This window comes from Winogradskyella psychrotolerans RS-3 (assembly GCF_000427335.1).
Classification (GTDB): Bacteria; Bacteroidota; Bacteroidia; order Flavobacteriales; family Flavobacteriaceae; genus Winogradskyella; species Winogradskyella psychrotolerans.
In genome coordinates, this window is the sequence record NZ_ATMR01000097.1 from 1 (window position 1) to 57671 (window position 57671).

Below are 57671 nucleotides of genomic sequence, written 5' to 3' on the forward strand. Positions count from 1 at the left end.
TGGCTGCTTTTTTTTGCTTTTATATATTCTGATTATTCAATCACTTTAGCACCTTCTGGCATTGTAAACATTGCCTGATCAGGAGCTTTTTCAGAAAGCATAACATCTGTAAATTCCACTGTGTTTCGCTTTTCTGTTGGTAAATTATTTTCATAGTTATACCAATCTATACTTTTCGGTAATACCAACCCATTAACAGTTTGCCAGTTATTATACCTTATGAAATGAAAATCAGGACTCCCTTCTGATTTCCCAAAAGTTACCGTGTATGCTAACCATTCCATTTGACCCGTTTCGGCATCATAAAAAATCTTATACTGATCATCTGAAGATTCACCAACACCAGCTTCGTATGAAATTAGAATTCCTGGATATGTCTTTCCTTCAAAAACTAAAGGCTCCGTTTCTTTATAATCTATTCCTTCATCACCAAAAACAAAAGGCATTCCATAGAAGTAAAACATTAAACCTTTATAAAATTGAGGCTTTCCTCTATATGCATTACCATCTTTTTCATTAACCCAAAGTGTTTCACCATCAAATCCTTGCGTATACGTTGGTGTTTCTATTAGTTCTGCTCTGGTTTTTAGATCTTTAGTTGTTTTCTCTTTTCCTGTTGGTTTAGTCATGGTAAAAGAAAGTGCATTCATTTTATTCCATTGCTCAATACTTCCGTGTGCATTAAAAACTTTAGTTATTGTTTCAGGATAAATACTAGTGATAATTTGTTCTTGTTTTACCTCCTCAACAACTGTAGATTCTTGTTTTGGTTCGTTTTTACAAGCAGTTATTGAAATAGCTAATAGTAATACGTAAATTATTTTTTTCATAATATAGTTTTAAGTTGAAGTCTTTGACGAAATTAAATTTGAAGCATTACAAAAAAGCTTCAAGAATTAGCTGAAGTTTTTTTAAGGATATAAAGCTTAAATTGTTACTCTTTAATCAGTTTTTGAATACTTCTATTCGAATTACTTTCAAGTTCTACAAAATATAAACCTGAACTAAGATGAGATGTATTTAAATTAATAATACTTAAATTTTGATGTTTAGAAATAGCAACACGTTTACCTTGAACGTCATAAATGGTAATTTTTAGATTTTCAATCTCAGACGTTTTTAAATTAATAGTTACCACGTTTATTGTTGGGTTAGGATACATACTAAATTCAACCGTATTAAATGTCTTAACGCTCAACGCTACTGAATTATCTAAATAATCTGGGATACCATTAAAATTGGTATCATCATCCGTCGGATCTCCGTTATTATTATAATCTTCATCAATAGTAAGAACACCATCGCCATCATCGTCGTCATCTAAATAGTTTTCAACTAGGTCATTGTCTGTATCCACAAAGACATGAGAAACATTTCTTCCTAAAACAATATTAATTTCAACATTAGTAGCAACACCATCTCCATCGTCGTCGTCGTCTAAATAATTTGGAATGTCATCACCATCGGTATCATCATCTTCTAAATTACCATTGCCATTTATATCCTCATCACTATCAATGACTCCATCGTCATCAGTATCTGTACAACTAACTTCCTCTACAATTATAAAAGTGCTGCTAGAACACCCATAATCTAAAGAATACAATACAACGTCATATCCACCAGGTTCTGTTACGGTAAGTGATGATTGGTTTGCGCCTTGTATCGTATTTCCATTAAGATCCCATTCAAAATAATAATCAAGAACAGACAATCCTGTTTCCAATACCAAAGTGCTACCTGTGCAAAAGCTATAACTACTTTCTAAATATATTTCGGGAAAAGGATTAACAGAAATATCAAAATTAGTAAGTGCATAGCAGCCGTCTAGAGTTTCAACTCTAACATAAATAGTTTGTGGATTACTTACGTTTGTAAAATTAGTTGGATCTAAAATTGGAGCAAAATTACCTAAGGCATCAGCTTCATTTATAAAATAAGATAGCGTAAAAGGCTCACCTGAAGGATTAATCGCACTTTCATTTACACTTAAGTCAAACGTTGCTATACCATCATTATCATCATCGCATAGCATAATATTACTCGGAGTTCCCATAGCACCAGAAGGATTTGGCAACACGCGTATGGTTAATGGAGTTATGCCTACACAACCCGTATTGGTATCCGTAACTGCTGCAAATAATGTCTGCGGATTTGAGGTATTTGTATAAGCTATTGAATTAGATATCATATTCATCTGAGCCTGAGCATCCGATTGCGTTTCATAATACGCTACCGTCCAATCAGTATTACCTTGTGTGATTTCTAAATTGTTTACTGTTAAATCAAATACAGCGGTCTCATCGGCATCATCATCACATAAGATCATAGATGTTGCTACAGTAACAATAGGTGTTGGATTTACAATCAATGCTAATTCAGTAGTGTCATAACTTCCTGTAGAATTATCTTCTAACCGTACATATAGAATATGTAACCAATTAGTATTATTAACATAAAGATAATAAAGCGCATTAATTCCATTAATAGCATCACTCTGCGTTTCGTGATATGTTATCGTATAATCTTCGGCACTTTGACTTCCTAAAACTTGTGCATCTGGATTGGTTAAATCGAATAAAGCAAAACCATCATTGTCATCATCGCAAACCATGTAATCATTTGGTTGATTAGCCACCTGAGCAAATGAAATTGCATTGATTGTTAAGAATAGAAATAGGGAAAGTAGTTTTTGTTTCATGAGGTTAAATTTGTATCTCTCAAATATAGATTAAATAATATAATACTGCCTAAATCAATCTTTAGCGTTTGAAATCCATTATAAAACAAAGCGTTCTACCTAAAGAAAAATCGGGACACATAAAAAAATTGGAGATTTTTTAATTGATGGCAAACATGAATTATCATTTGCCATAAAAGGGGACTATAAAGATGAAACCTATAGATTCTTTCGAATTAGTTTTCAGAAAAAGAAGTGAAATAAGTAAGTAGTTATGACATAGAAATATCTTTAAGTAATTCCCTCTAATTTTTAAAACTTCTTATGTCTTCTTTTTTTCTTCAGAATTGTAAAGAGGTTCAACATTAAAGTGCTCTGAACTTTTACTCTTATAATAGTTTTTATTGTTAAGCTGTTTAAACATAAAATTTGGTTTATTAAATACCTCATAAACCTGTAACGTATTATCTTTTCCAACCTTAGATTTCATTTCTAATTCTATTCGATATATTAAATCATAAATTTCTTCCGGAAATTTTAAACTCATTGTTCTTTGTGATGAAAAACCAGTATTGCTCTCATATACGGCCCAATACATTTCATTATCATCTAAATGAAGTTTATTAGAATGTTCTTTGGGTAATGACAATGAATCCATGGAATTCTTAGAAATAGTTATACCAACATTACCTTCAATATTAACATCAGTAGTTTTAATTCCTTCGGCTTTTAAATCTCTTTTTTCTAAATACATTACAATCCAATGCGTACCTATTTTGGCTTGTACAACATAATTACCTATAGTGAGATGTCTTAAATTAATCTTTCCATTTGAATTATTAATTTCAATAGTCTCTAAGTAATCGGCATTTAATATATCAACTTCCTTTATCTTTTCATTATCTGTAGCGAGTATTAAACTATCACCGGTTTTATTCAGTTTTTGTACTAATTTGAATTTTTTAGCTGCAGCGCTCGTGTTTTGTTGGAATGTAATGCTCTGACCATAAGAAAATAGTGTTGAAAATATTAATATAAGTAGGTTATAATTTTTAATCATCCTTAATATTTATTTGGTCTTAGCACAAAATTAAGTTTATAAATGGTGAACCTTAATCTCTATGCATTTAAATCTTAATCCAATGAAAGTTGAATTATCAAAAAAAACGGCAGTTAATGCTCTATTATTATAATAAAAAACTCAATTATGATTAAAATTTCAACCCTGTAAAATTAATTCTAGACCTATAGGATTAAATCGAATATATAAAAACTATTATTTTCATCTTCACCATTAAATCGATTAGCTAATTTGCATCTTAAATAAATGTAGTTACTCCGATTATTAAGAATTGAAAAAGGTAAAGTGGTATTTGTTTCATAATAGGTTAAATTTGCACCTCTCATAAATCGATTAAAAAGCACAACAATGAGTAAATCAATATCCAGCGTTCAAAATCCATTTATAAAACAACTCGTTTTACTCAAAGAAAAATCAAGACAACGTAAAAAAACAGGACAATTTTTAATTGAAGGAAAGCGCGAATTATCCTTAGCTATAAAGGGAGCATACTCTATTGAATCGCTATTGTATTATCCTGAATTATTTTCAGAAAGCGAAGCTAAGGCCATGTCGCAATATAATATCGACATTATTGAAATCTCAAAAGACGTATTTCAAAAACTAGCACATCGCGATACAACTGAAGGTGTAATTGCTGTTGTAAAATCTAAAAAGCATACACTCGAAGATTTAAAACTAAAATCTAAAAATCCTTTAATCTTAGTCGCCGAAGCTCCCGAAAAACCTGGCAATATTGGAGCTATTTTACGCACGGCAGATGCGGCAAATGTAGATGCTGTGATTATTGCGAATCCAAAATCAGATTTATACAATCCTAATATTATTCGTTCTAGTGTTGGTTGTGTGTTTACTACTGAAATTGCTATGGCCAGTTCTGAAGAAGCTATTTCTTTTCTGAAAAAATATAATTTCAATATTTTCTCAGCTATCTTACAAGAATCGGAACCGTATCACTCTCAAGATTACACCTTGCCAACAGCTATTGTAGTTGGTACCGAAGCAACAGGCTTAACGGAAGAATGGCGCCAAGCTGCCACAAAAAATATAAGCATCCCTATGCAAGGTGAAATTGACTCCATGAATGTCTCTGTCGCTGCAGGAATACTTATTTTTGAAGCGAAACGACAGCGGAATTTTAAATAAATAAAAAAATGTCAGTTCGAGTGATTTTTGAGGAACGAGAAAATTGTATCGAGAACTAGTGATATAAATAAACTTCTCGATACAAAATTTCTAAAAAGAAATTTCACTCGAAGTGACAAAAACCTTTAACATATAAATGACAGCACAAACCCTTTTCTATATCATTATAGCCATCATTATCATCAATTTTATAATTGATAAAACTCTTGACGCTATAAATGCTAAGCATTATAATGACCCCATTCCTGAAGCATTAAATGATGTTTATGATGCAACGGAATACAAAAAATCACAAGCTTACAAAACCGTGAATTATAAATTTGGACTTGGAACGTCCGTGTTTTCGTTTGCCTTAACTCTAGGTTTTTTACTTTTAGATGGTTTTGAGTATGTGGATAACATAGCCCGAAGTTATTCAGACAATCCAATAATCATCGCTTTAATTTTCTTCGGTATCATCATGATAGCGAGCGATATAATTACAACACCATTTGGCTATTACAAAACCTTTGTAATTGAAGAAAAATTTGGGTTTAACAAAACCACCAAGAAACTATTCATCTTAGACAAATTGAAAGGTTTAGTTATGATGGCACTTTTAGGCGGTGGTCTCATTGCTCTTATTGTTTGGTTTTATCAGGCTACAGGAAATCAATTTTGGTTATATGCTTGGGGAATTGTAACTGTATTCACCGTGTTTATGAATATGTTTTATTCTAAACTTATTGTACCATTATTTAACAAACAAACTCCTTTAGAAGATGGTGAATTAAGAACTAAAATTTCAACCTATGCAGAATCCGTAGGTTTTAATCTCGAAAAAATATTTGTCATCGATGGATCAAAACGAAGCACCAAAGCCAATGCCTATTTTTCGGGCTTTGGAAGAGAAAAACGTGTCACACTTTATGATACTTTGGTCAACGATTTAGACGATGAAGAAATCGTTGCTGTTTTAGCACACGAAGTTGGTCACTACAAAAAAAAGCATATCATTTTTAATTTAGTCACCTCCATCCTTCTAACAGGGTTAACGCTTTTTATTCTATCTATATTTGTTTCAAATCCATTATTATCCAATGCTATTGGTGTTGAAATCCCGAGTTTTCATGTTGGTTTGATCGCTTTCGGATTACTCTACTCACCTATCTCAGAAATCACAGGACTAATAATGAATTACGTTTCACGCGTTTTTGAATACCAAGCCGATGATTACGCCAAAAACACATATAAAGCCGAACCTTTAATTACGTCATTAAAGAAATTATCTAAAAATAGTTTGAGTAATTTAACACCACATAAAGCCTACGTGTTTATGCATTATTCGCATCCTACGCTTTTGGAACGCGTTAAGAATTTAAAAAATAAAAGCGCTTTAAATTCTACTAATTAACATCATTAAAATACCTCATAAACCTTGAGCGACTCCAATACAGAAGATCATTATATAAGCACAAATACCATTGAAGCTTCAGAATCAGACTACTTGTTTGTTCAGCCTTCACAAATTAAACAGGCAGGACAAGGTTTATTTACGGCAGTTGACATTTATGAAGATGAAATTATCTCGTTGTTTAAAGGTGAAATAATCGACAACAAAGAAGCGGCAATAAGAGCAGAACAAAACCAAGACAGGTACTTTATTAATTTGCTAGATGGTACTATTATGGACAGTATGCATACGGATTGTTATGCCAAGTATGCTAATGATGCGGAAGGCTTATCCCAAAGTGATTTTAAAAACAATGCCGCAATTACTTTAGATGAAGATAACAATGTCTGCATAAAAGCTACTAAAAATATAGACTATGGTGAAGAAGTATTTTGCAGCTATGGCAAATCCTATTGGAAAAAACACGGTGAATAACATTTACTGATATCCAATACTTGTTAATAAAACACATCTCACACTTTTAGAACGTATTAAGAATTTAAGGCTGTAACTTCACATTATTATAACATTAAAGACCCACAATTTTTATAACTTTGAATAAAAAGAAACATAATATAATGACAGATTTAAAAAACAGAAAAGCAATAATTACAGGAGGCGGAAGAGGTTTAGGAAAAGCAACAGCTATCGCTTTTGCTAAAGAAGGCATTGATGTTGCTATTACTGGCAGAAATGAAGCCGTTTTAAAAGAAACAGTTGCTGAATTAAAGACCTTTGGAGTAAACGCTATATATGCTGTATTTGATGTTAGCAACTATGATGAAGTTCAAACAGGTATTAAATCTATAATTGAAACATTAGGCTCTATTGATATTTTGGTTAACAATGCTGGTATTGCAGCTTTTGGATCTTTAAACGATATGGAAGTGGACCAATGGAACCAAATTATACAAACCAATGTTATGGGAATGTATTACGTCACCAAAGAAGTTTTACCACATTTAATAGCCAAAAATGAAGGTGACATTATAAATATATCGTCTACTGCTGGATTAAGCGGTAATGCCACAACATCAGCATATTCAGCTTCAAAATTTGCAGTTATCGGAATGTCTCAATCCTTAATGAAAGAAGTGCGTAAAAACAATATCAGAGTGTGCACATTAACTCCAAGCACAATTGCTTCAGATATGTCTATAGAATTAGGTATTGCGAATAAAGACTCTGAAGACAGCGTTTTACAACCCGAAGATTTTGCAGAATTAATTGTATCTGGTTTAAAATTACCACGACGCGCTATGATGGCAAATGCATCGTTATGGTCTACTAACCCATAATTATATTTTTCAAATAACGAGATAACAAAACCTACATTAATTGTGGGTTTTGTTGTTATATATAAAGTATGGATAAATGAAAAAGTTCAAATTAAAAATTAAAAAAGCGAACTTTAAGTAAATCGTTATTTTTTACTATTTGTCTTTGCAGGTACTTATTTACATCAAAAAAAATTAAAATTTCCTAGAAAAAAAATAGTGCTCATTAACAATGGTTTTACTACTTTAGTTCTATGACGGAAGAAGCAATAGAAAAAGAGAATAAGGCAATTGCCAAAGCTTATAAAGAATTATTAAAAGTAAGCTACCAAACTTTAACTGATGACGATAAAAAATTAATTCGTCATGCTTTTGAGGTTGCTGTGGATGCGCACAAAGATCAACGACGTAAATCTGGTGAAGCCTATATTTTTCACCCTATTGCAGTGGCTAGAATTGTAGCTAAAGAAATAGGTATGGATGCCACATCTATTGCTGCAGCTTTGCTTCATGATGTTGTGGAAGACAACCCGGATTATACTATAGATGATATAGAGCAATTATTTGGAGAGACAGTCGCTAGAATTGTAGATGGCCTCACCAAAATATCTTCGCTAAAAAAAGACATGGATGTGTCTTTGCAAGCCGAGAATTTCCGAAAAATGCTATTAACTTTAAATGATGATGTTAGAGTTATCATTATAAAAATTGCAGACCGTTTACATAACATGCAAACGATGGATTCAATGCGATCGGACAAACAAGTTAAAATTGCTTCTGAAACTTTATACATCTATGCTCCATTAGCTCATAGAATTGGGCTTTATAACATAAAAACAGAACTAGAAGATTTAGGCTTAAAATATACCGAACCAGAAGTCTATAATGACATTCTAGAAAAATTACATGATAGTAAAGAGGATCAAGATGCTTATATTAAAGCATTTTCTAAAGTGATTGAAGATTCCTTAAATACTGAAGGCTTAAACTACGAAATTAAAGGACGACCAAAATCTATTTTTAGCATTCGCAGAAAAATGGTAAAACAAGGCGTCTCTTTTGAAGAAGTCTACGATAAGTTTGCCGTTCGTATTATTTACAAATCAGATATCGCTAATGAGAAATTTTTAGCTTGGAAAATATATTCTATCGTCACAGATCATTTTACTCCAAATCCTATTAGACTTCGCGATTGGATTTCATCGCCAAAATCTACAGGATACGAAGCCTTACACATTACCGTTGTTGGTCCAAAAAGCCGTTGGGTAGAAGTTCAGATTCGAAGTGAACGCATGAATGAGATTGCAGAGAAAGGCTATGCGGCGCATTACAAATACAAAAACGCAGATGCAAAAGAAGATAATCTCGACTTATGGATTAATCGCTTGCAGGAAGCTTTAGAAAATCATGAAGCAGATGCCGTTGACTTTGTTGAGCAGTTTAAACTCAACTTATATTCAAAAGAAATTTTTGTCTTTTCACCTAAAGGAGATTTAAAATCGCTTCCTAAAGGAGCCACACCTCTAGACTTTGCGTTCAGCATCCATACCGAAATTGGCATGAAAACACGTGGAGCTAAAGTGAATGGTAAATTGATGCCTTTGAGTCACGAATTACAAAGTGGTGACCGCGTAGAGATTATGACTTCCGAAAGCGCTAAACCTAATGCCAACTGGTTAGATTATGCTACAACAGCAAGAGCACGAAGCAAGATTAAATCGGCTTTAAATGAAGGTACTAAAGAAATCGCTGAAGAAGGAAAAGAAATTTTAAGACGTAAATTAAAGCAGCTTAAAATTACACTAAATGAAAATTCAATTAATGAATTGGTGAGTTATTTTAAACTGAGCACGTCATTAGATTTATTTTATCGTGTTGGTATTGGCACCATTGATAATACAAAATTAAAAGCCTTTGCATCTTCGCGTAGCAATGCTTTTGTCAGTTATTTTAAAAACAAGATTTATAAACCAACCGTTTCAAAAGATATTCATAAAGAAGAAATCACTTCTAAATATGATATGTTGGTTTTTGGAAAAGAAGAAGAGAAACTTAGTTATACGTTAGCTAATTGTTGTAATCCGATTCCTGGAGATAAGGTTTTTGGCTTTTTAACAATTAACGATGGTCTAAAAGTTCATAAAACAAACTGTCCTAATGCTGTAAGTTTACAATCTAACTATGCGTATAGAATTATGCAGGCCAAATGGATCGATTCATCTCAACAAGTGTATACCTCACAAATTATTTTGTCTGGTATAGATAACTTGGGACTTGTAAACGATATCACTAGGCTCATTTCAGAAAACATGCATGTTAATATGAAGAGTATTAGTTTTTCTAGTGATGATGGTATATTTACTGGTAAAATAACGGTTCAAGTAAAAAATCAAGCCATGCTTAAAAAACTTATTGATAAGCTTAAAAAAATTAATGGAATTGACAAAGTTACTAGAGTATAAATGTTATTAACTATAATTTTAAACTTGTTCATTTTTTTCAATTTTAATACTCAACTTTATAATTCATATCCTATAAAATTTCCTTAAATTTGCTTCTTAATTATGAATGCAACCACAGAAGAAAGTAATCAGGAAATTGTAAAACGTGTGTTTACACAATTCCTTGAAGATAAAGGTCATAGAAAAACACCTGAGCGTTACGCTATACTTCAAGAAATTTACGATAGCAAAGAACATTTTGATATTGAGTCTTTATATATCAAAATGAAAAACAAAAACTACCGTGTAAGTAGGGCGACGCTATATAACACTATTGAATTACTTTTGGAGTGTGCTTTGGTCCGCAAACATCAATTTGGGCAAAGTCAGGCACATTACGAAAAATCGTATTTTGATAAAAACCACGATCATGTGATTCTCACAGATACAGGTGAAGTCATAGAATTTTGTGATCCTCGCATTCAATCCATTAAAAAAACCATAGAAGAGGTTTTTGATATTCAGATAACTAATCATTCATTATATTTTTACGGTAATCGTAAAAAAGACGACTAACTCAATTTTAAAATGGCAGTAGATTTACTACTTGGATTACAATGGGGAGACGAAGGCAAAGGAAAAATTGTCGATGTATTTACCTCTAACTACGATATTATTGCACGCTTTCAAGGAGGACCAAATGCAGGTCATACTTTGGTGTTTAACGGCAAGAAACATGTATTACATACAATTCCATCAGGTATTTTTCACGAGAATAAAGTGAATCTTGTTGGTAATGGTGTTGTTATCGACCCTGTTATTTTCAAGAAAGAGCTCGATAAGTTAGAAGAGCAAAATGTTGATTATAAAAAATCACTTTGTATTTCTCGTAAGGCACATATTATTTTACCTACGCATCGTTTGTTGGATGCAGCGAGTGAAGCATCTAAAGGTAAAGCAAAAATCGGATCTACATTAAAAGGTATTGGCCCAACTTATATGGACAAAACAGGTAGAAACGGTATACGTGTCGGTGATATTGAATTAGCCGATTTTAAAGACAAATACAGAGCTTTAGCAGATAAGCATGAAGCAATGATTGAATTTTACAACGTAGATATTCAATACGATTTAAAAGAATTAGAAGCTGATTTTTTCGAAGCTATTGATACTTTAAAATCTTTAAAATTTATTGACTCTGAGGAGTACATTTATCAAGCACAACAATCTGGTAAATCTATATTAGCAGAAGGTGCTCAAGGCTCTTTATTAGATATTGATTTCGGAACGTACCCTTTCGTAACCTCTTCTAATACAACTGCAGCAGGTGCTTGTACAGGTTTAGGAGTTGCTCCAAACCAAATTGGAGAAGTATTCGGAATTTTTAAAGCTTATACAACACGTGTTGGTTCAGGACCATTCCCAACTGAATTATTTGATGAAGATGGTGAAACCATGGGTCGCGTTGGTAACGAATTTGGCGCAACAACAGGGAGATCTAGACGTTGTGGATGGTTAGATTTAGTGGCTTTACGTTATGCTTGCCAAGTTAACGGTGTTACCCAATTAATTATGATGAAAGGTGATGTGCTTTCTGGCTTTAAAACCTTGAAAGTTTGTACCGCTTATAAATATAAAGGTGAAACTATTACGCATTTACCATATAATATTGAGGCAGAAAATATCACTCCTATTTACACTGAATTAAAAGGCTGGGCTGCGGATTTAACAGGAATGACTGAAGCATCACAACTTCCTGAAAATCTTAATGCGTATGTTGAATTTTTAGAAACAGAGTTAAAAATTCCTATTACAATTGTATCTGTAGGTCCAGATCGTAAACAAACAATTATTCGCAAGACGGTATAATTATATGTTTCAGAAGATTGCACTGTTCTTATTATGTATCGTTTCAATTGAAGGTTATTCTCAAGAATCGAAATTTAATATTGAACTGAGCTATCCTTTAACAATTGATAATAATTTTGTTGGTAAAAACTATAATGGAGTTATTGATATAGGATTACGATTTCGATTTTTAGAATTAAATACCATTTATATTGGAGGTTCGCTTCATACCGGATATTTAAATAACTCTAAATCAGAACGCTTTCAACCTATTGATGTGAATCTATTTACTATTCAACCACGGATTTTTGCTGAATTAAACTTACCAAACCTCCCAAAGTTGCATCCCTCTTTGGGAGTTGGTTATAGTATGTTTGTTTTTAAACCGGTCAACAATCAACCTTCCTTAAGTCCAAATACAACTTATAAAAGTGAGAGCGAATCTGGAGTTAACATCAATATAGGAGTTGCTTACGATATTTCTAACAAAATCTTAATTCAGCTTCAGTACGATTTTGTAAAAATTGGTGTTGCTGACGATGTTCCAAATATAACGTACAATTCAAATATCAATATCCTTAAAATTGGTTTAGGCTACAGATTCTAATTTCAGACTAATCATCTGTTAAAAAAAACGTTAACACATACTAAAGCAAAGCTAATAAGTGTTATTTTGTAAAAAATATATGTCTTTGAAACCTTTTAAAAGTCTTCTTTTTATCATTTGCTTCCTGTCTGTGTTTTTCAGTTCTGGGCAAGAAAAACAAAAATAACTGTCAAATACTCTGGTAGAACTTCAACGTCACCAGACGTTAAAGATGGTGCAATAGTATTTCTAAGAAATAAGTCACAGCAAGTACATTTTATTCATAAAGGAGCTGATCTTTTTTGCGATAAAGCTATTTATTACGAAGATCAAGACTTTATTGAAGCCTTTAGTAACGTCGTAATGAAACAAGGCGACTCCATAAATATGGTAGCTAAATATTTAGAATATAGCGGTAAATCGCAATTAGCTATCGCCAGAGGAGATGTTGTTTTAACAGAACCACAATCTATATTAAAAACTGATACACTTTATTTTGACAGAATAAAGCAAGAAGCCTATTACAATACAAAAGGTACAGTTGTAAGAGACACTTCTGGTACAATTACAAGTCAAATCGGTAGATATTATATAAATGCTAGCAAATACCAATTTATTCAAGATGTTGTTCTCGTTAATCCTGATTACACATTAAATACTGAACGTCTCGATTTTTTCACAGAAAATGGACACGCTTATCTTTTCGGACCTTCAACAATTGTTGGAGAAACCAGTAAAATTTATAGCGAACGAGGCTTTTATGACACTAACAACAACACCGGACATTTTCAACGTAATGCCAAAATCGATTACGACAACCGCACTGTAGAAGGAGATAGTTTATATTTTGATAGAAATAAAAGTTTCGCTTCGGCGACCAATAATATAACGGTTACAGACACCTTAAACAAAAGCATCGTAAAAGGTCATTACGCAGAAGTTTGGCGCGCACAAGACTCCATGTATATTACGAAACGTGCTTTGGCTATAACGGTTCAAGAAAAAGATTCTGTTTACATCCATGCAGATACATTAATGGTTACTGGTAAACCCGAAAATCGTATTACGCGCGCTTATAATAATGCCCGATTATATAAAAGTGATATGGCAGGTAAATCCGATTCTATTCACGTTAATCATAAAGAAGGGCTTACCCAAATGATTAACCTCAATAGATTTAGTTCTACAGATGCTTTTGCCACCAAACGAAAACCCGTACTTTGGAATATAGGCAACCAAATGACCGGAGATACCATTCACTTGATTTCGAATCCAAAAACAGAACAATTAGATTCTCTAAAAGTATTTGAAAACGCCTTTTTAATTAGTAAGGATACAATAAGTGAAGATGGTTTTAACCAAATAAAAGGACAACGATTAATTGGATTATTTAGAGACAACGAACTTTATAATGTAGATATCATTAAAAATGCTGAAACCATTCGTTATTTAAGAAATGATGACGGCGAATTAATAGGTATTCAAAAATCAAAATCTGGAAGTATTAATGTAAAGATTATTGACCAAGCTATTGATGAAGTACGATTTATTAATCAAATTGATGGTAATATTTTTCCTGAATCTGAGTTTCCAAAAAGCGGTAGAAAATTAAGAGACTTCGATTGGCGTGGAGAAGAACAACCACTATCTGTTGAAGATTTATTTAAAGACGATTCTCCTTTAGACTTGCCAACAATTAAAGGTTTAGACGACTACGTTCCGCCAGAAGCATTTATTGGTGATGCTATTACACAACGTATAGAAGAAGCCGGAAAAGCAACTCCAGAAAAAGAGAATAAAGCAGCCCGAAATCTTCCTAAGAAAACAGCGGTAAAACCCTTAGAATCTACAACAAAAAAAGCAGATTCTACAAAGACAAAACCTATTAAGGATATAATCAAAAAAGAAGGTCAATAATTGAAAGACGAGTTTTTAAAATACCAGGCTCAGACCACTCCTCATCCTTTGGCTATGGAAATAAGTCATGCAAAAGGATCTTATATTTACGATACTAAGGGCAAAGCTTATCTCGATTTTGTTGCAGGAGTTTCAGCATGTAGCTTAGGACATTCACATCCTAAAGTTGTAAATGCTGTTAAGGAGCAGTTAGACAAATATCTTCATGTTATGGTTTATGGAGAGTACATTCAAAAACCAGCATTAGAATTAACGAAATTAATAGCCAAACATTTACCAGAACCATTAGAATCAACATATTTAGTAAATTCAGGAACAGAGGCAATTGAAGGTAGCCTTAAATTAGCAAGACGTTTTACAGGTCGTTCAGAAATTATTGCTGCAAAAAACGCGTATCACGGTAATACGATGGGCTCACTAAGTCTCATGGATTATGAAGAACGTAAGCAACCCTTTTTACCATTAATCCCAGATATAAAACATATTAAATTTAATTCTGAAGACGATTTAGATCAAATAACCGAAAAAACAGCTGCTGTTATTCTCGAAACTATTCAAGGAGGATCCGGATTTATTGAACCAAAAAACAACTATTTAACTAAAGTACAACAACGCTGTAATGCGGTTGGAGCTGTGTTTATTTTAGATGAAATTCAGCCAGGAATAGGACGAACAGGAAAATTATTCGGATTCGAAAACTACAATTGCCAACCAGATATCGTGGTTACAGGTAAAGGTTTAGGAGGCGGTTTACCTATCGGAGCGTTTACAGCTTCTAAACAAATGATGGATTGCTTAAGCGATAATCCAAAACTAGGACACATCACAACCTTTGGGGGGAACCCTGTAATTGCAGCTGCAGCTTTAGCAACATTAAAAGAAATTACGGAATCAAACCTAATGTTTGAAGCCTTAGAAAAGGAACAATTAATCAGGAAACATCTTCAGCATAAACACATCAAAGAGATTAGAGGTCGTGGTTTAATGTTAGCCGCTTTTACAGAAAGTGCAGAGCTTACAAGCACTCTAATTTTGCGTGCTAAAGACCAAGGATTAATCCTGTTTTGGTTACTTTTTGAATCTAAAGCCATCCGAATTACACCTCCAATGACTATTTCTAATGATGAAATAATAGAAGGATGTCGTATTATAACTTCAATACTAGACGATATTTAAGCCTCCCCCACACCTGTCAACACACTCAAATAAAGCAACTTAAACACCACTACACAAACAAAGGCTTGAATGTTAATTATTTTGTTAAGAACATTAATGTTAAAACCGATGTATCCTAAAGTATAGCTGTAATTTTATTTCAGCGAAATATTAAATCATTTATGCATTACAGTCAAGAGGACGAAAACTTTCCAATTACTCGATTTGAATCGATGTTAAAGACCAACAATATTTTGTTCTTTGATTCAAACGATTTTGAAAACATTATTCACCACTATTTAGAAAATGGTAAGATTGCGCTATCTAAACGTGCCATTAAATTAGGTTTAGAACAACACCCTTCGTCAATCAATCTAAGATTATTTCAAGTTGAAATTTTAGTTATTGAAAACAAGTTTAAAGAAGCAAATAATCTTTTAGATAGACTTCATAATATAGAACCTACAAACGAAGAAATTTTTATTCAAAAGGCAAATGTATTATCTAAGCAAGATAAACATCAACAAGCTATAGATACTTTACTAATTGCTATCGATTTATCTAATACACCAGAAGATGATGCCGATTTATATGCCTTGGTAGGCATGGAGTATTTGTTTTTAGATCAGTTTGAAAATGCTATTATTTATTTTAAAAAATGCCTAGAAGGCGATACTTCAGATTACTCTGCACTTCATAATATTGTGTATTGTTACGATTTTTTAAATCAGCATACAGAAGCTATTGACTATTTAAATATATTTCTAAATACAAACCCTTATTGTGAGGTTGGCTGGCATCAACTAGGACGACAATATTTTACAATTAAAGATTACACAAAAGCAAACGCAGCACTAGATTTTGCGATTATTTCGGATGATACTTTTGTTGGCGCTTATATTGAAAAAGGTAAAGTATTAGAGAAACTAAAACAGTACGAAGAAGCGATTGAGAACTATAAAATCACCTTGGCTTTAGACGACCCAACATCTTTTGCGCTTTTGCGTATTGGGCAATGCTATGCCAAACTCGGTGAGGAAGATTTAGCTGTTCAATTTTTCAAAAAAGCTATAGATGAAGATGCTTTATTGGATAAAGCTTGGATTGCAATTACCAAGTTTTACATGAAGCGTCTTAACTACCAAAAAGCATTATACTATATAAATAAAGCAGTTATTATAGATGGTGACAATGCAGCATATTGGAAGCTATATGCCACTGTAAATAAACGTTTAAATTTCCTTGAAGAAGCAGAGCGTGGTTATAAACAAACTTTAGAATTAGGTAATTTTGAATTGGATACTTGGTTAAATAGAACTGATGTTCTAATAACTTTAGGTGAACATGATGCGGCTATATTTAATTTACTCCAGGCTTCAGAATTTTATCCAGAAAATGCCGAAGTAGAATACCGATTAGCAGGTTTGTATTTTACAGTTCATCAACCTGAAGAAGGCAGTTTCCACCTTAAAAATGGAACCAGACTTAATATTGATTACAACTTTATTATCTCAGAATTATTTCCACAACTTACAGACAAGCCCTTGATTAAAGCTATAATTTCAGAAGCTAAAAAGACATCAAACTAAAAAAATCATACCTTAGCATTCTTATTTTATTATAGAATGCAAAGACGATTTATAGATTATTTAGTGATCACCTTTAAAGGTATTGCAATGGGAGCAGCAGATGTTGTTCCAGGTGTTTCTGGTGGAACAATTGCATTTATATCTGGTATCTACGAAGAACTTATTGAAAGCATCGATAAGGTTAACCTCAGTGTTTTTAAAGTATGGAAAAAAGATGGTTTTAAAGCCGCTTGGAACTCCTTTAATGGAAACTTTCTATTAGCGCTTTTTTCTGGGATAGCCATCAGTATCTTATCCTTAGCTAAAATCATAAAATGGCTATTACACAACGAACCTGTTTTACTATGGTCGTTCTTTTTCGGACTTGTATTAGCTAGTATTTTATACATCGCTAAACAAATTAAAGGCTGGTCCGTAAAATTGGTAATTGCTATTATCATAACTTCAATTATATCTTTTTACATCACCTTAGCAGAACCTTTTGCTTCTCCAGATAGTCCATACTATTTAATATTTTGTGGTTTTATAGCGATTATCGCTATGATATTACCAGGAGTTTCTGGTGCATTTATTTTACTAATCCTAGGAGCATATCAAACTGCAATTGACACCATTAACAACTTAAGAGATGGCTTGCTCAATGGCAACATGGAACTTTTTAAAGATGCGCTTTTAAAATTTGTATTACTAGCCGTTGGTGCTATCATTGGACTTAAAGTGTTTTCCAAAGCTTTAAATTGGATGTTTAAACATCACAAAAACCTGACTCTAGCCATCTTAACAGGGTTTATGATTGGGTCTTTAAATAAAATTTGGCCTTGGAAAGAAGTTTTAAAAACACGCATAAATTCTGAAGGAGAAGTGGTAACCTTACTTGACAAAAGCATTTCACCTACGGCTTACATTGGAGATAATGAACTCGTTATGGCAATTGTATTTATTGTTATTGGTTTTGCTGTTATTCTTATATTAGAGAGCCTAGGAAAACAAAAAAATAAGGTGTAATGCAAAGTACCAGAACCCTAATCGATCGTTTATTTTTGGTCATTAAAGGTTTAGCCATGGGAGCTGCTAATAAAGTTCCTGGCGTATCTGGTGGAGTTGTTGCCTTTGTTGCAGGTTTTTATGAAGAATTCATCTACTCACTACAACGCGTTAATAAAACCGCTTTTAAGCTTTTAATTAATGCACGTTTTAAAAGCTTCTATCGTTATATAAACGGCAAATTTTTAAGCTTACTATTTCTGGGTATGATAGTGAGTTACTTTAGTGTTTCTAAATTACTAGATTATCTCATTGTGCATTATGAGATTTATGTATGGAGTACCTTCTTTGGAATGATTTTAGGATCCATTTATTATATCTCTAAAGATTTTAAAGAATGGAACAGAACTACGTTATTAGCTTTAGTTCTTGGAGCCATAGCAGGAATAAGTGTTAGTTTTTTAGATCCTGCAACGGAAAATGACAATCTCTTTTTTGTCTTCTTTTGTGGTATCATTAGTGTTTCAGGTATGACCTTACCCGGATTTTCAGGCTCATTTATCCTTATTCTCTTGGGTAATTATGTCTTACTCTTAGTCGATTCTGTAAATGCACTTTACGATACCATGTTCGATATTTTTAGTGGTAATTTTGACTTTATTAATGACGCATATCGCATACGCATGCTAAAAGTCTTAGCGGTGTTTACCTTGGGTTCAGTAACAGGCTTAGTGACATTTTCTCATATGTTAAGTTATATTTTAAAAAACTATAAATTTATAACGCTTGCAACCATAATGGGATTTATTATAGGTTCATTAGGAGTCGTATGGCCGTGGAAAGAAACGATTTATAAAACGAATGTAGAAGGCATCGCGACTTTAGATTCCACTGGAAAACAAATCATTACCAATTACCAACGGTATTTACCAGAATTGAGCACCCAAACTTACATCGCAATTGTTTATATTGCCCTTGGAATCCTTATAGTTTTAGGATTAGAATGGTATGGAAAACGCACAAGACAAATCAAAGCTTAAATTCGGACTCGTAGGAAAAGACATCTCATATTCTTTTTCTAGAGGGTATTTTAAAGCTAAATTCGACTCTGAAAATCTACCGAATTCCTATGTAAATTTCGATTTACAATCTATAGACGAGCTTTCAGAAATCATAAAAAAGACATCAAACTTAAAAGGTCTTAACGTCACTATTCCTTATAAAGAACAAGTCATCCCTTTACTAGATAAACTCAACAAAAAAGCACGAGACATTGGAGCTGTAAACACCATTCGATTTACAAAAAAGAAAAAGCTTGTAGGCTATAACACCGATTTTTATGGCTTTAAAAACTCCATAAAACCACATTTAAAATCACATCATAAAAAAGCTTTAATTCTGGGTACTGGAGGGGCTTCTAAAGCCATTGCTTACGCCCTTAAAAAATTAAAATTAAATATGATTTTGTCTCGCGTTCTCAAAAGGAAAATGTCACCTTTTTGTACTCAGACTTATCAGATAAAATTATATCAGACTATACAATCATTATCAATTGTACACCGATTGGCACCTTTCCAAAAGTTAACGCATGTCCAGATATTCCGTATGACGCCATCACAAAAGAGCATATTTTATATGATCTTATTTATAATCCTGAGCAAACTAAATTCTTACACTGTGGCCAACTTAAGGGTGCAACTACCATTAACGGTCTAGAAATGCTGAGATTACAGGCTGAAAAATCTTGGGATATTTGGAATAAATCCTAAAATACAAGCTCTACGCGCATTTCCTTTGTAGTTAAACCACTTGTTAGTATCTTTAACATCTATAAAAAATATTTGACACATGTCTGAGAATGATAACCTGCAAGATGCAGATGGAAAAAAAGAAGTAGAATCAACAGAAACTACTCCAACACAACCAACTGAAATTGAAACGAATGCCGTTGAAACTGAAGTAAATAATGACCTTGAAAAAGGTTCTGAAATTGAAACAGTTGAAACTGACGCTATCAACATTGTAAAATCTGAAGAAGATGACGTTGAGGACACACCTGCAACTGAAGCTCCTAAAGATGAATTAGTGGATGAAATTGAAGCTTCAAACGCTGAAGATGCGGAAGATGAATCAAATGCTGAACGTCATGAGGTAGAAGAAAAAGATTATCATGCCATGACTATGGATGAGTTAACTGCTGAAATCGGTAGACTCTTGAAAAATCATAAAATTCAGACCATCTCTAAACATGTTAATGAGATTAAAGGTGAATTCAATGCGAAATTCACTGAACTTCTAGATGAAAAAAAGGAAGAATTCATTGAAGATGGTGGTAACGAAATAGACTTCTATTACACGAACGACACCAAAAAACAATTCAATTCCCATTATAAAGAATACAAGCAAACCATAAATGTTTACTATAAAGAACGTGAGCAAAACCTTAAGCAAAATCTTGATAATAGATTAGAAATAATTGAAGATATCAAAGGTTTACTGAGTGTTGAAGAGAATATGGGTACAACCTATAAAACCTTCAAAGAGCTTCAGGAAAAATGGCGTAATGCCGGCCCAATTCCAAGAGATAAATACAATAATGCTTGGAACACTTACCACCATCATGTAGAGCGTTTTTACGACTTTTTACATCTCAATAACGATTTGAGAGATATGGACTTTAAGCATAACTATGATCAGAAATTAAAAATCATAGAACGTGCAGAAGAGTTAGCTGAGGATGAAAACACGAATCGTTCTTTTAGAGAATTGCAAGTATTACATAAACTTTGGAAAGAAGAACTTGGACCTGTTGGTAAAGAACATAGAGAAACGATTTGGGAACGCTTTAGCAATGCAACAAAAGCAATCCACGATAAGCGTCAATCTTATTATGCTGATATGGATAAAGCTCACGAAAAAAATCTTGAGCGAAAAGAAGAGATCATTGCACAAATAGTGGCTGTTGCAGAAGATAAAGGCAACTCACATAGCGCATGGCAGAAAAAATTAAAGACATTGAAGCTTTAAGAGACGCATTTTTTAAGGCCGGTAAAGTGCCTTTAAAAGTTAATGAAAGTACTTGGGCAAAATTTAAAGGAGCGGTTAGAACTTTTAATCGTGGTAAAAACAGCTTTTATAAAGATTTAAAGAAAGATCAGTACGATAACCTTAAGAAGAAAAAGGATTTAATTCAAATTGCCGAAGACAATAAAGATAGTGATGACTTTGCGACGGTAACTCCATTAATGAAGAAAATTCAGAATGAATGGAAAAAAATTGGTCATGTTCCAAGACGTGATAGTGATAAAATATGGAAACAATTTAAAGCGGCTTGTAATCACTATTTTGATAAAATGCATACAGAGCGCAAAGCGCAAGACCAACACCTTTATGATGCATTTGATAAGAAAGTAAAAATTCTTGACGAGTTAAAAACACTTGAGCTTAGCGAAGATCCTAAAGCAGATATAAAAATACTACAAGACAAAATTGCTGAGTGGAAAACCATTGGATATGTACCACAAAACAAACGTTACATTGATGGTAAATTCTATAAAGCGATTGATGATAAATTCGATAAGCTTAAAATGGATAAGTCGAAATTAGAAATGATTAAGTTTGAGAGCAAACTCGAAAACTTAGCAGATTCTGATGACACGCGATTACTTGATAATGAGCAAAACTTTATCCGTAAAAGAATTACTGAAATAAAATCTGAAATCAATCAATTGGAAAACAATTTACAGTTTTTCTCTAATGTAAAGTCAGATAATCCTCTGGTAAAAGATGTACATAAAAACATTGCTAACCACAAAAAAGAATTAGACACTTGGAAAGCCAAATTATCCAAGGTTCGTGGCATGTATAGCTAAAATGCTATAGAATTTAGATGTAACTCATTTGCTTATAACAAACATCCGTTTGTTATAAGCAAATACTTTCTGTAATAAACAAAATATTAAAGAAGTTTAGTCTCAGCATCACAAATACGCTATGTACTATTTCTAAATACAAATCAATTCAACCAAACAATTTAAACACCCAAATATTATGAAAAAAACTCTACGTTTTTTACTGTTATGCCTACCAACTATTGCATTATCACAAGTTGAATTAGATCAGGTTGATGATTTTGAAGATTATACGATGAGTAACTGGACCAAAAACAATTCTATTGCTAACGAAAATATTTATAACGGAGGTCCTTCTGGTGAAGGCGATAATTTTTTACGAGTAACCTCAAACGGTTCAGGTTCTGATCTTGAATTAATGACTAAAAATAATGCGCAATGGCAAGGTAACTACTATCAAGGTAATCTTTCGAGTCGTGTTAAATACATATCAATGGATGTTAGAAATTCTGGTGATAATGTTATTTTTTTAAGATTATCTTTTCAAACGGATTACGGTCTTATTTACCGTTGCAGTACCACAAATGCCATAGCTGTTTTACCAAACGAAGGATGGAAGCGAATTTCGTTTTCAATTCTTGAAGAAAACATAACAGCACTTTCAGATACCTTCAATTACTCTGTTACATTTGGAAGTTCAAGTCAAGGCGTAGAAGAAATGAGAATATTACACAATGATGTACCTGCTTGGGAGTCAGATCCCATCGAAGCGGTTTTAGATATTGACAGCATCATGGCTGAAAGCCAGACTTTGAGTACAGAAGAAATCGCTGTGAAATCAGAATTAAAATTATTTCCAAATCCAACTAGCAATGCTATTACTGTGACTAGCAACGAAAACGTTACTGAAAATATTAGCTATGATATTATTGATTTATTAGGAAGAACGGTAAAAGAAGGACGTTCTAAATTAAATCAGGAAATAAATATACAAGATTTGAATAGTGGTAATTATATTGTTGAAATAAAAAATGCCAATGGAGACATCTTTAGAGAAAAACTAATAAAAAATTAGTCGGCATTCTCAATATCTATATTTTAATATTAAAGTCAACTTATATCTAATAAAACTAATGTTGGCTAAAGCCTAAAATATCAAAACCCACTTGTGCTTTACAAGTGGGTTTTGCCCTAACTAAACTAAATTAACCTTAATTACAACCGCTTAAAATAATAATTAAGATTTCCTACTAAGATTATAAAAACGCTTTTGTTTTTATATACAGTATTTACGCACAGAAAGTACTTTTGGATGTTTGGAATTTAATTTTTTAAAACTTTAACAAATCACCTAGTATTGTTAGTATTTTAAGAAAGAAAATAGACCCTAAGAAAGGTAAATTTCCCTAAACACAAATGGTTTTAATGATAGATTTCTTATTTAATAGGGAAAGACAATTTAGAAAAGCACTTCGTTAATCACAACTAAAAAGCATAATTCAAAGTGGATTTCTGCCTTCGCAGGAATGACAATAAAATTAAAGTAATTTTGCTTCTTCCCAAAAGACATCCATTTCAGAAAGTGTCATGTCTTTTAAAGATTTATTTAATTCTTTAGCTTTAGATTCTAAATATTGAAAGCGTTTTATGAATTTTTTATTGGTGCGTTCTAAGGCGTTTTCAGGATTTACTTTCAGGAAACGTGCATAATTAATCATAGAGAACATAACATCCCCAAATTCACTTTCTATGGCGTCTTGATCGCCCTTTAGGATTTCAGCTTTTAATTCGGCAATTTCCTCTTCTACTTTCTCAAAAACCTGCTCTGGTTCTTCCCAGTCAAATCCAACACCAGCTACTTTTTCTTGTATGCGACTGGCTTTTACAACAGCAGGTAAACTTTTCGGCACTCCTTCGAGCACACTACTTTTACCCTCTTTAAGTTTAAGTTGTTCCCAATTGCGTTTTACTTCTTCTTCATCTTTAACTACGACATCTCCATAGATATGGGGATGACGATTAATCAGTTTATCACAAATGCTATTACACACATCTGCAATATCAAAATCATTGGTTTCACTTCCTATTTTAGAGTAGAACACAATGTGAAGTAAAACATCACCCAATTCCTTTTTAACCTCGTCTAAATCCTTATCGAGAATAGCATCTCCAAGCTCGTAAACTTCTTCAATGGTGAGATGACGTAAGGATTCCATCGTCTGTTTTTTATCCCATGGACATTGCTCTCGCAACTCGTCCATGATTGTTAACAAACGCTCAAAGGCTTTTAATTGGGCAGCTTTATCAGACATGTTTATTCTTCTTCGTCAGAAGCTTTTTTATCATCTTTAGACTCTTCAAGTGAAGCTAAAAGATTATTTTTTTGAAGTAAATTATACCATTGTACAACTTTCTTTATATCTGAAGGATACACACGATCTTCATCATAATCTGGTAAAACTTCGAAGAAAAACTCTTCTAAAACATCTTTACTGTCTTTATGACTAATCGAAGTTGGTTGACCACCTTCTTTTTCCATTACCTTTTTGAGTACCTCTCTTAATGGTACTTCTTCGGCTAATGTATAAATAGCAATTTCACTAAGAATACTAATGTTACTGTGTGCACCAACTGTGATACGTTTTTGGTCGATTAATGACTCTACAACAGCACCTGTTCTCGTTTGTGTTACAATTTGAAATAAACCTGGTTTCCCAGAAATGGATAAAATTTTATCTAAGCTCATATATATTATATTAACGTTTCTTGCTCATTGCAGGAAATCGCATTCTGTAATCAATTTTAATCTTACCTTTTGAAATGTTGGTCAATCGTCCTTTTATTAAACGCTTTTTAAAAGATGATAGTTTATCTGTAAATAAAATGCCTTCAATATGATCGTATTCATGCTGAATCACTCGTGCGATTAAGCCATCGTATTCTTCAACATGTGTATCAAAATTTTCATCTTGATATTGAATTTTAATTTTGGTTTTCTAAAAACGTCTTCTCTAACATCTGGGATACTTAAACAACCTTCATTAAAAGCCCATTCTTCACCTTCTTCTTCTAAAATCTGAGCATTGATGAATGTTTTTTTGAAGTTTTTCATTTGCTCACTCTCTTTTTCAGAAAGATCTTCATCATCTGCAAAAGGACTTGTATCCACTAAAAATAACCGAATTGCCAAACCAACTTGAGGAGCTGCTAAACCAACACCATACGCACCATACATGGTTTCGTACATGTTATCGATAAGCTCTTTTAATTTCGGGTAATCTTTGTCTATGTCCTTGGCCTCTTTCTTCAAAACAGCATCGCCATAGGCTACAATAGGTAAAATCATAATTCATTTATTTTCGGGTGCAAAAATACCAAATTCTATTATAATATTTCAAATTTCAAAAACTAAATACAAAAACTAAAATCTAGCAACCACATACATTTTATTTTATAATTCTTTATAGTATACTAAATACTAGAAAGATAACTCTGTAGAATAAGAGTTGCACTAATTTCATCAACTAAAGCCTTATTTTGACGCTGTTTTTTCTTTAATCCGCTATCAATCATCGTTTGAAACGCCATTTTGGAAGTAAAACGTTCATCTACACGATCTACAGGAATTTGTGGAATTACTTTTGTCAATTCCTTCAAGAACTTTTTGAATATAAACTTCACTTTCAGATGCTGTATTATCCATCTGTTTTGGTAAGCCAACTACAATTTTCTCAACATTTTCTGTCGAAATATATGTAGATAAATACTCAAGTAATTTCTTTGTGTCTACAGTTGTAAGTCCTGATGCAATCATTTGCATCTCATCAGTAACCGCTAGTCCTGTTCGTTTTGTGCCGTAATCAATGGCTAAAATTCGTCCCATAAAGACAAAGATAATGTAATAAAAAACGCTTCTTTAATAAAAAGAAGCGTTTTTAAAATAATCAATTTAACCCAAACTAATCAAATGATATATTCCCTCTAAAAAATAAATCACTGTGATAATTATACTTAAGACACAACTATATTTTGTTGGTCACATTTTCTTACAAAAAGAAAACTCCTCAATATACGGGGAGAGGAGTTTTCGAAATTAGCTATTAATTAAATTCTAAGATATTTATAAGCAATATCAAAGCTTTAATTATTATTAAGACACTAAATTATTTAAAAGGTCACATTTTTTTTGAAAAAGTATTTTAGCTTCAGTCATTATAAAAGTATCTTTGATGTCTAAATACTATCGAACGATATAACACGAGCATGTTAAAAAAGCACTATTATTCCATAGAATAATTAATAGCGAATAACATGTGCCCTATTTAAAAACATTAAAAAGACACACATGAAACAACTACAATCTGTAATAGAAAATGCATGGGACGACCGCTCCTTATTAACTAACCAAGTAACTATCGATGCTATTAGAAGCGTCATAGATCTTGTTGATGCCGGTACGTTACGTGTTGCAGAACCAACAGCTGATGGATGGCAAGTAAACGAATGGGTAAAGAAAGCAGTTGTTTTATATTTCCCGATTCAGAAAATGGAAACTTTTGAGGTTGGTATTTTTGAATATCATGATAAAATCCCACTGAAACGCGGTTATGCATCTAAAGGAATTAGAGTTGTTCCGAATGCGGTAGCAAGACATGGAGCTTATATTTCTTCTGGTACTATTTTAATGCCAAGTTATGTAAATATTGGTGCTTATGTAGATGAAGGAACCATGGTAGACACATGGGCAACTGTTGGTAGTTGTGCACAAATTGGTAAAAATGTTCACCTTTCTGGAGGTGTTGGTATTGGTGGAGTTTTAGAGCCATTACAAGCCGCTCCTGTTATTATTGAAGATGGTGCGTTTATAGGTTCTCGTTGTATTGTTGTTGAAGGTGTACGTGTAGAAAAAGAAGCTGTTTTAGGTGCTAATGTCGTTTTAACCATGAGTACAAAAATCATTGATGTTACCGGAGACGAACCTGTAGAAACTAAAGGTGTTGTACCTGCGCGTTCTGTTGTTATTCCTGGAAGTTATACTAAAAAGTTTGCTGCTGGCGAATTTCAAGTACCTTGTGCTTTAATTATTGGTAAGCGTAAAGAAAGTACAAACAAAAAACATCTTTAAATGATGCTTTGCGTGAATATGATGTTGCGGTTTAAAAATTAATACCTAATTTGAATTAAATATGGAGCAACTTAAGCATGATATATATTGGCATTTTAAACTTAAAAGATCAAACGGTCGTGCATTAAAGGCGCTCAAAATAATTGAAAGCTATAACGGTAAGGTTAGTCCAAAATTCCGAAAATTATCAAATGAATATGCAACAGAAGTATTAGGAAATAAAGCTTATGCTCCATGGTTATATGTGTATTCTGCTATTCAGAATCGCTTTGATGCCGGATGGATTCCGGACAATTATTATGCTAAAGAAGTCGTACCAAGGTTAAATGGAGATTATGGAAAAGTTGCAGACAGAAACTTTATTACTCCATTCCTACTTTCTAGCATGGAATCATTAGACGTCGCCTATTTTATTAATGGTAAATTTTGTAGTCCAGATAGTAAAATTATCGACCCAATGGCCGTTAAAGATTACCTTTTTGAAAAGCAAGATAAAATAGTTTTTAAACTAGAGAATTCTAAACGTGGTAAAGGGGTTTATATTCTTGACAAAAATAATTTCGATCCTTCTACCTATATTTCAAACAAGTGTGGAAATAGTGTTTTTCAAAAATTTATAAAACAGCACCCTTTCTTTTCTGAATTTGCAGATAATTCTGTGGCTACAATTCGGGTTACAACTGTGTCAGACGAGCTAGGAAATATTTCTGCAAGAGCATCTTATATTAGATTTGGTCGTACTAAAGATACCCATATCATGTCTAACTCTGCTATAAGTATTCCGATAGATATTAATACTGGTGAATTTCATTCAGTAGGTTATATGAATTGGCTTCAAGTAGATAAACATCCAGATAGCAATGTTTCATTCCATCAAAAAACGATTCCTCATTTCAGTAAATGTGTCGATAAGGCTATAGAAATGCATCGTGTTATTCCTTTTATGGGATGTTTAGGTTGGGATTTAACGGTAGATACTTCAGAAAAAGTTCAAGTTATAGAGGTCAACGGAATTAATAATGGAATAAAACTTAGTGAAGCCACAACAGGACCATGTTTTAAGGATTTGAATTGGTCTAATCTTTGGAAACAAACACAACAATCTTAATTTTAATTTTTAATCATCACTATAATGCCAAGTAAAATACGTCGATTCTTCTTAAGGCACTTGCGAAAAATGCGTTCTTTACCGCCCAAAATTTACACGCCTATATCATATGAATTTTATACTGGTAAAAAATTAGATTTAGAAAACCCTATTGAATTTAATGCAAAATTGCAATGGATGAAGGTGTTTTATCACCCAAAAATTCTAACTCAATTAGTTGATAAATATGCTGTAAGAGCATATGTTGAAGAAAAAATCGGCGCACAATATCTAAACGATATTTACGGTGTTTATGATAAACCAGAAGACATTCCTTTTGATGAGTTTCCAGCTAAATTTGTGGTAAAAGCCACACATACCAGCAGTCATAATTTAATTGTTACAGACAAAACAAATCTAAATAAGGAAAAAGCACTTAAGTCATTTCGTAAATGGCTGAATAAAAATCAATATTACCGAATTGGGCAAGAATGGGCTTATAAAGATGTACCACCAAGATTAATCGTTGAGAAATTTTTAAAAAACGATGAAGAGAATTCGCTTATCGATTATAAATTTTATTGTTTTAGCGGAACGGCTAAGTTTTTAGAAGTACACTTAGATAGAGCTGACAATCATAAAAGAGGCTTTTATGATTTCGATTTTAAACCCTTACCATATAGGTATGTTTCTCTTGAAAAGAGTATTTCTTCAGATATAAAAAAACCTGTAAATTTAGAAGAAATGAAAAAATTTGCTGAAATTTTAGCCGGAAACTTCCCGTTTGTTCGTGTTGATTTTTATTCTATAGAAGGCAAAACTATTTTTGGAGAAATGACGTTTTATCCATCTGATGGAAGAAAAGATTTTATTCCTGAGGAATACAATAAAATTATAGGAGATTACATTATACTCCCTAAATTAGAAAGCGGACAACAAGCTATTACTAAAATAGATTAACTTCGATTAAATATTTAAAGCTAATGTTTACCATATTCGAACTTAAATTATGACGAATAATACTGCTGACCAACATGCTATTGATGCCGTAATTCTTTGGGTAGATGGTAATGATGAGCACCATAAAGCCAAAATGCTACCTTTTTTAGAAGATAAAACTAAAATTAATTCCGAAAAATTTAGAACGCGTTATGACCAAGTCAATGAAATTAAGTTCACCATTGATTCAATTTTAAAGTATGCTCCATATATTAGAAATATTCATATTATAACAGATAATCAAACACCAGATTTTTTAAAAAACAATAAAGAAGACACTTATAATAAAGTTTCTATCGTAGATCACAAGGTGGTCTTTAAAGGCTTTGAAGAGTACCTACCTACTTTTAATTGTAGACCAATTGAAACCTGTTTGTACAGAATTCCAGATTTAGCAGAGCACTTTATTTATATGAATGATGACTTCTTTTTAATAAATGAGACTAAACCAAGTGATTTCTTTAAAAATGGACTTCCTGTTTTAAGAGGGAAATGGCTAAAGTTTGATAAAGATATTTTCTATAAAAATTTAAAAAACCTAGAGTTGGACATAAATCTATTCAACAAAACGCAGCTAAATTAGCGGGCTTTAACAAGTATTACAACTTTAAGCACACTCCTCACCCATTAAGGAAATCGACATTTGAAACCTATTTTAATGCCAACGAAAACGTACTTATAGAAAACATTAAACATCGTTTTAGAAAAACAAGTCAGTTTACGCCTCAAGGCTTAGCAAATCATTTAGAAATAAAAAATAAGACCTGTTACTTTAAAAGTGATTTACAACTGATGTATTTTAGATCGTATAAAAAACCGTTGTATTGGTATCGATTCAAATTGAATGTAAAGTCTAAAGGGAAATTATTCTTAGGACTTCAAAGTTTAGATCGTAGTCCTCCACACATCTTAGATTATATTTTAGGTTGGTTAGAAAAACGTATGCGCTAAACACTAACAGGAATAAAGAAAAAAGTAGAATGCATTATAAATTTTTAATATATATATCTTATAGTTATGCTTTACCTATAGGGACTCCTTTGGAAAAAGAAATTTTAAGCAGAGGAGATACCGTGATGTGGTTTAGCGACCTTGACAATACTAAAACGGCATTACAAGGAAAAAACAATGTCTTAGATACTATTAAAAGTGTTGTAAATTATGAGCCTGATATTGTACTGGCGGCAACCAATGATGTTCCTGATTTTATTTCGGGTTTGAAGGTCCAAATTTTTCATGGCTTTAATGCTCAAAAACGACCAGAGGGAAATAATAAATTTGCCCATTTTAGATTACGTGGTTTTTTCGATTTATACTGTACGCAAGGACCTTCAACGACTTCTGTCTTTAAATTACTTCAAGAAAAACACCAATATTTTGAAGTTAAAGAAACAGGCTGGAGTAAGGTAGATCCTTTGTTCCCTATTGTTGAACAAGAAAAAAACAGCTTGCCAACTATAATGATTGCTTCTACATTTAGCAAACGCTTAAGTTTGGCACTTCATAATGACGTTTTTAAAACCATCCAACAATTAGCCACCTCAGGAAAGTATAATTTTATAATGGTACTACACCCTAAGTTGCCTAGTGAAATAAAAGACAAATGGAAAAGTTTAAACAGCAATCACTTTACCTATTATGACACTACCGATTTAGCTCCTCTGTTTAAAAAGGCCGATATTATGTTTGCTGATACAACATCTGCGATTCAAGAGTTTTTACTTCAACAAAAACCTGTAGTCACTTATAGACATACGTTTAATCATGACTATTTAATAAATATTGAGGACGCAAATGCTATTGAAAGCGCTTTTGATGAGGCTCTAAATTATCCTGAAAAGTTGCTTACAAATATTGATACATTTATTAATCAATTACATCCGTATTTTGATGGAAAATCGAGCAAACGTGTTGTTGAAGCTTGTATATCTTTTCTACACGACGATAAAAGTCATTTAAAAAACAAACCTCTCAATCTAATACGTAAGTATAAAATTAGAAAACGCTTGGGCTATTTTACATTGAAGAGTTATTCTAAGCCTTACACTTTAAAAAATAATTTAATCCTTTTTAATACCATATTGGGTATAAGTCGATTTCTCTCGCTTAGTATGTTGCCTAACCTGCTTGTTTAATATTAAGGCTTCTTCATTTTTATATGGTCGTTCATGATGTAAGTGAACACAAATGGCGCTATAACGAATCTGCAAAAACCGAACACCATTATGCATCATTCGCTCACCTACTTCCCTATCCTCTCCTCCATACTTCATCCGTTCATCAAACCCATTAACTGCTAGAATATCGCTTTTCCAACACGATACATTCATACCGTCAAAAGTGGCCTTCGTTGGAGTTACAGAATTTAAAAATGAGGCTTTTGTTTTTGATTTTGTCAACTTATTCATTTTAAAAGTCTTTGGCTGCCCTTCAGCAATAAGCCAATCTTTTTCAAAACAGTGTTGATTTCTAACAACTTGATCATTTATTTTAATCGAAACATCATTTGACAACTTAAAATAGCCACCAGATAACGCATGTTTTAATTGACTTAATTTTAAATGCGTTTCAACAAAATCTTTACGCGCAATACAATCTCCATCTGTGAAAATTAAATAATCAGCGTTTGAAGCCACAATCGCTTTATTTAAGATTTTGGTTTTCTGGAATCCATCATCCTCTTGCCAAACGTGAATGACCTTCAAATCTGTGCGCTTAGAAAACTGGTCTACAACGGCTTTAGTTTTTTCGTCTGAGCCATCATCTGCAACAATAATTTCAAAATTCTTGGTCGTTTGAAGATCAAAACTAAGTAATACCAATTGAAGCCATTCTGGCTTATTAAACGTGCTTACAATTATTGTGGCTTGTAGATTAGATTGCATTTAGCAAAAATACTATTTTTACGGCATTGAAATCAACAACATGCTAAAACTGTCTGGAGTCATTATCACTTTTAATGAAGAACGCAACATTGAACAATGTTTGCAATCTCTAGTTAATGTGGTGGATGAAATTATTGTTGTGGATTCATTTTCTACAGATACGACCAAAGCTATTTGCGAACGGTTTAACGTCAAATTTATTGAACAAGAATTCTTAGGTTATATAGAACAAAAGAATTTTGCATTATCACAAGCTAGTAACGACCACATCGTATCACTAGATGGTGACGAGGCCTTATCTGATAAATTACAGCAATCCATAATTGACCTCAAATCGAATTGGAAATTTGATGGATATTATGCCAATCGTTTCAATAACTTTTGTGGGCAATGGATTAAGCATTCCGATTGGTATCCCAATAAAAAATTGCGCATTTTTGATAGACGGTCTGCTGAATGGAAAGGTATTAACCCGCACGATAATGTGCAACTACACGACGCTAAAGCCGAATCCGGACATTTAAAAGGTGATATCTTACATAAAACCTATCAAACGTATTCGGAGTTTAACCTAAAGACAGAATATTTTTCAACTATTGCCGCCAAAGCCTACTATGATTTAGGAAAGAAAGCTCCTATCTGGAAAATTATTTGGAATCCGGCTTGGGCCTTTTTTAAAACTTATGTTTTAAGGTTAGGTATTTTAGATGGATTTAACGGCTATGTGATTGCCGTACAAACAGCGAATATTACATTTCTAAAATACTCTAAACTAAGAGCGCTTTATAAAGAAAAATAGTAACTATTTCCAAAACTTAAATAGCTTCTTCATCTTCTTTTTACGTCTTATTTTTGATCTAAATCCTTGCACTTCCTCCCACATTGCATTGAATATGACATCGTATGGTTTCCCATAACATTTTGCATATTCATCACTCATAATTTCTACCATGTGTTTGTATTTAGATAATCTTGCGAAATTTTTCATTCTCGCACTAAAATCCATTGGCAAAAATTTCATTCGGTTTAAATCAACAAGATAAAACTCATACGAATCATTATCAACAGTGATCAATGTATTTCCTGGAGAATGATCTAGAAACATAATCCCTTTTTCATGCAACTGAAACGTAAATCTTGTAAACGCTCTTAATATAGACTCATACTTAGGATAATTAAAATCCGTAAGTAGTTCTCTATAGGTTAAATCACATTCTAATTGCTCAGAAATATAGTAACTCCTATTAAACAAAAAACGCGATTTATAGTCATAATATGCAACAGGCTGTGGAGTTCCTACACCCAATTTCTGAAGTTCTTTTGCATATTCAAAAGAGCGTTGCGCTTTACTTTTTCGAAAAAAACGATAAGCAATCTGATTAACGATATTGGGTATTCTAAAAGACTTTACGTTGAGTGTCTTGCCTTCAAGTTTAAAAAGTTTTAAAGAATTTCTTTTTTGATTGCCATAATCTTCGCCTTTAGAATCATAGTTGGTAATGATATCGTCTAGAAACGCTTCATGTTGCTTAAAATTATCGTGTATGTTTTTTGTTTTATTCACAAAGATATAGTCAACGATTATTAAACCGTTTAACCACTTGTTTTACGTGTTATTATATGTCACTTTAATTGACAAAAATAATCATATTTTTATATTCTATTCTGTATTTATAAGTTAAATCGAAATGGCTATTTTTACTTTAAAACTAGCCGTTTTAATAACTCCCATTGTTATTGCCTCCAATTATAAAATCATTATCTTAAATTTACAATAAATAAAACTTTAAATGCAGCTGTTAGACCTTATTGGTAGAAAAAACGAGTTATTCGCACACGATGTAGAGTTGCATACTGATGCATTAAAAAAGATTGTTTCTTCTTCAAAATTTCTAGTCCTTGGTGGTGCTGGCACAATTGGTCAAGCCGTTACTAAAGAAATTTTCAAGCGTCAACCTAAGAAACTTCACATCGTAGATATTAGTGAAAATAATTTGGTTGAATTAGTAAGAGATATCAGAAGCTCATTTGGATATATCGATGGTGATTTTAAAACCTTTGCCTTAGATATTGGCTCTATTGCATATGATGCATTTATTGCTTCAGACGGTAATTACGATTATGTTTTAAACCTTTCGGCATTAAAACACGTACGAAGTGAAGAAGACGCTTTTACATTAATGCGAATGATTGATGTGAATATTTTGAATACTAAAAAAACCATTGAACAATCCATAGCTCATCGTGTAAAAAAATATTTCTGTGTCTCTACAGATAAAGCTACCAACCCGGTGAACATGATGGGAGCTTCAAAACGTATTATGGAACTTTTTCTAATGCAAAAAAGCAAAGACCTCACTATTTCTATGGTGCGTTTTGCGAATGTGGCATTTTCCGATGGCTCTTTGTTACATAGCTTTGAACAACGGATTAAAAAACAACAACCTATTGTAGCGCCAAGCGATATAAAACGATATTTTATAACACCTAAAGAATCCGGAGAACTGTGCTTAATGTCGTGCATTTTTGGTGAGAATAATGATATATTGTTCCCACAACTCAATAAAAATCTAAACCTCACTAGTTTCTCAGACATTGCTATAAAATACATTACAGCACTTGGTTACGAACCTTATTTGTGCGATAACGAAAACGAAGCTAGGCAATTAGCCAAAACCTTACCTAGAGCAGGAAAATGGCCTTATTTATTGACAAAAAGTGATACCACAGGCGAAAAAGATTGTGAAGAATTCTTTACAGAAGAAGATACCATAGACGTAAAACATTTTAATGCCATTGGTATTATTAACAACGAACACGTAATGGATAACGTCAATGAACTCGATAAATTTTCAAAAGCAATAAAAGCACTCAAGGCAAAACAATCTTGGACAAAAGAAGATTTAACCCAACTATTTTATAAAATATTACCGAACTTTAACCATAAAGAAACGGGTAAATTTTTAGATCATAAAATGTAACTGATGCACAATAAGATAGATGTTGTAATCATGGCTGGTGGTAAAGGAGAGCGTTTAATGCCACTAACCCTAAACACTCCAAAACCGCTTTTAAAAATAGGGAATAAACCCATAATTGAATATAACACAGATCACCTTGCAGTTTCAGGAATTAAGCATATAAATATCACTGTCAATTATTTGAGTGATCAGATTATAACTTATTTTAAAGAAAACAATAAACATCAAATTAATTTTAATTTCATAAAAGAATCAAAGTCTTTAGGGACTATTGGTGCTTTAAAACTTATAGAGCGTTTTAATAATGATTATATATTAGTGATGAATGCAGATTTACTCACTAATGTAAATTTCGAAGCGATTTTTAATGATTTTATTTCAAAAAAAGGAGATGCTTTAATCGCAACGATACCTTATAAAGTGAATATTCCACATGGAGTTGTTGATACGAAAGCCGGTTTTGTTACCGATTTAAAAGAAAAACCGTCTTACACTTATTATTCTAATGCTGGTATTTATATCTTTAAAAAGGAGTGTTTCGACTTTATTCCGGAAAACAACTTTTTTGATGCCACAGACTTAATTGAAATCTTATTGGCTAAGCGGAAAAAAATTGTCAATTACCCTATTTTAAATTACTGGTTAGATATTGGAAAACCTGAAGATTTTGAAAAAGCACAACAAGACATTAAACATTTAAAGTTTTAGTTCATTACTTTTTTCTTGAACCCTATTTCATCTCTAAAACTTAAATTAATTTCTATACCCTAAAAAGGGCAGTATTCATTTTAAAAGATTAGTCACGTGTCGTATCTTTGCACAGCTAAAAATACAGTTACTTTTTAATTCATTTATAGAGCATCTGTAGTTTCAATTATCTTATGAATCACAAACAAGGATTAAAACACCCTATTTTTAAATATATCACTCAATCTGCTGAAGAATTGCAGGTAGAAAGTTACGTTATTGGAGGCTTTGTACGGGACTATTTTTTAGAACGTGGAAATGCAAAAGATATTGATGTGGTTGCTGTTGGAAGTGGTATTGAATTAGCAAAACAAGTCGCTAAAAACTTACCAAACCAGCCTAAAGTTCAAGTTTTTAAAACTTACGGAACTGCCATGTTGCAGTATGATGATATTGAAATTGAATTTGTTGGTGCTCGAAAAGAAAGCTACAATGAAGACAGTAGAAATCCTGTTGTTGAAAACGGTACTTTAGAAGACGATCAAAACCGTCGCGATTTTACCATTAATGCCTTAGCGTTAAGCTTGAATAAAAGTAATTTCGGCGAGCTTTTAGATCCGTTTAATGGGCTTAGTGATTTAGATAAAGAGATAATTCGTACTCCTTTAGATCCTAATATTACATATAGTGATGACCCATTGCGTATGATGCGAGCCATTCGTTTTGCAACACAGCTAAATTTTAAAATTGAAGAAGCGTCTCTTAAAGCAATTACCGATAATAAAGAGCGCATAACGATTATTACCAACGAGCGCATCGTCGTTGAACTCAACAAAATTTTAGAAAGTAAAACACCCTCTATTGGATTTATTCATTTAGAAAAAACAGGATTGTTAGATTATATTTTACCAGAATTAACAGCCTTAAAAGGTATTGACGAAATTGAAGGCCAACGTCATAAAGATAATTTTTATCACACCTTAGAAGTGGTTGATAATATTGCCAAAACTACGGATAACCTTTGGTTACGTTGGGCTGCATTATTGCACGATATAGGAAAAGCACCAACAAAAAAATTTCATAAAAAAATTGGGTGGACCTTCCATGCGCACGAATTTGTAGGCTCTAAAATGGTCTATAAACTTTTTAAACGTTTAAAAATGCCATTGAATGACAAGATGAAATTTGTTCAGAAAATGGTATTTATGAGTTCTCGACCAATTGTTTTGGCAACAGAAGTTACAGATGCCGCAGTAAGACGTTTGGTGTTTGATGCTGGTGACTATGTTGAAGATCTAATGACACTTTGTGAAGCCGATATCACAACTAAGAATCCAAAAAAATTCAAAAAATATCATAATAACTTTCAGAAAGTAAGAGATAAAATTGTTGAAGTTGAAGAACGCGATCAGGTTCGTAATTTTCAACCTCCTGTTTCAGGTGAAGAAATCATGAAAACCTTCAACTTAAAACCTTCAAGAGAAATCGGAATAATAAAAGAAGCGATTAAAGAAGCCATTTTAGAAGGGGAGATTCCTAATGAACATGAAGCCGCTTTTGAGTTGATGTTAGAAAAGGGAAAGGCATTAGGATTGCGAGCTGAGTTAAAAAGCAGCAAAGATTCAAAGTAACAAAGATGAAAAACGATCATACTTATCGTCAACTTTTAGTTTGGCAAAAGTCAATGGCTTTGGTAACGGAAATTTATACTGAAGTAAAGGTTTTTCCTCCTGATGAATTATACGCTTTAACCTCTCAAATCAAAAGATCAGCAACCTCAATACCAAGTAATATCGCTGAAGGCTATGGAAGAGATGGAAAGAAAGATTACTTAAGATTTTTTAAACATAGCGCTAAGCTCCTTATTTGAACTACAGACGCAATTAGAGATTTCTTATAATTTGAAATTTTTAAATGAGATTAGTTTTAACAAACTATATACCGATACAAGAGAGATTGAAAGAATGTTAACCAGTTTCATCAGAAAAATCAAAGGCTAAACTTTGAAACTTTGAAACTTTAAAACTTTGAAACTTTGAAAGTAAAAAAGAAAATAAAGCAGTCATCTATTGGCTACTTACAGGTTGCGCTTTAATTTTTATAATGGTCATCGTTGGTGGTATCACTAGACTGACACATTCTGGCTTATCGATTTCAAATTACAAGTTAATTTCAGGAACTATTCCTCCAATGAACGACGTGGAATGGAATGAAGCTTTCGAACTTTACAAACAATATCCTGAGTATCAAAAACTTCATAATCACTTTGGTTTAGAAGAATTTAAGGATATCTATTTTTGGGAATGGATTCATCGCGTTATTGGTCGATTTATTGGTTTGGTTTTTATAATTCCTTTCATCTACTTTTTAATCAAAAAACGCCTTTCAGCATCTATTATAAAAAAATCAGTCGTGCTACTTCTTTTAGGAGGTTTTCAAGGGTTTTTAGGATGGTATATGGTAAAATCTGGCTTAGTAGATGAGCCTAATGTGAGTCATTTTAGATTAGCAGCGCATTTAACCACAGCCTTTTTAACCTTTGCCTATACGTTTTGGGTAGCTTTAGATTTAATGTTTCCTGACAAAAAAGTCATCGATAAGAAATTCAGAAATTTTATTAGAATTGGTTTAGCCGTTCTTATCCTTCAAATTATATATGGTGCTTTTGTAGCTGGTTTAGATGCCGGATGGATTCATAACCATTGGCCATTAATGAGTGAAGGCAAATGGATTCACGAAACCGTTTATATTGAACAAACACCAACTTACCTCAACTTTTTAGAAGGAAAAAGTGGTGTTCAATTTGTGCATAGAACTTTGGCTTATGTCGTGGTGATTTTTATACTCGCCATTTGGTATAAAGCTAACAGAATGACACTTACCGCTTTTCAAAAGAAAGGGATTAACCTACTCTTAGCAATGGTAGGTGTTCAATTTTTATTAGGAGTTTTTACGTTACTATTAGCAGTGCCAGTATGGTTAGGTGTACTGCATCAAGTAGGTGCATTTATTTTGTTAAGTGCTATGACATTTACCTTACATCGCTTTACGAAATAATTAAAAAATCCCTTAACTTTGCAGCATGATTTATAGATTTAGAATTATCCTAGATAACGATACCGAAGATGATGTGTTCCGCGATATAGAAATACGCGAAAATGACACTATGGAAGATTTACACAATACCATTACACAGTCTTTTGGATTTGATGGTATGGAAATGGCTTCATTTTATGTAAGCGATGAACAGTGGAATCAAGGTGAAGAAATCGCTATGATGGACATGAGCGAAGCTGGCAATGAAGTAAAGATGATGAACGAAACGGTTATCAACTCTATTATTCATGAAGCATCTACACGTCTCATATACCTTTACGATTTTATGAACATGTGGACGTTTTATGTCGAATTAGGTGAGATCGTTGAAGAAGCAGAAGGTACTGATTATCCGAATCTAATGTTTGTTCATGGCCAAATTCCTGATGAAGCTCCAGAAAAAACATTTGAAGCTGAAGAAGATGATGACGACTATAATGAGTTTGAAGATGACTTAGATATTGATGATTATAGTGATTTAGATTTCGATGAAAATTGGAATTAACTAAATCGGTTTAAAGTAACATCCTCATAATTCCGCTTTACAAAGTCAAGAGCATATTTAAGCACTTCACCCATATTTTTACTTTTTCTAAAGTTTAAATCCATGGTATAATTATAGATATCTTCTTTAAGTATTTCAATATGCTTTGGAATAGATATTTCGTCTGCTTCCATACAACTTAATAATGCTTTTAAGCGCGAGCGGTAGCTAATCATTCGTTTGGCAACAATGGAGCGTTCCTCAATTTTATACTGATCTATCGATTCGTGTTGAATTTTTTCACGTACCAATTCTACCATCTTAAAATTTTCTTTAAAAAATTGTGGCCTATAAATCTTTAGATTGCCTTCGTAAGATTGTTGGTCAAAGTCAATGGCTCTAATTTTAAAAACCACATGATCAAAATCGTGCGTTGGAACAATCACATAATTATAAGAACGCATATCACCCAGAAGCCGTATTAAACAACGTTCATTAAACTTTACAAACTCTTTAGCTATTTGCGATTTTTCAGACGAACTACAATCTGGCAACATATTCTTTATAAATTCATCGCCTGGAATACCTGCAATATGCTCTTCGATCAATGTATCCTTACAAACCAAAAAATTGATTTGATATGGTGATAACATCTGCTCCAATTCTAATCCATAAACTCGTGAAGCATCAGCTGTTTTAACGTAAAAGTAAGTGAAATTATCGTTGAGAATATTCCTCACTTTTATTCTGAAAGGTTTAGAATTTCCAAACGTGCAAAAATCAATGGCATCTACATTAAGATATTTTAAAATGCTAGTACCACCATCAGAAATTAAATTTGAGTACACTTGTTTTAAACTAACATCAATTTCTTCGCGCTCAAATCCATTGTAATATACACGTACCCATAACGTATCAACATCATCTTTATCATAGACAACGACAGAGCCTTGAAAACGTAATAAATCGGAATAAAAAATAGGTAAATCTATATTTCTTCTATATTTAGATAAATACGTATCTAATTTTTTAGAAATAGGATATGTTGGTTTTCGTTTTGATATTTTTAAATCCTCACTCATTGGATAAATTTAAGGGTTTTAAAATGAATAATAAAAAGTTACTTTTTAAATTTGATTAAATTATCTTTCAAAGATATCTAAACGAATTAAATCAATCATTTTGTCCGATTAATTATTATAAAATAAAAATTCGTGTAACAAACAAAAGCATCGCTCGTCTTATTCGTATAACCAACTTTTGCTGAAGTTACTTCAGCATCTCAAAAACCAGTCATTTTGGAGCCAATCCTTACTATCAATAATCTTACAAAGAAATTCGGTTATCTCACAGCCGTTAAAAATTTAAGCTTTACAATTAATAAAGGCAATGTCTACGGCATTTTAGGCCCTAATGGAAGTGGTAAATCTACAACTTTAGGTATTGTTTTAAATGTGGTGAATAAAACGCAAGGCGATTTTCATTGGTTTGACGGAAATACGACGACCCATGATGCCTTAAAACAGGTTGGAGCAATAATTGAGCGCCCAAACTTTTATCCATACATGACGGCTGAACAAAATTTAAAATTAGTTTGCCGTATAAAAGGAGTGGATCGAAGTAAAATTGAAGAAAAACTTGCTATTGTAGGATTACTCGATAGAAAAGACCATAAATTCAGAACCTATTCTTTAGGAATGAAACAGCGTTTAGCTATCGCTTCTGCCCTACTTAATGATCCGGAAATTTTAATACTAGATGAGCCTACTAATGGTTTAGATCCACAAGGAATTCATCAAATACGACAAATTATAAAAGATATTGCTGCTAATGGTACAACTATTCTTTTGGCTTCTCACCTTTTGGATGAAGTTGAAAAAGTATGTTCGCATGTGGTTGTCCTTCGTAAAGGAGAAAAATTATATGCAGGTCGTGTAGATGAAATGATTAACAGTCATGGTTTTTTCGAATTAAAAGCTGAAAAACATCAAGAACTTATAGGCCTATTAGAGTTACATTCAAATATTGGTAAAATAAAAGTTGAAGGAGAATTAATTACCGCTTTTTTAAACGAACCAATGTCGGCTTCCGATTTTAATAAATTAATGTTTGACAAAGGTATTTTACTATCACACCTCGTAAAACGTAAAGAAAGTTTAGAAGAGCAATTCTTACAACTCACAGACAACCAATAAATCAATCAAAAGAACAGCAAAATTCTCATCATTTGAGAGTGCGCAAAACCAATCAAATATGTTACGTCTTATAAAAATAGAATTTCAAAAACTTTGGCTTAATAAAGTCAGTCTAGTTTTAATATTTATATCCTTTATTTTACCCTTTACTGTACTTATTTTATCATCCATTAAAATAAATTTTTTCGGCTTTTTCACTCTTGAATTAGGTGAGTTAGGTATTTTTAATTTCCCAATCATTTGGCATATTACAACCTTCTTTGCATCCTATTTTAAATTCTTTTTTGCTATAGTTGTCGTTAGCATGATTGGTAACGAATACAGTAACAAAACCCTAAAACAGAACTTAATTGATGGTTTAAGTAAGAAAGAGTTTGTGCTTTCTAAATTCTATACGATTGTATTTTTCTCTTTATGCGCGACGTTACTTATTGGGATTGCAACATTTGTAATTGGAATGTACTATTCAAGTTATACTGAAGCTACTATTATTTTTAGAGAAGTTGAATTTTTACTCGCCTATTTTGTAAAACTCGTTGGTTTCTTCAGTCTATGCTTATTTTTTGGAATGCTGGTAAAACGTTCTGCATTTGCTTTAGCGTTCTTGGTAGTTCTTTACATCGTAGAATGGTTAGTGTTTTGGGCAGCAGTCTATGTATCCGGAACTGTAGAAACAGCGTTTAAAGTCAAAGGGTTTTTACCGCTAGAATCTATGTACAACCTTATCAATCAACCTATACAACGCATTGTAATGACTAAATTCCCTGAAAAAACGGATATTATGTACGACTATGCTGTCCATTGGTATGAGATTGCTATCGTTTTAGGTTGGACTGCATTATTCGTGTTTTTATCTTATCTATTATTAAAAAAGAGAGATTTATAATCACTTTGTAAAAATTGCTTTACAATGATAGAATGTTAAAACTTGGGATTTTTTATGTTCTAGTTGCTATATTGTGTGCCTAATGTGTATTGCCCACATTATGCTCTTATGAAAAGGAATTTTTTAATTTTATTACTACTCATTACTAGTGTTCAACTTTATGCACAAAGTGAAGCATCATTTTGGTATTTTGGACAAAATGCTGGTTTACGGTTTAATGCAGAAACAGGAACTGTAACCGCAATAACTAATGGCCAAATAAACACTTTAGAAGGCTGTACCTCTATTTCCGATTCCGATGGTAATTTGTTATTCTACTCCGATGGAAGAACCGTTTGGAATAGAAATCACCAAATTATGGCAAATGGCAATTATTTTGGTGGCACAGGGCTTCTAGGAGATCCATCGAGCACGTCATCTGGTCTTATTGTTCCTAAACCAGAAGATCCTGATAAGTATTATCTTTTTACCGTAGATGAACCTCATCATAATAACGCAAGCACATATCCTAACCAATACACCGGAACTTATGAAGGAGGAGGAACTATTCCGTCTCAAGATGACGGTTTTAATAATGGTTTTAATTATTCATTAATAGATATGACTTTAAATGCTGGATTAGGAGATGTGGATTCTGCAGAAAAGAATATCCATTTAGTAACCTATGATACGTCTATCCCGTTAGAAGTTCAATATAAAAGTTCTGAAAAAATTACGGCCGTACGTGCTGAAGACTGTTCGTCATTTTGGGTAATTACACATTTGGGTAATAAATTTTACGCATTTAGAATTGGTATCAATGGCGTACAATCTACTCCTGTTATCTCAGAAGTTGGTCCTTATGTTCCCATTGAAGGTTACAGGCGTAATTCTTTAGGCTATATTAAATCCTCTCCTGATGCCTCTAAATTAGTTGCTGCAAACTATGGTGAAGCTACAATTACAGGCGGCAATGCACCTGGCAACGTTTTTTTATACGATTTTAATAATGAAACCGGAACGTTAACCAACCCATTAGAACTTTACAGTTCGCAAAACGGAAATAGTCCTTATGGTGTAGAATTTTCTGCTGAAAGTAGAAAAGTATACGCTACGATGAGCGAAGGCGGATCTGGAGATGGTGCTAGCCACATATTACAATGGGATTTAGAAAACAATGATATTCCAAATTCGTTACAAATAATTCACTCCTCTAATACTGTTTCTGCTGGAGCGCTGCAATTAGGGATTGACCGCCGCATTTACAGAGCAAATTTAAGTTATAATGGCAATCCTACTATTTCAAAATATTTAGGAATTATTAATAATCCTGAAGCTGATGGATTGGCAGCTAACTACAACGAACGCGGTATATTATTAGATATTAATGGTTCAAATCAAAACACTAGTACAATTGGGTTACCGCCTTTTATTCAATCGTTATTTAATTCTGAAACTGATATTATTAGAAATGGTATTAGTACCAGCGAATTAAAGTTATGCACCAACGATACCTACACTTTACAAGCCGACGCTATTGCTGGCGCAGATTATGTATGGTCTTTTGATGGTGTTCCTTTAACTGAAACATCAGCCCAATTATTAGTGGATACTCCTGGTTTTTATGAAGTTTATATTGAACAGAATAATGGTGAATGCCCAATAACAGGTAGTGCTGTTGTTGGTGTTTTTGAAATCCCTATGGCAAATCCACTCTCCGATCTTACCGTTTGCGATAGTAGTGACAACGACGGATTTACAAGCTTCGATTTTACGACTAAAAATACTGAAGCGTTATTAACTCAAGATCCCTTAGAGTATAATGTAAGTTATTATGAAACACCAGAAGATGCTAACTCTGGTGAAAATGAATTGACGTTTCCATACACCAATACAGCTAATCCACAAACCATATTTGTTCGTGTAGATAACGCAAACAACACGAATTGCTATGCCGTTAATTCGTTTAATCTTGAAGTTTTTAATACCCCTCAAATTACCGAACTAAGTAACATTGAGTTTTGTGATAATGTGGGAGATGTTATGGACGGCATTGCAATTATAGCACTGGAAGATATAATTCCAACAATTACAGAAGCTCAATCGGAAACAAACGTTAATATCACATTCCATAGATCACAAGATGATGCAGATACAAACACAAGCGCATTGCCACTTAATTACACGAATACAAACGCAATTAACGACACTATTTTTGTTAGAGTTGAAAACATATTGAACACTGATTGCTTTAATACAGCTTCTTTTAATGTGGTAATTAATCCTATTCCTGTGGCTAATGATATTACAATTATTCAATGTGATGAAGATGGTATTCCGGAAGGTTTTACAACTTTTAATTTAAAAGATAGTATCGGTGAGATTACAGACGGTGTATTAAATTCAAGTGTTGATTTTTACAGCTCTCAAACTGATGCAGAAAATGAAGAAAACCCCATTAATGCCGATGCCTTTGAGAATTACTTTACTCCTCAAACGGTATATGCAAGAGTAATAAATACAAATTCTGACTGTGCCAACATTAGTGAAGTTACTTTAGAAGTTAGTACAACTTCATCAAACGACGCAAGTTTGTCTTTATGTGATACAGACGGCAGCGAAGATGGATTTATGACTTTTAATCTTACAGATGCTAACGCTACTGTGTTATCTAACGCACCTTTGGATTTCGGTATAATGTATTATGAAACTTATGATGATGCCTTATTAGAAACTAATGCTGTTAATTCAACATATACCAATACCACTCCTTACCAACAAACCATATACGCACGTGTAGAAAATGCCAATGCTTGCTATGGTATAAGTCAAATAGCATTAACTGTTTTTGAATTACCAAATATTGAAGCTGAATTTGAAACGTTCTATTGTTTAAATTTCTTTCCAGAAACAATCGTGTTAAATGGAGGTGTTATAAACGACTCTACTAGTAACTACTATTATAATTGGTCTACAGGAGAAAACACATCAGCAATTGAAATAAATGCACCAGGAACTTACAGTGTTAGAATCACTAACACCAATGGTTGTTTTAAAGACCGAACTATTACTGTTTTAGCATCTAATATAGCCTCCATTACGCAAATTGAAGTGGTTGATGCTTCACTAAATAATTCTATTTCCGTCATAGTTAATGGAGAAGGGGTTTATGAATATGCGATTGATGACATTAACGGCCCTTACCAAGACAGTAATACCTTTAATAATATTGAATCAGGATTGTATACAATTTATGTTCGTGATAAAAATAATTGTGGCATTACCGAAGATTTAGTTTCGGTTATCGGTTTTCCTAAATTTTTCACGCCAAACGATGATACCAAAAACGATTTTTGGCAGGTTTATGGCATTACTAATAATTTTCAAGCAAATTCTTCTATATTTATTTTTGATAGATATGGTAAACTTTTAAAAGAGCTCGACCCTTTAAGCCCTGGTTGGGATGGCACCTTCAATGGTGAAAAAATGCCAACAAGCGATTATTGGTTTAAAGTAACTCTAGAAGACGGACGCACCTTTACAAATCACTTTACATTAAAACGATGATGAATACCCCTAATTTTATGAAAAAAGCTATTGTATTAATTTGTTGCTTTTTTTGTAGTACTCTAGTTTATGCCCAACAACCTAATGATTGCCAATTCGCTGTAACGGTTTGCGGTAATTCTGATTTCAGTTTAAATGTTAATGGTATTGGCACCCAAGAATTAAACAACTCCAATACTTGCAGTAGTCAAGAAAATAACAGCATTTGGTTGGAAGTTAATATTGCTACAGCCGGTACTTTAGCTTTTACTTTGACTCCGAGTAGCTCTAATATTAGTGAAGATTATGACTTCTTCGTTTTTGGACCTAATGTAAGCTGTGGAAATATTGGACAAGCCATTCGCTGTTCTACTACAAATCCTGCTGCTGCTAATCAAGGAAATAATCGAACAGGTCTGAATTCCACGGATCCAGATCCGGACGAAGGACCAGGAGCAGATGGAGATAGTTTTGTAAGTGACATAGACGTCTTAGCAGGAGAAAGCTATTTTATTGTTATTGATAGGCCTATTGGTAATAGTCCATTTTCTTTAGAATGGACTGGCACAGCCTCTTTTCCAGAAGCACCATCGAATCCTTTAGTTGATAACACAACATCAATCAGCTTACCAAGCATTGATGTTTGCGATTCCACAGCTCCTTTTAACGATAATATCACAGAATTTGACCTCAACACTTTAACTCAAGATATTATCAATGGTGAATCAGATGTCATGGTAACGTATCACAAATCTGAAAGTGATGCCAACATTAATGTAAATGACTTAGGTACTATTTTTAATAATACATCTGGTAATGAAACCATATATGTCAGAATAGAAAACTTAACTACGGGTTGTTATATTATTAATGATTTTAATATCAATGTTTCGGCACTCACCAACTTTAATGCGACTTCAGATTATAACATTTGTGATGATGATTTAGATGGAGATGACCAAAATGGTATTTCAACTTTTGATTTTAATGTGAAGTCACAAGAAATTATTGACGGAATTGCAGGTACCAATTATGCTATTAGCTATCATTTAAGTCAAGCAAATGCAGAAACATTAGCGTCAGTGCTACCTCTTAATTATAGGACTGACACTCCTACTCCAACTGAAATATTTGTTAGAATTGAAGATTTAGATTCTGGCTGTATTGGTTTCACATCGTTTAATATTAACGTCGATCCAAAACCAATAGCTAATAATGTAGCGCTTATACAATGTGATGAAGATGGTATACCAGAAGGTTTTACAACATTTAATATTACTCAGGCATTCGATGAAATTACAGAAGGAGATCCCAACTCTACGATAGAATATTACCTCTCTCAAATTGATGCTGAGAATCAAGAAAATGCTATTGACGGTAGTTCTTTCGATAATTTTTTCAACCCACAAATTATTTATGCTAGGGTCACCAACGCTAGTACTAGCTGTATTAATTTTAGTGAAATTTCCTTAGAAGTTAGTACAACTGCCACTAACAATGCTAGTATTCAATTATGTGATACCGATGGCACTGAGGATGGTTTTATGGAATTTAATCTTAGTGATAGTAACGCTGAAGTATTAGCTGGTTCTCCTGCAAATTTAGATGTGGTATATTATGAAACTTATGAAGAGGCTTTAATTGAAAGCAATCCACTTGGCACCACTTTTATTAATACTGTGGCTTATAATCAAACCATTTATGGACGTGTAGAAAGTGTTAATGCCTGTTATGGAATTAGCGAAATAGAACTTACTGTTTTTAGACTCCCTAATATTGAAACCACATTTGAGACCCAATATTGTCTCAACTTTTTTCCCGAAACAATAACAATTAATGGTGGACTTATTGATGATATTCCAAACAATTACTATTATGAATGGTCAACTGGAGAAGACACTTCTTCCATAGAAATTAATGCACCGGGAACTTATACAGTAAGAGTTACTAATACGAATGGTTGTTTTAAAGATAGAACCGTTACAGTTCTACCTTCCAATAGTGCTACAGTGACTAATATTGAAGTTATTGATGCCACTCAAAATAATACCATTACTGTTTTTGTAAGTGGTGAAGGAGATTATGAATATGCTCTAGATAATAGGAATGGCCCTTACCAAGATGCCACGACTTTTGAAGATGTAGCTCCAGGACTTTACACCGTTTACATTAGAGATAAAAATAATTGTGGAGTTACAGACGCCTTAGTTTCTGTGATTGGTTTCCCTAAATTCTTTACGCCAAATGCCGATGACAAAAATGATTATTGGCAAGTAAAGGGGGTTTCTTCTCTTTTTCAATCCAATTCTTCTGTATTGATATTTGACCGTTATGGAAAACTATTAAAAGAACTCGATCCGCTTAGCGTTGGTTGGGATGGGACATTAAATGGTGAAATGATGCCAAATAGTGATTATTGGTTTAAAGTTAAACTTCAAGATGGACGAACATTTACCAATCATTTTTCATTGAAACGGTAATTTTAAAAATTGTATTTTCGTTTGACCAATCTCGTAATTTGAAAAATCCTTATTACATAGTATGTTTCTTTTTATTTAGCATAGCACAGCCATTATTTGCACAAGATGTTTCGTTATACCAGCAATTTAATGGCCGATATGATTATACCGCTATTGGCAACACTATGAATACGGTTGAAAATGGCACTTTCGGACCTTGTATTATTTTAACCTCATCATCAGCAAACTTATCGATAAATAGTGACCAAAATGTAGTTGCCGCCTATTTATATTGGGCAGGTTCTCATACTGGTGATTTTAATATTTCATTAAATAATATCGATATCACTGCCGAACGTACGTTTAGTGATGCTATAGATACTGACCGTGTTTTCTTTGCGGCTTTTGCCGATGTGACTTCAATAATTTTGGATCAAGGTAGTACTGATTACACCGTTTCTAATTTTGATCTTACCAATGATATTGGTCCATATTGTTCCACAGGTACCAACTTTGGTGGTTGGGCCATAACTATAATATATGAAGACAATAACTTACCTCTTAACCAACTAAATGTTTATGATGGTTTACAAAGCGTCCCAGATTTTCTAAATATTACATTAGATAATTTAAACGTTTTAGATAATGAAAATGCTAAAATTGGTTTCATTGCTTGGGAAGGAGACAAATCTTTAGCGGTTAATGAGCAACTGACTATTAATGGAAGTGTCATTAGCAACGCTCCATTAAACCCTGCAAACAATGCCTTTAATGGCACTAATTCTTTTACAGGAGATTCAAACCTATACAATATGGATATTGATGTTTATAGCATTCAAAACAATATTAATATTGGAGATACCTCCGCAACGATAGCGCTCACCTCGGGTCAAGATTTCGTAATGATAAATAATATAATCACAGTATTAAATAGTCAATTACCAGATGCCACAATAATCATTGACAATAATACAGTGAGTTGTGGAGATACTACCATTGAGTTATTTTACACCGTATATAACACAAATAGCACCGATATTTTGCCTGCTCATACGCCAATTGCTTTTTATAGTGACGGTATTTTAATTGATACCAGTGCAACGGTAAACGATATTGCTATAAATGCCAGTGAAAGTAATTCAGTTTACCTCACTCTATCGGATAGTATAGATCCTAATGTTACAATTGTAGCCATAGTGGATGATAATGGCACCATGAATGGTATGGTCACAGAATCTAATGAAAACAACAATAGTACATTTAAAGATATTGACTTACTTATTGTTTCTGAAATAACACAACTCCCTAACTTAATTGGTTGTAATGAAGGACTAGAAACTTCTAATTTCAATTTATTTGAAGCACTTACAGTTTTGAATCATAATGAAGAAGACATTACGTTTTACCATTCACTAGATGACTTAGAAACAGATTTTAATTCGATCAATGTACCATCAGATTATAATAATGTTTCTAGCCCTGAAACCATATATGTTAAACGAATAAGTGATCCTTGTTATGAGATATTTCAGTTTGATTTGACTATTGAAAATTGTCCACCTTACATTCCTCAAGGATTCTCACCCAATGGTGACACAAAAAATGATTGGTTTAATATTCAAGGGCTGTACGACATATTTACGGAACACGAATTACAAATTTACAATCGCTACGGAGAACTGATTTTTGTCGGTCATAATGAAAAGCCTTGGTTTGGTAAAATAAACAGAGGACTTAACAACAAAGGCAACAAAGCACCTGTTGGGACCTACTATTATATTTTAAATCTAAATGACCCAAATTATAAACCTTTTGTTGGTTGGGTATATATAAACTATTAGAATAGGTCTTAATTTTTCCGAATTGTTAAAGTTTTAGTCCATTCATCTTATTTTTTTGCTATTACCCTTTAGTTACTTTAATTTTATACCTGTTAGTGAAATTCCTTTACTAATTCCCTCCATATTTTAATAACTCCCTCAAAAATTTTAATAGTTAATTATTATCTATAATTATATTTTAGATTTAATACTGTTATGAAATTAAATTATTGACATACAGATTAAGATATTTCTTACATTACCGTTAGAAATATTCATAATTATATGTGTAAGAATAATCTCTTTTTGCTGTATATATCAGCTTAAAAGCCACTTTCTCGGCTCTAAATGTTAACATTTAGTGTAGTTTGACGTATTTTTTTGTATTTCATCTTATTTTAATATACTTTTCGCCCATATTAAATAACGTGTGTGCGTTGACTCCAAATCTACCCTACACTAACATAGTAAACCTTAACCGAAACTAATGACTTATTTAAACCGCTCCCTCTGCTTATTTATTGGATTAATTTGTAGTATTTCTTTTTCTCAACAAGTAACCGTAGATAATTCAGTTTCACCTCAAGACTTAATTCAAAACACATTAATACAAGGCTGTGTAGAAGTCTCAAACATTAACTCTCCCTCAAATGGATCTACTATCGGAATTGGTAGTTACGGTTATTTTGAGCGTGCTAATTCAAACTTTCCTTTCGAAAACGGAATTGTCTTAACCACAGGAAATGCAACATCTGCTGGTAACGGACAAAACAATACCATATTAAACGAAGGAGATGCAACATGGTTAACAGATAGTGACCTTGAAACCGCATTAGGAATTTCAGGTACCGTAAATGCGACATCAATAGAATTTGAATTTATATCAATTTCAAATCAGATACAGTTTAATTATATTTTAGCTTCAGAAGAATATTTTGGTAATTTTCCTTGTGATTATTCTGATGGCTTTGCTTTTTTAATTAGAGAAGCTGGTACTACCGCCCCATATACAAACATTGCTTTAATACCTGGAACCACAACTCCGGTTAACACTAATACGGTTCATGATGAAATCGTAGGATTTTGTCCTGCCTCAAATGATGAGTATTTTGAAGGTTATAATCTTGGTGACACTAATTATAATGGTAGAACCACTGTCCTTTCTGCAACTGCAGCTATTCAACCAAATGTTCAGTATCAAATTAAACTTGTTATTGCAGATCAGAATGATCAAAATTATGACTCTGCTGTATTTATTGAAGGAAATAGTTTTAATGCTTCTGTAGATTTAGGGGAAGATTTTTCTACATGTGCTACCAGTGTTGAATTAGACGGAAACATAGACAATCCTAATGCCGTATATTCTTGGTTTTTCAATAACTCTCAAATTCCTTCTGCTAACCAATCGACTATAACAGCATCGCAATCTGGTAACTATCGTGTAGAAGTTCAATTACCACTTGCAGGAAGCTCTTGTGTTATAGAGGATGCTATTGATGTTACTTTAAGTTCTACGCAAACTTCTGATCCTTTAACAGATTTTTTACTTTGTGATGATTTAAGTGGTGACGGCTTAGAAATGTTTGATTTATCAACCAAAGATGCCGAAGTTATTGCTTCTGTTCCTTCATCAACGTATGCCATTTCTTACCACTATAATAACTCTGATGCTATTAGTAATAGTAACGCTATAACAAGTCCGATTCAAAATACGGCGAATCCGCAATCTATTCATGTAAGAATTGAAGATACCGTAAATGGTTGTTTAGCATTTTCAACATTCAACTTAGTTGTAAATTCATTACCAATAATTTCAAACCCAACAGACTTAGAAGTTTGTAGTGCTGGTTCTGTTAACGGAAGAGTAGCGATGAATTTAAATGCTTATAAGGATTCTGAAATCACACTTTCTCAACCCAACCTTGTGGTTAGCTATCATAGTTCTGCATCAAGTGCTACTTCTGGTATCAACGCGTATTCTATGCCTTATACTAATACCAATCCAACAGAAGTAATATATGTAAGTGTCAAAAATATTGAAACAGGTTGTATTAGTACTACAACTTTAAATATTAGTGTTATTGACAGTCCGGTTATAAACACAGAAGTACATTATATCGACGCTTGTGATACGGATTTAGATGGTTTTGCTAATTTTGATTTAACCACTATTATTCCAGAAGTTCTAGAAGGTTTAACTGATGTCACAGTAACTTTTCATACGTCACCAGAAGATGCACTTTCAGGATTGAACCCAATTGCAGATGATACTAATTACGCAAATATCAACTTTGAAGAGCAGCTTGTATATATAAGAGTACAAAACACTAGTTCTGGCTGTGCCTCAACAACACCAATTGAACTGCATACCAACTTGTTATTAACAGCAACAAATATTAGAGACATTTCAGTTTGTGATGTAGATGACGATGGAACAGAGGCATTTGATTTTGAAAATATTGCCGTTGGTATTATTAATGAATTACCTGATGTAGATGTCGTATTTTATGAAACAGAATCAGATAGAGATAATGGAATTAACGCTATTGATTCAACAGTATCTTATAATTCACAAAGCAATCCACAAACCATTTATATCACATTAGAAAGTTTGACGTGTAGTGAAGTTGCAGAATTTGATTTGGTATTGTATCCGATCATTCAATTCGATTCTGTTGTTAATTTAACGGTTTGTGATGAAGACCAAGATGGTTTTACAATTACTAATTTATCAACATTAAATGGTGATGTAACCAATGGTGAAGATGGTTTTGAAGTAAAATATTTCCTTACAGAACAAGATGCTATTGATAATACCAATGCATTACCTAATAACTATGAAAATGTTAGTAACCCGTTTACATTATATCCTAGAATTACATTTTCTGAAACCGGCTGTTTTGATTATAACTCATTTGAAGTTACGGTTTTACCAGCGCCAGAAAGCGAAAAACCTTTAGACATTATTATTTGTGATGCTGATAGAGACGGCTTCTCTCCAATAAATTTAAACAATAGTATCCCAAATTCCATTTTAGCAACACCAAATAGAAGTGTTAGCTTTCATAATAGTTTAGCGGATGCGCGTTCTGATGAAAATGAAATTCAAAGTATAGCTAATTATTCAGCACAAACAGAAATTGTTTACATGCGTGTTGAAAATAGTACTACTGGTTGTTATGCTATTGAAGAATTAGATATTATTGTAAACACATTACCGTATGTTGGAGATTTATCTAACTATGTACAACAATATACGTTCTGTGAAGATGTATCTGATGGTATCGGTCAATTTATTTTCGAAAACAAAGATGGTGAAGCTTTAGACGGACAAACAGGAAAAGTAGTAAGTTACTACCTTAACCCAACTGATGCCGATAACAAAACGAATGCCATTGTTAAAACAAGTACTTATGAAAATATTAGCAATCCACAACAAATCTATGTGAGGATTGAGAATACGACAGACGAATCTTGTTATTCTACTTCTTCATTCACAATTGAGGTTGGTACTAACCCTACTTACAACGAACCAACTAACTGGTTTGTATGTGATGACATTTCAAATGATGGCTCTGAGCTGTTTGATTTTTCTAGTATAGTTGATGAAGTAAAAGCTGGTATTCCAGATATTCAAACCGTAAAATTCTTTACTACAGAAAACGATGCTAGAAATAACACTAATGAAATCCCACTTCAATACGAAAACACTGTAAATCCGCAACAAATTTTTGTTCAGATAGATAATGGTACAATTTGTCAATCTATAACATCATTTGTAGTGAATGTGATTAAAGTACCAGACGTTACACTTGCAGCACCATTGATAGAATGTGATGATGACACTGATGGGACTCTTGTATTTGATTTAACTGGGGCAGAATCTAATATTACAGATGTTAGACAAGAAAATATTGTCATTGAATATTATACTACTTTCGAAGATTCTGAAGCTGGCTCTAATCCAATTTCAAATCCTGAAAGCTATACAAACATATCAAATCCTCAAACGATTTATATGAAAGTAACAAATACGGTTTCTAATTGTTATGCAGCACTTCCGATAGAGTTAATCGTAAATCAACCACCTATCATTAATGATTTTGAACACTATACAATCTGTGAGAATGACACTAATACTGTAGACTTAACAGAAATTAATGAAATTGCAACTGATAATAGTTATAACGTATTATATAGCTACTTCTCTAACGAAGCAGATGCTATCGCTAATACGAATGCGCTAGACACCAATTATACGTACCAAAGTAATTTTGATACATTGTTTGTGAGAACAGAGTATAGCACTACGCATTGTTCAACGTATTACGAATTCAATTTAAAAGTAGATGCATTACCAATAGCCAATCAACCGAATGATTTAGTGGCTTGTGATGATGACTTTGATGGTATTTTAGAATTTGATTTAGCACAACTAAACGCAAGTATCTTAGGAGGACAAAACTCTAATTTATTTACGCTGACGTATCATAATTCAGAGCTTCAAGCACATGAAAATAATTCTGCTTTAGAAATGGATTATATGGCTTTTGATGGTGAAGTTATTTATGCACGTGTAGAAAATAGCAATACAGGATGTTATAGTATAACGTCATTCACGGCAATTGTAAATCCTATTCCTGTAGTTGATGTAGGAGATCAAGTTATTTGTCTAAATAATACCCCGTTGCTTGTATCAGCAAATACAAATTATGCTAGCGACTCTTATTTATGGTCTACGGGTGAAACGACTCCAGAAATTGATGTAACTGAAGTTGGTAATTATTGGGTAACTGTAACTTCTCAATATGGTTGTGAGAATACTAGTTATTTTGGAGTCACTGAATCTGAAACGGCTACCATAGAAACAACAGAAGTTCTAGATTTCTCAGACCCAAACAATATTACAGTTACGATCAGTGGTATTGGTAATTACCTTTATCAATTAGATGATTTTGAACCTCAAGAATCAAATGTTTTTCAGAATGTCGCAATGGGCTATCATACCGTTACAATCGTAGATTTGAATGGTTGTGCTAATGTTACAAAAGAAGTTTTAGTAGTTGATATTCCGAAGTTCTTTACCCCAAATAACGATGGTGATTTTGATACTTGGCATATCGTAGGTATTGAAACATTACCTGGAACTGTTATTAATATCTTTGACCGTTATGGCAAACGTATTAAGCAGTTAACGTCTAGCTCTCCTGGTTGGGATGGTTATTACAACGGTAAAGTACTACCAACAAGTGACTTTTGGTTTATCGCGGAAATAAAACGTGGTTCTATTGCTTTTGAAGTTAAGGGTCATTTTACCTTGAAACATTAATAAATATTATACCAAAAATTGATTTATAACAATCCCCTTACGTCTTGGTAAGGGGATTTTTTTATTTAAGAATATGTTTCTGAATGTAATGCACATCTGGTCATAATACTCAAAATTAGGATGGTGTTTCTAAGGCAAAAAATATAATTATTAAAGCATATTTATTTGTCCCAGATGTCGTTCAAAACGGGAAAAAGTTTCTAATAAAAGGTCATTTTACACTAAGACGCTAAAATTTGATATAAAAAAGTACGCATTTAACTATTTGTCATTCGTCCAACTAAAAAGGTTAGTTACCTATAAAACCTATATTACTAGTGATTTTTCAGTATTTTTTTTCTCCTAAAACTGCATAGCATAAAATTAAAAGTATTTTATCTAAGCTTTTTTTCTAAAATAAAACCGTGAAACTAAACTTAGTATTTTCTCTCGTTATTACTTTTATTGTTCTTAATTGCAGTTATTCTCAACAAATAACAACGGATGATTCCTTGCCTTTACAACAACTCATTCAACAAAATTTAGGACAAAATTGTGTTGAAATCTCTAACATATCATCACCTGTTAATGGCTCTATAAATGGCTTTAACAGTTTCGGTCATTTTGAACGCGCAAATTCTAGTTTCCCCTTTGAAAATGGTATTTTACTAACCACAGGAAATGTCAACTCCGCAGGTAATATTCTTAACAGCAACCCTCTAAACGAAGGTGATGACACATGGCAAACGGATACAGATTTAGAAAACGCTTTAGGAATTTCTAATACACAAAATGCCACATCCATACAATTCAACTTTATTTCAGTCGCTAACCAAATACAATTTAATTACTTACTCGCTTCAGAAGAATACCAGCAAGAATTCCCCTGTTTTTATTCAGATGGCTTTGCTTTTTTAATTCGCGAAGCAGGTTCTTCTGCACCATATTCAAACATTGCCTTGGTTCCTGGTACAGCTACACCTGTAAACACAAATACAATACACGACCAAATTGAAGGTTTTTGTGCTGCCGAAAATGAAACTTTTTTTGAAGGCTACAACGTTGGTGACACTAATTATAATGGAAGAACAACTGTACTCACCGCAACAGCAGCAATTCAACCTAACGTAGAATATCAAATTAAACTGATTATTGCAGACCAAACGGACAATAATTTTGATTCAGCTGTCTTTATAGAAGGTAATAGTTTTAATGCTAATGTTAATCTTGGTCCCGATATTACCACATGTGGAGATTCCGTTTTATTGAATGGGGATATTCAAAATCCACAGGCGTCCTACAAATGGTTTCAAAATGATATACTCATCGCTGGTGAAAATAACCCAACGCTAGATGCACAATCTTCTGGCACCTATCGCGTTGAAATCACTATACAACTTAACGCGACTTCATGCGTCATTGAAGATACTGTTGAAGTTACGCTCAATACAGAGCAACCTTCAACCCAGATTTCAGATATTATTTATTGTGATGATGATTCTAATGATGGTATAGCCAATTTTGATCTTTCTACTAAAGACAATGAAGTATTAGCTTCCGTACCTCCTTCAACTTACAACATAAGCTACCACTACTCTAGTGATGCCGCTCAAAACAGCAATAGTCCCATTCTAGGTACTATTCAAAACACGACGTCTCCACAACCCATTTATGTTAGAATTGAAGACACTGTAAATGGCTGTTTGGCCTTTTCTACATTCAATTTACTGGTGAATGAGAAACCTGACTATGAAGATCCTGATCCGATCATCGTTTGTAAAGACCCCACTTTAGATGGTTTTACCTTCGTAGATTTAACTATTGCTAACGATCAAATTATAAACGGGAATACTAATTTATTTGTCTCTTATCATTATTCGGAACCCGAAGCAGATTTAGGTGTTAATCCCATTTTCTCACCATACTCAAACGCTAACATCTCCCAAACGCTTTATGTTAGAGTTTATAATGCGCTTACAGGTTGTTTTTCTACAACTTCAATTTCTGTTGAATTACAAGAAAGTCCTGATATTAATTTAGATAATCAATGGATTAACGCCTGCGAACAAGATGAGGATGGTTTTGAAGCTTTTGATTTAACAACTGTTATAGATGATGTTTTGCAAGGACTTACAGGTTTAGATGTT

44 protein-coding genes and 4 pseudogenes (1 of these 48 running past the window's edge) are annotated in these 57671 nt (G+C 32.9%); 38 read left to right on the forward strand and 10 right to left on the reverse strand.

What is annotated here, in order from left to right:
• Nucleotides 1–32: 32 nt before the first annotated feature.
• From ADIWIN_RS09430 to ADIWIN_RS09440, 3 genes are all read right to left on the reverse strand, one after another.
• Nucleotides 33–830 (reverse strand): DUF6503 family protein, encoded by a 798-nt coding sequence (locus ADIWIN_RS09430; protein WP_020894908.1) that lies wholly within the window; start codon nt 828–830, stop codon nt 33–35.
• A gap of 104 nt (nt 831–934) precedes the next feature.
• On the reverse strand, nt 935–2701 hold the full coding sequence (locus tag ADIWIN_RS09435) for a T9SS type A sorting domain-containing protein (protein ID WP_020894909.1): 1767 nt from the start codon (nt 2699–2701) through the stop codon (nt 935–937).
• A 301-nt stretch (nt 2702–3002) separates the two neighbouring features.
• Nucleotides 3003–3740 carry a hypothetical protein gene (locus ADIWIN_RS09440; protein ID WP_020894910.1) on the reverse strand — a complete coding sequence of 246 codons (738 nt, stop codon included), beginning with the start codon at nt 3738–3740 and terminating at the stop codon, nt 3003–3005.
• Between the two features lie 369 nt (nt 3741–4109).
• Between ADIWIN_RS09440 and ADIWIN_RS09445 the strand changes: the two genes are divergently transcribed.
• The 17 genes and pseudogenes from ADIWIN_RS09445 to ADIWIN_RS09520 all read left to right on the forward strand — a co-directional run bounded on the left by ADIWIN_RS09445 (nt 4110) and on the right by ADIWIN_RS09520 (nt 23062).
• On the forward strand, nt 4110–4907 hold the full coding sequence (locus tag ADIWIN_RS09445) for a TrmH family RNA methyltransferase (RefSeq protein WP_020894912.1): 798 nt from the start codon (nt 4110–4112) through the stop codon (nt 4905–4907).
• A gap of 136 nt (nt 4908–5043) precedes the next feature.
• Nucleotides 5044–6300 (forward strand): M48 family metallopeptidase, encoded by a 1257-nt coding sequence (locus ADIWIN_RS09450; RefSeq protein ID WP_020894913.1) that lies wholly within the window; start codon nt 5044–5046, stop codon nt 6298–6300.
• 24 nt (nt 6301–6324) lie between these two features.
• The gene (locus ADIWIN_RS09455; RefSeq protein ID WP_020894914.1) at nt 6325–6774 is read left to right on the forward strand and encodes an SET domain-containing protein; all 450 of its coding nucleotides are present in this window, start codon (nt 6325–6327) and stop codon (nt 6772–6774) included.
• Between the two features lie 143 nt (nt 6775–6917).
• Nucleotides 6918–7637 (forward strand): 3-ketoacyl-ACP reductase, encoded by a 720-nt coding sequence (locus ADIWIN_RS09460; RefSeq protein WP_020894915.1) that lies wholly within the window; start codon nt 6918–6920, stop codon nt 7635–7637.
• A gap of 233 nt (nt 7638–7870) precedes the next feature.
• Entirely contained in the window at nt 7871–10078 is a 2208-nt protein-coding gene (locus ADIWIN_RS09465; protein ID WP_020894916.1) for a RelA/SpoT family protein, read from the forward strand.
• Nucleotides 10079–10180: 102 nt separating this feature from the next.
• Nucleotides 10181–10633 carry a Fur family transcriptional regulator gene (locus ADIWIN_RS09470; protein ID WP_020894917.1) on the forward strand — a complete coding sequence of 151 codons (453 nt, stop codon included), beginning with the start codon at nt 10181–10183 and terminating at the stop codon, nt 10631–10633.
• A 12-nt stretch (nt 10634–10645) separates the two neighbouring features.
• Nucleotides 10646–11926, forward strand: a complete 1281-nt coding sequence (locus tag ADIWIN_RS09475) for an adenylosuccinate synthase (RefSeq protein WP_020894918.1) — start codon at nt 10646–10648, stop codon at nt 11924–11926.
• A 4-nt stretch (nt 11927–11930) separates the two neighbouring features.
• Nucleotides 11931–12512, forward strand: coding sequence for an outer membrane beta-barrel protein (locus ADIWIN_RS09480; protein ID WP_020894919.1), 582 nt, complete (start codon nt 11931–11933; stop codon nt 12510–12512).
• A 117-nt stretch (nt 12513–12629) separates the two neighbouring features.
• Nucleotides 12630–14408, forward strand: coding sequence for an OstA-like protein (locus ADIWIN_RS09485; protein WP_020894920.1), 1779 nt, complete (start codon nt 12630–12632; stop codon nt 14406–14408).
• The gene (locus ADIWIN_RS09490; RefSeq protein ID WP_020894921.1) at nt 14409–15584 is read left to right on the forward strand and encodes an aspartate aminotransferase family protein; all 1176 of its coding nucleotides are present in this window, start codon (nt 14409–14411) and stop codon (nt 15582–15584) included.
• A 161-nt stretch (nt 15585–15745) separates the two neighbouring features.
• Nucleotides 15746–17152: a tetratricopeptide repeat protein gene (locus ADIWIN_RS09495; protein WP_020894922.1), complete on the forward strand. Its 1407-nt coding sequence runs from the start codon at nt 15746–15748 to the stop codon at nt 17150–17152.
• Nucleotides 17153–17188: 36 nt separating this feature from the next.
• Nucleotides 17189–18157 (forward strand): DUF368 domain-containing protein, encoded by a 969-nt coding sequence (locus tag ADIWIN_RS09500; protein ID WP_020894923.1) that lies wholly within the window; start codon nt 17189–17191, stop codon nt 18155–18157.
• Nucleotides 18157–19176: a DUF368 domain-containing protein gene (locus ADIWIN_RS09505; protein ID WP_020894924.1), complete on the forward strand. Its 1020-nt coding sequence runs from the start codon at nt 18157–18159 to the stop codon at nt 19174–19176. Before ADIWIN_RS09500 ends, ADIWIN_RS09505 begins: the two co-directional genes overlap by 1 nt.
• Nucleotides 19145–19905, forward strand: a pseudogene (locus ADIWIN_RS09510) (shikimate dehydrogenase family protein). The gene ADIWIN_RS09505 and the pseudogene ADIWIN_RS09510 overlap by 32 nt, the downstream one beginning before the upstream one ends.
• Before the next feature lie 79 nt (nt 19906–19984).
• Nucleotides 19985–21163, forward strand: coding sequence for a DUF349 domain-containing protein (locus tag ADIWIN_RS21905; RefSeq protein ID WP_020894926.1), 1179 nt, complete (start codon nt 19985–19987; stop codon nt 21161–21163).
• Nucleotides 21130–22008: a DUF349 domain-containing protein gene (locus ADIWIN_RS21910; protein ID WP_020894927.1), complete on the forward strand. Its 879-nt coding sequence runs from the start codon at nt 21130–21132 to the stop codon at nt 22006–22008. The genes ADIWIN_RS21905 and ADIWIN_RS21910 overlap by 34 nt, the downstream gene beginning before the upstream one ends.
• 178 nt (nt 22009–22186) lie before the next feature.
• Nucleotides 22187–23062 carry a T9SS type A sorting domain-containing protein gene (locus ADIWIN_RS09520; RefSeq protein ID WP_020894928.1) on the forward strand — a complete coding sequence of 292 codons (876 nt, stop codon included), beginning with the start codon at nt 22187–22189 and terminating at the stop codon, nt 23060–23062.
• 463 nt (nt 23063–23525) lie between these two features.
• Here the strand turns inward: ADIWIN_RS09520 and mazG are convergent, their stop codons facing one another.
• From mazG to ruvX, 4 genes and pseudogenes are all read right to left on the reverse strand, one after another.
• Nucleotides 23526–24299 (reverse strand): nucleoside triphosphate pyrophosphohydrolase, encoded by a 774-nt coding sequence (mazG, locus tag ADIWIN_RS09525; protein WP_020894929.1) that lies wholly within the window; start codon nt 24297–24299, stop codon nt 23526–23528.
• A 2-nt stretch (nt 24300–24301) separates the two neighbouring features.
• Nucleotides 24302–24733, reverse strand: a complete 432-nt coding sequence (locus ADIWIN_RS09530) for a DUF5606 family protein (RefSeq protein WP_020894930.1) — start codon at nt 24731–24733, stop codon at nt 24302–24304.
• A gap of 10 nt (nt 24734–24743) precedes the next feature.
• Nucleotides 24744–25333 (reverse strand): annotated as a pseudogene (def, locus tag ADIWIN_RS09535) (peptide deformylase).
• 125 nt (nt 25334–25458) lie between these two features.
• A pseudogene (gene ruvX, locus ADIWIN_RS09540) lies at nt 25459–25870 on the reverse strand (Holliday junction resolvase RuvX).
• 462 nt (nt 25871–26332) lie between these two features.
• Here ruvX and ADIWIN_RS09545 point away from each other — a divergent pair.
• The 6 genes and pseudogenes from ADIWIN_RS09545 to ADIWIN_RS09565 all read left to right on the forward strand — a co-directional run bounded on the left by ADIWIN_RS09545 (nt 26333) and on the right by ADIWIN_RS09565 (nt 31333).
• Nucleotides 26333–27147, forward strand: a pseudogene (locus ADIWIN_RS09545) (2,3,4,5-tetrahydropyridine-2,6-dicarboxylate N-succinyltransferase).
• A 26-nt stretch (nt 27148–27173) separates the two neighbouring features.
• A complete protein-coding gene (locus ADIWIN_RS09550) occupies nt 27174–28220 on the forward strand; it encodes a sugar-transfer associated ATP-grasp domain-containing protein (RefSeq protein ID WP_020894936.1) in 1047 nt (348 codons plus the stop codon).
• A 69-nt stretch (nt 28221–28289) separates the two neighbouring features.
• The gene (locus ADIWIN_RS09555) at nt 28290–29159 is read left to right on the forward strand and encodes an ATP-grasp fold amidoligase family protein (protein ID WP_040756863.1); all 870 of its coding nucleotides are present in this window, start codon (nt 28290–28292) and stop codon (nt 29157–29159) included.
• A gap of 49 nt (nt 29160–29208) precedes the next feature.
• Complete coding sequence (locus tag ADIWIN_RS21340) at nt 29209–29781, forward strand: stealth family protein (protein ID WP_020894938.1); 573 nt, start codon at nt 29209–29211, stop codon at nt 29779–29781.
• Between the two features lie 209 nt (nt 29782–29990).
• Nucleotides 29991–30149, forward strand: coding sequence for a hypothetical protein (locus ADIWIN_RS21345; protein ID WP_020894939.1), 159 nt, complete (start codon nt 29991–29993; stop codon nt 30147–30149).
• A gap of 29 nt (nt 30150–30178) precedes the next feature.
• Nucleotides 30179–31333, forward strand: a complete 1155-nt coding sequence (locus tag ADIWIN_RS09565; protein WP_020894940.1) for a UDP-N-acetylglucosamine 2-epimerase — start codon at nt 30179–30181, stop codon at nt 31331–31333.
• On the opposite strand, the gene ADIWIN_RS09570 is transcribed toward ADIWIN_RS09565, so the two are convergent.
• Nucleotides 31259–32083, reverse strand: a complete 825-nt coding sequence (locus ADIWIN_RS09570; RefSeq protein ID WP_040756865.1) for a glycosyltransferase family 2 protein — start codon at nt 32081–32083, stop codon at nt 31259–31261. The genes ADIWIN_RS09565 and ADIWIN_RS09570 overlap by 75 nt on opposite strands.
• A gap of 40 nt (nt 32084–32123) precedes the next feature.
• Here ADIWIN_RS09570 and ADIWIN_RS09575 point away from each other — a divergent pair, with 40 nt between their 5' ends.
• Entirely contained in the window at nt 32124–32882 is a 759-nt protein-coding gene (locus ADIWIN_RS09575; RefSeq protein WP_020894941.1) for a glycosyltransferase family 2 protein, read from the forward strand.
• Nucleotides 32883–32885: 3 nt separating this feature from the next.
• On the opposite strand, the gene ADIWIN_RS09580 is transcribed toward ADIWIN_RS09575, so the two are convergent.
• Nucleotides 32886–33647 carry a lipopolysaccharide kinase InaA family protein gene (locus tag ADIWIN_RS09580; RefSeq protein ID WP_020894942.1) on the reverse strand — a complete coding sequence of 254 codons (762 nt, stop codon included), beginning with the start codon at nt 33645–33647 and terminating at the stop codon, nt 32886–32888.
• A gap of 226 nt (nt 33648–33873) precedes the next feature.
• Here ADIWIN_RS09580 and ADIWIN_RS09585 point away from each other — a divergent pair, with 226 nt between their 5' ends.
• The 7 genes from ADIWIN_RS09585 (at nt 33874) to ADIWIN_RS09610 (ending at nt 39352) form a co-directional block, all read left to right on the forward strand.
• The gene (locus ADIWIN_RS09585; RefSeq protein ID WP_020894943.1) at nt 33874–35064 is read left to right on the forward strand and encodes a UDP-N-acetylglucosamine 4,6-dehydratase; all 1191 of its coding nucleotides are present in this window, start codon (nt 33874–33876) and stop codon (nt 35062–35064) included.
• Between the two features lie 3 nt (nt 35065–35067).
• Nucleotides 35068–35772: a nucleotidyltransferase family protein gene (locus tag ADIWIN_RS09590; protein ID WP_051155444.1), complete on the forward strand. Its 705-nt coding sequence runs from the start codon at nt 35068–35070 to the stop codon at nt 35770–35772.
• Nucleotides 35773–35945: 173 nt separating this feature from the next.
• Entirely contained in the window at nt 35946–37382 is a 1437-nt protein-coding gene (locus ADIWIN_RS09595) for a CCA tRNA nucleotidyltransferase (protein WP_020894945.1), read from the forward strand.
• Between the two features lie 5 nt (nt 37383–37387).
• A complete protein-coding gene (locus ADIWIN_RS21915; protein WP_020894946.1) occupies nt 37388–37621 on the forward strand; it encodes a four helix bundle protein in 234 nt (77 codons plus the stop codon).
• A 19-nt stretch (nt 37622–37640) separates the two neighbouring features.
• Nucleotides 37641–37751, forward strand: a complete 111-nt coding sequence (locus tag ADIWIN_RS21920) for a four helix bundle protein (protein WP_316929650.1) — start codon at nt 37641–37643, stop codon at nt 37749–37751.
• A 64-nt stretch (nt 37752–37815) separates the two neighbouring features.
• Nucleotides 37816–38808: a COX15/CtaA family protein gene (locus ADIWIN_RS09605; protein ID WP_040756867.1), complete on the forward strand. Its 993-nt coding sequence runs from the start codon at nt 37816–37818 to the stop codon at nt 38806–38808.
• A 25-nt stretch (nt 38809–38833) separates the two neighbouring features.
• Nucleotides 38834–39352 (forward strand): IS1096 element passenger TnpR family protein, encoded by a 519-nt coding sequence (locus ADIWIN_RS09610; protein ID WP_020894948.1) that lies wholly within the window; start codon nt 38834–38836, stop codon nt 39350–39352.
• Here ADIWIN_RS09610 and ADIWIN_RS09615 read toward each other — a convergent pair.
• Nucleotides 39349–40413 carry a hypothetical protein gene (locus ADIWIN_RS09615; RefSeq protein ID WP_020894949.1) on the reverse strand — a complete coding sequence of 355 codons (1065 nt, stop codon included), beginning with the start codon at nt 40411–40413 and terminating at the stop codon, nt 39349–39351. The genes ADIWIN_RS09610 and ADIWIN_RS09615 overlap by 4 nt on opposite strands.
• Nucleotides 40414–40629: 216 nt before the next feature.
• Here ADIWIN_RS09615 and ADIWIN_RS09620 point away from each other — a divergent pair, with 216 nt between their 5' ends.
• The 7 genes from ADIWIN_RS09620 to ADIWIN_RS09650 all read left to right on the forward strand — a co-directional run.
• Complete coding sequence (locus tag ADIWIN_RS09620) at nt 40630–41526, forward strand: ABC transporter ATP-binding protein (RefSeq protein ID WP_020894950.1); 897 nt, start codon at nt 40630–40632, stop codon at nt 41524–41526.
• A 4-nt stretch (nt 41527–41530) separates the two neighbouring features.
• A complete protein-coding gene (locus tag ADIWIN_RS09625) occupies nt 41531–42412 on the forward strand; it encodes an ABC transporter permease (RefSeq protein ID WP_081669559.1) in 882 nt (293 codons plus the stop codon).
• Between the two features lie 108 nt (nt 42413–42520).
• Nucleotides 42521–45958: a T9SS type B sorting domain-containing protein gene (locus ADIWIN_RS09630; RefSeq protein WP_020894952.1), complete on the forward strand. Its 3438-nt coding sequence runs from the start codon at nt 42521–42523 to the stop codon at nt 45956–45958.
• A 17-nt stretch (nt 45959–45975) separates the two neighbouring features.
• The gene (locus ADIWIN_RS09635) at nt 45976–48417 is read left to right on the forward strand and encodes a T9SS type B sorting domain-containing protein (protein ID WP_235047079.1); all 2442 of its coding nucleotides are present in this window, start codon (nt 45976–45978) and stop codon (nt 48415–48417) included.
• Between the two features lie 38 nt (nt 48418–48455).
• Nucleotides 48456–50237: a T9SS type B sorting domain-containing protein gene (locus ADIWIN_RS09640; protein WP_235047081.1), complete on the forward strand. Its 1782-nt coding sequence runs from the start codon at nt 48456–48458 to the stop codon at nt 50235–50237.
• Between the two features lie 466 nt (nt 50238–50703).
• Entirely contained in the window at nt 50704–55545 is a 4842-nt protein-coding gene (locus ADIWIN_RS09645) for a T9SS type B sorting domain-containing protein (protein WP_020894955.1), read from the forward strand.
• A gap of 404 nt (nt 55546–55949) precedes the next feature.
• Nucleotides 55950–57671: the 5' end (the start) of a T9SS type B sorting domain-containing protein gene (locus ADIWIN_RS09650; protein ID WP_152487243.1), read on the forward strand. The gene runs 3945 nt beyond the window's last position; 1722 of the gene's 5667 nt are visible here — the first part of the coding sequence; its start codon is at nt 55950–55952; its stop codon lies beyond the right edge, outside the window.

Excerpts from the sequence above, each read along its gene's own strand:
- ADIWIN_RS09430 (WP_020894908.1), bottom strand. The coding sequence starts at position 830 with ATGAAAAAAATAATTTACGTATTACTATTAGCTATTTCAATAACTGCT.
- ADIWIN_RS09435 (WP_020894909.1), bottom strand. The coding sequence starts at position 2,701 with ATGAAACAAAAACTACTTTCCCTATTTCTATTCTTAACAATCAATGCA.
- ADIWIN_RS09440 (WP_020894910.1), bottom strand. The coding sequence starts at position 3,740 with ATGATTAAAAATTATAACCTACTTATATTAATATTTTCAACACTATTT.
- ADIWIN_RS09445 (WP_020894912.1), top strand. The coding sequence starts at position 4,110 with ATGAGTAAATCAATATCCAGCGTTCAAAATCCATTTATAAAACAACTC.
- ADIWIN_RS09450 (WP_020894913.1), top strand. The coding sequence starts at position 5,044 with ATGACAGCACAAACCCTTTTCTATATCATTATAGCCATCATTATCATC.
- ADIWIN_RS09460 (WP_020894915.1), top strand. The coding sequence starts at position 6,918 with ATGACAGATTTAAAAAACAGAAAAGCAATAATTACAGGAGGCGGAAGA.
- ADIWIN_RS09465 (WP_020894916.1), top strand. The coding sequence starts at position 7,871 with ATGACGGAAGAAGCAATAGAAAAAGAGAATAAGGCAATTGCCAAAGCT.
- ADIWIN_RS09470 (WP_020894917.1), top strand. The coding sequence starts at position 10,181 with ATGAATGCAACCACAGAAGAAAGTAATCAGGAAATTGTAAAACGTGTG.
- ADIWIN_RS09475 (WP_020894918.1), top strand. The coding sequence starts at position 10,646 with ATGGCAGTAGATTTACTACTTGGATTACAATGGGGAGACGAAGGCAAA.
- ADIWIN_RS09480 (WP_020894919.1), top strand. The coding sequence starts at position 11,931 with ATGTTTCAGAAGATTGCACTGTTCTTATTATGTATCGTTTCAATTGAA.
- ADIWIN_RS09495 (WP_020894922.1), top strand. The coding sequence starts at position 15,746 with ATGCATTACAGTCAAGAGGACGAAAACTTTCCAATTACTCGATTTGAA.
- ADIWIN_RS09500 (WP_020894923.1), top strand. The coding sequence starts at position 17,189 with ATGCAAAGACGATTTATAGATTATTTAGTGATCACCTTTAAAGGTATT.
- ADIWIN_RS09505 (WP_020894924.1), top strand. The coding sequence starts at position 18,157 with ATGCAAAGTACCAGAACCCTAATCGATCGTTTATTTTTGGTCATTAAA.
- ADIWIN_RS21905 (WP_020894926.1), top strand. The coding sequence starts at position 19,985 with ATGTCTGAGAATGATAACCTGCAAGATGCAGATGGAAAAAAAGAAGTA.
- ADIWIN_RS21910 (WP_020894927.1), top strand. The coding sequence starts at position 21,130 with ATGGCAGAAAAAATTAAAGACATTGAAGCTTTAAGAGACGCATTTTTT.
- ADIWIN_RS09520 (WP_020894928.1), top strand. The coding sequence starts at position 22,187 with ATGAAAAAAACTCTACGTTTTTTACTGTTATGCCTACCAACTATTGCA.
- mazG (WP_020894929.1), bottom strand. The coding sequence starts at position 24,299 with ATGTCTGATAAAGCTGCCCAATTAAAAGCCTTTGAGCGTTTGTTAACA.
- ADIWIN_RS09530 (WP_020894930.1), bottom strand. The coding sequence starts at position 24,733 with ATGAGCTTAGATAAAATTTTATCCATTTCTGGGAAACCAGGTTTATTT.
- ADIWIN_RS09550 (WP_020894936.1), top strand. The coding sequence starts at position 27,174 with ATGGAGCAACTTAAGCATGATATATATTGGCATTTTAAACTTAAAAGA.
- ADIWIN_RS09555 (WP_040756863.1), top strand. The coding sequence starts at position 28,290 with ATGCGTTCTTTACCGCCCAAAATTTACACGCCTATATCATATGAATTT.
- ADIWIN_RS21340 (WP_020894938.1), top strand. The coding sequence starts at position 29,209 with ATGACGAATAATACTGCTGACCAACATGCTATTGATGCCGTAATTCTT.
- ADIWIN_RS21345 (WP_020894939.1), top strand. The coding sequence starts at position 29,991 with ATGTATTTTAGATCGTATAAAAAACCGTTGTATTGGTATCGATTCAAA.
- ADIWIN_RS09565 (WP_020894940.1), top strand. The coding sequence starts at position 30,179 with ATGCATTATAAATTTTTAATATATATATCTTATAGTTATGCTTTACCT.
- ADIWIN_RS09570 (WP_040756865.1), bottom strand. The coding sequence starts at position 32,083 with ATGCAATCTAATCTACAAGCCACAATAATTGTAAGCACGTTTAATAAG.
- ADIWIN_RS09575 (WP_020894941.1), top strand. The coding sequence starts at position 32,124 with ATGCTAAAACTGTCTGGAGTCATTATCACTTTTAATGAAGAACGCAAC.
- ADIWIN_RS09585 (WP_020894943.1), top strand. The coding sequence starts at position 33,874 with ATGCAGCTGTTAGACCTTATTGGTAGAAAAAACGAGTTATTCGCACAC.
- ADIWIN_RS09590 (WP_051155444.1), top strand. The coding sequence starts at position 35,068 with ATGCACAATAAGATAGATGTTGTAATCATGGCTGGTGGTAAAGGAGAG.
- ADIWIN_RS09595 (WP_020894945.1), top strand. The coding sequence starts at position 35,946 with ATGAATCACAAACAAGGATTAAAACACCCTATTTTTAAATATATCACT.
- ADIWIN_RS21915 (WP_020894946.1), top strand. The coding sequence starts at position 37,388 with ATGAAAAACGATCATACTTATCGTCAACTTTTAGTTTGGCAAAAGTCA.
- ADIWIN_RS09610 (WP_020894948.1), top strand. The coding sequence starts at position 38,834 with ATGATTTATAGATTTAGAATTATCCTAGATAACGATACCGAAGATGAT.
- ADIWIN_RS09615 (WP_020894949.1), bottom strand. The coding sequence starts at position 40,413 with ATGAGTGAGGATTTAAAAATATCAAAACGAAAACCAACATATCCTATT.
- ADIWIN_RS09630 (WP_020894952.1), top strand. The coding sequence starts at position 42,521 with ATGAAAAGGAATTTTTTAATTTTATTACTACTCATTACTAGTGTTCAA.
- ADIWIN_RS09635 (WP_235047079.1), top strand. The coding sequence starts at position 45,976 with ATGAAAAAAGCTATTGTATTAATTTGTTGCTTTTTTTGTAGTACTCTA.
- ADIWIN_RS09645 (WP_020894955.1), top strand. The coding sequence starts at position 50,704 with ATGACTTATTTAAACCGCTCCCTCTGCTTATTTATTGGATTAATTTGT.